This window comes from Streptomyces huiliensis, assembly GCF_020037025.1.
GTDB classification, from domain to species: domain Bacteria; phylum Actinomycetota; class Actinomycetes; order Streptomycetales; family Streptomycetaceae; genus Streptomyces; species Streptomyces huiliensis.
On sequence record NZ_JAIQLH010000013.1, the window covers coordinates 57672 to 114484 of the forward strand.

At 71.7% G+C, this 56813-nt stretch carries 52 protein-coding genes and 2 pseudogenes (2 of these 54 cut by a window edge); 28 read left to right on the forward strand and 26 right to left on the reverse strand.

Features of this window, described 5'->3' with window-relative positions:
- The 9 genes from JNW98_RS36475 to JNW98_RS03660 all read left to right on the forward strand — a co-directional run.
- Positions 1–201, forward strand: the end of a protein-coding gene (locus JNW98_RS36475; protein WP_308015465.1) for a pilus assembly protein. Its footprint begins 321 nt before the window's first position; the window shows 201 of its 522 coding nt (coding positions 322–522); the start codon falls outside the window, past its left edge; its stop codon occupies positions 199–201.
- Positions 198–1811: a TadA family conjugal transfer-associated ATPase gene (locus tag JNW98_RS03625; RefSeq protein ID WP_223766588.1), complete on the forward strand. Its 1614-nt coding sequence runs from the start codon at positions 198–200 to the stop codon at positions 1809–1811. Before JNW98_RS36475 ends, JNW98_RS03625 begins: the two co-directional genes overlap by 4 nt.
- A gap of 195 nt (positions 1812–2006) precedes the next feature.
- A complete protein-coding gene (locus JNW98_RS03630; protein ID WP_223766589.1) occupies positions 2007–2951 on the forward strand; it encodes a type II secretion system F family protein in 945 nt (314 codons plus the stop codon).
- A 122-nt stretch (positions 2952–3073) separates the two neighbouring features.
- A complete protein-coding gene (locus JNW98_RS03635) occupies positions 3074–3961 on the forward strand; it encodes a DUF5936 domain-containing protein (RefSeq protein WP_223766590.1) in 888 nt (295 codons plus the stop codon).
- A gap of 287 nt (positions 3962–4248) precedes the next feature.
- Complete coding sequence (locus JNW98_RS03640; RefSeq protein WP_004947925.1) at positions 4249–4410, forward strand: Flp family type IVb pilin; 162 nt, start codon at positions 4249–4251, stop codon at positions 4408–4410.
- The gene (locus JNW98_RS03645; protein ID WP_223766591.1) at positions 4407–5057 is read left to right on the forward strand and encodes a pilus assembly protein TadG-related protein; all 651 of its coding nucleotides are present in this window, start codon (positions 4407–4409) and stop codon (positions 5055–5057) included. The genes JNW98_RS03640 and JNW98_RS03645 overlap by 4 nt, the downstream gene beginning before the upstream one ends.
- Positions 5058–5079: 22 nt before the next feature.
- Entirely contained in the window at positions 5080–5658 is a 579-nt protein-coding gene (locus JNW98_RS03650) for a hypothetical protein (protein ID WP_223766592.1), read from the forward strand.
- Between the two features lie 3 nt (positions 5659–5661).
- Positions 5662–6294 (forward strand): OmpA family protein, encoded by a 633-nt coding sequence (locus tag JNW98_RS03655; RefSeq protein WP_223766593.1) that lies wholly within the window; start codon positions 5662–5664, stop codon positions 6292–6294.
- A 157-nt stretch (positions 6295–6451) separates the two neighbouring features.
- Positions 6452–7699, forward strand: coding sequence for a hypothetical protein (locus JNW98_RS03660; protein ID WP_223766594.1), 1248 nt, complete (start codon positions 6452–6454; stop codon positions 7697–7699).
- Positions 7700–7712: 13 nt separating this feature from the next.
- On the opposite strand, the gene JNW98_RS03665 is transcribed toward JNW98_RS03660, so the two are convergent.
- Positions 7713–8105: a DUF192 domain-containing protein gene (locus JNW98_RS03665; RefSeq protein WP_223766632.1), complete on the reverse strand. Its 393-nt coding sequence runs from the start codon at positions 8103–8105 to the stop codon at positions 7713–7715.
- Positions 8106–8239: 134 nt separating this feature from the next.
- Here JNW98_RS03665 and JNW98_RS03670 point away from each other — a divergent pair, with 134 nt between their 5' ends.
- Entirely contained in the window at positions 8240–8980 is a 741-nt protein-coding gene (locus JNW98_RS03670) for a prepilin peptidase (RefSeq protein ID WP_223766595.1), read from the forward strand.
- A gap of 685 nt (positions 8981–9665) precedes the next feature.
- On the opposite strand, the gene mgrA is transcribed toward JNW98_RS03670, so the two are convergent.
- Positions 9666–10709 (reverse strand): L-glyceraldehyde 3-phosphate reductase, encoded by a 1044-nt coding sequence (gene mgrA / locus JNW98_RS03675; RefSeq protein WP_223766596.1) that lies wholly within the window; start codon positions 10707–10709, stop codon positions 9666–9668.
- Positions 10710–10835: 126 nt separating this feature from the next.
- Between mgrA and JNW98_RS03680 the strand changes: the two genes are divergently transcribed.
- The 4 genes from JNW98_RS03680 to JNW98_RS03695 all read left to right on the forward strand — a co-directional run bounded on the left by JNW98_RS03680 (position 10836) and on the right by JNW98_RS03695 (position 16226).
- Positions 10836–11597 carry an isoprenyl transferase gene (locus tag JNW98_RS03680; protein WP_223766597.1) on the forward strand — a complete coding sequence of 254 codons (762 nt, stop codon included), beginning with the start codon at positions 10836–10838 and terminating at the stop codon, positions 11595–11597.
- Between the two features lie 441 nt (positions 11598–12038).
- Complete coding sequence (gene phoH2, locus JNW98_RS03685) at positions 12039–13361, forward strand: RNA 5'-3' helicase PhoH2 (protein ID WP_223766598.1); 1323 nt, start codon at positions 12039–12041, stop codon at positions 13359–13361.
- Positions 13362–13832: 471 nt separating this feature from the next.
- Entirely contained in the window at positions 13833–14570 is a 738-nt protein-coding gene (locus JNW98_RS03690; RefSeq protein WP_443732493.1) for an aggregation-promoting factor C-terminal-like domain-containing protein, read from the forward strand.
- A 198-nt stretch (positions 14571–14768) separates the two neighbouring features.
- Complete coding sequence (locus JNW98_RS03695) at positions 14769–16226, forward strand: AI-2E family transporter (RefSeq protein WP_223766600.1); 1458 nt, start codon at positions 14769–14771, stop codon at positions 16224–16226.
- A gap of 75 nt (positions 16227–16301) precedes the next feature.
- On the opposite strand, the gene JNW98_RS03700 is transcribed toward JNW98_RS03695, so the two are convergent.
- Positions 16302–16835 carry an alkyl hydroperoxide reductase gene (locus JNW98_RS03700; protein WP_004941958.1) on the reverse strand — a complete coding sequence of 178 codons (534 nt, stop codon included), beginning with the start codon at positions 16833–16835 and terminating at the stop codon, positions 16302–16304.
- A gap of 11 nt (positions 16836–16846) precedes the next feature.
- Positions 16847–17401: a peroxiredoxin gene (locus JNW98_RS03705; RefSeq protein ID WP_185941816.1), complete on the reverse strand. Its 555-nt coding sequence runs from the start codon at positions 17399–17401 to the stop codon at positions 16847–16849.
- A 132-nt stretch (positions 17402–17533) separates the two neighbouring features.
- Between JNW98_RS03705 and JNW98_RS03710 the strand changes: the two genes are divergently transcribed.
- A complete protein-coding gene (locus JNW98_RS03710) occupies positions 17534–18556 on the forward strand; it encodes a hydrogen peroxide-inducible genes activator (protein WP_223766601.1) in 1023 nt (340 codons plus the stop codon).
- A gap of 13 nt (positions 18557–18569) precedes the next feature.
- On the opposite strand, the gene JNW98_RS03715 is transcribed toward JNW98_RS03710, so the two are convergent.
- The 6 genes from JNW98_RS03715 to JNW98_RS03740 form a co-directional block, all read right to left on the reverse strand.
- Positions 18570–19175, reverse strand: a complete 606-nt coding sequence (locus JNW98_RS03715; RefSeq protein WP_223766602.1) for a Uma2 family endonuclease — start codon at positions 19173–19175, stop codon at positions 18570–18572.
- Between the two features lie 134 nt (positions 19176–19309).
- Complete coding sequence (locus JNW98_RS03720; RefSeq protein WP_223766603.1) at positions 19310–21715, reverse strand: ABC transporter permease; 2406 nt, start codon at positions 21713–21715, stop codon at positions 19310–19312.
- Positions 21712–22398: an ABC transporter ATP-binding protein gene (locus tag JNW98_RS03725; RefSeq protein WP_223766604.1), complete on the reverse strand. Its 687-nt coding sequence runs from the start codon at positions 22396–22398 to the stop codon at positions 21712–21714. The genes JNW98_RS03720 and JNW98_RS03725 overlap by 4 nt, the downstream gene beginning before the upstream one ends.
- Positions 22395–22919: a PadR family transcriptional regulator gene (locus JNW98_RS03730; RefSeq protein ID WP_223766605.1), complete on the reverse strand. Its 525-nt coding sequence runs from the start codon at positions 22917–22919 to the stop codon at positions 22395–22397. Before JNW98_RS03730 ends, JNW98_RS03725 begins: the two co-directional genes overlap by 4 nt.
- A 96-nt stretch (positions 22920–23015) precedes the next feature.
- Positions 23016–23282, reverse strand: coding sequence for a type II toxin-antitoxin system antitoxin (locus tag JNW98_RS03735; protein WP_223766606.1), 267 nt, complete (start codon positions 23280–23282; stop codon positions 23016–23018).
- Positions 23279–24247, reverse strand: a complete 969-nt coding sequence (locus JNW98_RS03740) for an SPFH domain-containing protein (RefSeq protein ID WP_223766607.1) — start codon at positions 24245–24247, stop codon at positions 23279–23281. The genes JNW98_RS03735 and JNW98_RS03740 overlap by 4 nt, the downstream gene beginning before the upstream one ends.
- A 205-nt stretch (positions 24248–24452) precedes the next feature.
- Between JNW98_RS03740 and JNW98_RS03745 the strand changes: the two genes are divergently transcribed.
- Complete coding sequence (locus JNW98_RS03745) at positions 24453–26771, forward strand: transglycosylase domain-containing protein (protein WP_223766608.1); 2319 nt, start codon at positions 24453–24455, stop codon at positions 26769–26771.
- Positions 26772–26877: 106 nt separating this feature from the next.
- Here JNW98_RS03745 and JNW98_RS03750 read toward each other — a convergent pair whose 3' ends face one another.
- The 5 genes and pseudogenes from JNW98_RS03750 to JNW98_RS03770 all read right to left on the reverse strand — a co-directional run bounded on the left by JNW98_RS03750 (position 26878) and on the right by JNW98_RS03770 (position 33617).
- Positions 26878–28341: a catalase gene (locus JNW98_RS03750; protein ID WP_223766609.1), complete on the reverse strand. Its 1464-nt coding sequence runs from the start codon at positions 28339–28341 to the stop codon at positions 26878–26880.
- A gap of 133 nt (positions 28342–28474) precedes the next feature.
- Positions 28475–30572: pseudogene (locus JNW98_RS03755) on the reverse strand (SpoIIE family protein phosphatase).
- Positions 30553–31233, reverse strand: a complete 681-nt coding sequence (locus JNW98_RS03760) for a class I SAM-dependent methyltransferase (RefSeq protein WP_223766611.1) — start codon at positions 31231–31233, stop codon at positions 30553–30555. The pseudogene JNW98_RS03755 and the gene JNW98_RS03760 overlap by 20 nt, the downstream one beginning before the upstream one ends.
- 207 nt (positions 31234–31440) lie before the next feature.
- Complete coding sequence (fomD, locus tag JNW98_RS03765; RefSeq protein WP_223766612.1) at positions 31441–32133, reverse strand: cytidylyl-2-hydroxypropylphosphonate hydrolase; 693 nt, start codon at positions 32131–32133, stop codon at positions 31441–31443.
- A gap of 89 nt (positions 32134–32222) precedes the next feature.
- A complete protein-coding gene (locus tag JNW98_RS03770) occupies positions 32223–33617 on the reverse strand; it encodes a class II fumarate hydratase (RefSeq protein WP_223766613.1) in 1395 nt (464 codons plus the stop codon).
- 108 nt (positions 33618–33725) lie between these two features.
- On the opposite strand from JNW98_RS03770, the gene JNW98_RS03775 reads away from it, so the two are divergent.
- Complete coding sequence (locus JNW98_RS03775; RefSeq protein ID WP_223766614.1) at positions 33726–35252, forward strand: ricin-type beta-trefoil lectin domain protein; 1527 nt, start codon at positions 33726–33728, stop codon at positions 35250–35252.
- A gap of 192 nt (positions 35253–35444) precedes the next feature.
- On the opposite strand, the gene JNW98_RS03780 is transcribed toward JNW98_RS03775, so the two are convergent.
- Positions 35445–37130, reverse strand: coding sequence for a fumarate hydratase (locus JNW98_RS03780; RefSeq protein WP_223766615.1), 1686 nt, complete (start codon positions 37128–37130; stop codon positions 35445–35447).
- A gap of 391 nt (positions 37131–37521) precedes the next feature.
- Between JNW98_RS03780 and JNW98_RS03785 the strand changes: the two genes are divergently transcribed.
- Both JNW98_RS03785 and JNW98_RS03790 read left to right on the forward strand, forming a co-directional pair.
- On the forward strand, positions 37522–38133 hold the full coding sequence (locus JNW98_RS03785) for a DUF1707 SHOCT-like domain-containing protein (RefSeq protein WP_223766633.1): 612 nt from the start codon (positions 37522–37524) through the stop codon (positions 38131–38133).
- 265 nt (positions 38134–38398) lie between these two features.
- On the forward strand, positions 38399–38704 hold the full coding sequence (locus JNW98_RS03790) for a WhiB family transcriptional regulator (protein ID WP_004941922.1): 306 nt from the start codon (positions 38399–38401) through the stop codon (positions 38702–38704).
- Between the two features lie 158 nt (positions 38705–38862).
- Here JNW98_RS03790 and glpX read toward each other — a convergent pair whose 3' ends face one another.
- The gene (gene glpX / locus JNW98_RS03795) at positions 38863–39894 is read right to left on the reverse strand and encodes a class II fructose-bisphosphatase (protein ID WP_185941802.1); all 1032 of its coding nucleotides are present in this window, start codon (positions 39892–39894) and stop codon (positions 38863–38865) included.
- A gap of 211 nt (positions 39895–40105) precedes the next feature.
- On the opposite strand from glpX, the gene JNW98_RS03800 reads away from it, so the two are divergent.
- Positions 40106–40678 (forward strand): DUF4245 domain-containing protein, encoded by a 573-nt coding sequence (locus JNW98_RS03800; protein WP_223766616.1) that lies wholly within the window; start codon positions 40106–40108, stop codon positions 40676–40678.
- 76 nt (positions 40679–40754) lie between these two features.
- Here the strand turns inward: JNW98_RS03800 and JNW98_RS03805 are convergent, their stop codons facing one another.
- The 4 genes from JNW98_RS03805 to JNW98_RS03820 form a co-directional block, all read right to left on the reverse strand.
- Positions 40755–41345, reverse strand: a complete 591-nt coding sequence (locus tag JNW98_RS03805; RefSeq protein WP_223766617.1) for a malonic semialdehyde reductase — start codon at positions 41343–41345, stop codon at positions 40755–40757.
- A 150-nt stretch (positions 41346–41495) separates the two neighbouring features.
- Positions 41496–41753, reverse strand: a complete 258-nt coding sequence (locus tag JNW98_RS03810; RefSeq protein ID WP_223766618.1) for an exodeoxyribonuclease VII small subunit — start codon at positions 41751–41753, stop codon at positions 41496–41498.
- Between the two features lie 40 nt (positions 41754–41793).
- The gene (gene xseA / locus JNW98_RS03815) at positions 41794–43011 is read right to left on the reverse strand and encodes an exodeoxyribonuclease VII large subunit (protein ID WP_223766619.1); all 1218 of its coding nucleotides are present in this window, start codon (positions 43009–43011) and stop codon (positions 41794–41796) included.
- A 244-nt stretch (positions 43012–43255) separates the two neighbouring features.
- Positions 43256–44623 carry an APC family permease gene (locus tag JNW98_RS03820; protein WP_223766620.1) on the reverse strand — a complete coding sequence of 456 codons (1368 nt, stop codon included), beginning with the start codon at positions 44621–44623 and terminating at the stop codon, positions 43256–43258.
- Positions 44624–44783: 160 nt separating this feature from the next.
- On the opposite strand from JNW98_RS03820, the gene JNW98_RS03825 reads away from it, so the two are divergent.
- On the forward strand, positions 44784–45806 hold the full coding sequence (locus JNW98_RS03825; protein WP_223766621.1) for a 4-hydroxy-3-methylbut-2-enyl diphosphate reductase: 1023 nt from the start codon (positions 44784–44786) through the stop codon (positions 45804–45806).
- 30 nt (positions 45807–45836) lie between these two features.
- Positions 45837–46601 (forward strand): polyphosphate--glucose phosphotransferase, encoded by a 765-nt coding sequence (gene ppgK / locus JNW98_RS03830; protein WP_223766622.1) that lies wholly within the window; start codon positions 45837–45839, stop codon positions 46599–46601.
- Here ppgK and JNW98_RS03835 read toward each other — a convergent pair.
- A complete protein-coding gene (locus JNW98_RS03835) occupies positions 46498–47121 on the reverse strand; it encodes a DUF6542 domain-containing protein (protein ID WP_223766623.1) in 624 nt (207 codons plus the stop codon). The genes ppgK and JNW98_RS03835 overlap by 104 nt on opposite strands.
- Before the next feature lie 201 nt (positions 47122–47322).
- Between JNW98_RS03835 and ychF the strand changes: the two genes are divergently transcribed.
- The gene (ychF, locus tag JNW98_RS03840) at positions 47323–48411 is read left to right on the forward strand and encodes a redox-regulated ATPase YchF (RefSeq protein ID WP_223766624.1); all 1089 of its coding nucleotides are present in this window, start codon (positions 47323–47325) and stop codon (positions 48409–48411) included.
- Positions 48412–48489: 78 nt separating this feature from the next.
- On the opposite strand, the gene JNW98_RS03845 is transcribed toward ychF, so the two are convergent.
- From JNW98_RS03845 to JNW98_RS03860, 4 genes and pseudogenes are all read right to left on the reverse strand, one after another.
- Positions 48490–49071, reverse strand: coding sequence for a Uma2 family endonuclease (locus tag JNW98_RS03845; protein ID WP_223766625.1), 582 nt, complete (start codon positions 49069–49071; stop codon positions 48490–48492).
- Positions 49072–49261: 190 nt separating this feature from the next.
- Complete coding sequence (locus JNW98_RS03850) at positions 49262–49996, reverse strand: hypothetical protein (protein ID WP_223766635.1); 735 nt, start codon at positions 49994–49996, stop codon at positions 49262–49264.
- A pseudogene (locus JNW98_RS03855) lies at positions 49971–50718 on the reverse strand (SMP-30/gluconolactonase/LRE family protein); the annotation flags it as partial. The gene JNW98_RS03850 and the pseudogene JNW98_RS03855, both read right to left, overlap by 26 nt.
- Positions 50719–50735: 17 nt before the next feature.
- Positions 50736–52130: a M1 family metallopeptidase gene (locus JNW98_RS03860; protein ID WP_223766626.1), complete on the reverse strand. Its 1395-nt coding sequence runs from the start codon at positions 52128–52130 to the stop codon at positions 50736–50738.
- Between the two features lie 264 nt (positions 52131–52394).
- On the opposite strand from JNW98_RS03860, the gene JNW98_RS03865 reads away from it, so the two are divergent.
- From JNW98_RS03865 to JNW98_RS03885, 5 genes are all read left to right on the forward strand, one after another.
- Positions 52395–53147: a GntR family transcriptional regulator gene (locus JNW98_RS03865; RefSeq protein ID WP_223766627.1), complete on the forward strand. Its 753-nt coding sequence runs from the start codon at positions 52395–52397 to the stop codon at positions 53145–53147.
- A gap of 383 nt (positions 53148–53530) precedes the next feature.
- Complete coding sequence (locus JNW98_RS03870; protein ID WP_223766628.1) at positions 53531–55183, forward strand: APC family permease; 1653 nt, start codon at positions 53531–53533, stop codon at positions 55181–55183.
- Positions 55184–55319: 136 nt separating this feature from the next.
- On the forward strand, positions 55320–55523 hold the full coding sequence (locus tag JNW98_RS03875) for an SPOR domain-containing protein (protein ID WP_223766629.1): 204 nt from the start codon (positions 55320–55322) through the stop codon (positions 55521–55523).
- 265 nt (positions 55524–55788) lie between these two features.
- Positions 55789–56202, forward strand: coding sequence for an ATP-binding protein (locus JNW98_RS03880; RefSeq protein ID WP_223766630.1), 414 nt, complete (start codon positions 55789–55791; stop codon positions 56200–56202).
- 191 nt (positions 56203–56393) lie between these two features.
- Positions 56394–56813, forward strand: the 5' portion of a protein-coding gene (locus JNW98_RS03885; RefSeq protein ID WP_223766634.1) for a SpoIIE family protein phosphatase. 2181 nt of this gene lie beyond the right edge of the window; 420 of the gene's 2601 nt are visible here — the first part of the coding sequence; it begins with the start codon at positions 56394–56396; the stop codon falls past the right edge of the window.

Below are 56813 nucleotides of genomic sequence, written 5' to 3' on the forward strand. Positions count from 1 at the left end.
ACGCGCGCCCCTGTCGACGAGCCCCGCGCCCCCGCCGACGTACCTCGCGCCTCTGCCCAGACCACCTTCCGCGCCACTGTCGAGGCATCCCGCGCCTCCTTCGACGTCCCCCACGTCCCTGTCGGCATCCTTCGTGGGCCGTCCGACGTTTCCCCCAAGCCTCACGAGCCCCGTGTACCCCCTCAGGAGAGCCGCCCATGAGCCTCCGGGCCCGCGTCGCCAGCCCCGAACCTCCGGACAGCGGACGGGAGTCGGACCACCTCGTCCCCGTCTACCGCGCCAAACTCCTGGAGGAGATCGACCTCGCCGAGATGTCCGCGCTCGCCGCCGCCGAGCGGCGCGGGCGGCTGGAACGGGTGCTGGGACACATCATCAGCCGTGAGGGACCGGTCCTCTCCACCGCCGAACGCGACCGGCTGATCCGCAGGGTCGTGGACGAGGCCCTGGGCCTGGGCATCCTCGAACCCCTCCTGGAGGACCCCACCGTCACCGAGATCATGGTCAACGGGCCGGACCAGGTCTTCGTCGAACGCGCGGGCCGCGTCGAAGCCGTCCCCGTGCGGTTCGCCTCCCACGAGCAGCTGATGCAGACCATCGAGCGCATCGTCTCCACCGTCAACCGCCGCGTGGACGAGTCCAATCCCATGGTCGACGCCCGGCTGCCCAGCGGCGAACGCGTCAACGTCATCATCCCGCCCCTCGCCCTCAACGGCGCCACCCTCACCATCCGCCGCTTCCCCCGCGTCTACACGCTGCGCGAACTCGTCGGCATCGGCACGCTCGACGAACCGACGGTGATGCTGCTCGCGGGACTCGTCCGGGCGAAGTTCAACATCGTCATCTCCGGCCCCACCGGCTCCGGCAAGACCACCCTGCTCAACGCCCTCTCCGGCCTCATCCCGGAGGGCGAACGCGTCATCACCGTCGAGGACGCCGCCGAACTCCAGCTCCAGCAGACCCACGTGATCCGCCTCGAATCCCGCCCGCCCAACGTGGAGGGCAAGGGCCGGATCACCATCCGCGATCTGGTGCGCAACTCCCTGCGCATGCGCCCCGACCGCATCATCGTCGGCGAGGTCCGCGGCGGCGAGACCCTCGACATGCTCCAGGCCATGTCCACCGGACACGACGGATCCCTCGCCACCGTCCACGCCAACAGCGCCGAGGATGCGCTGATGCGGCTGCGCACGCTGGCCTCCATGTCGGAGGTCAAGATCCCGTACGAGGCGCTGCGCGACCAGATCGACAGCGCGGTCGACTGCGTCGTCCAACTCACCCGCACCGCCGACGGGGCACGCCGCGTCAGCGAAGTGGCGCTCCTGGACTCGTACGTTCCGCAGGGGCGGTCCGCCACGTCGTACGAGCCGCGGAGCGCACCCTACGAGCAGCGCGGTGGGCCCGACGACGGCGCCTACGAGCGGTCCGGCGCTGCCCGTGAGTGGCCCGGGACCGGAGCGGCGGCCGCCGCGGGCCACCGCCTCACGCCCGTCGTCCGCTTCGACGCGCTGCCCATGGGCCCGGATCGCGTCGTCCGCGGCACGTTCGCCCACTTCCCGCTGCCGGAGCGGGCCGTCGGCCGGCTGCGCCTGGCCAACGAGCCGGTCCCGCAGGCGTTCGGGGTCGCCGCGCCGCCCGGTGGCACCACCGCCCCTCGCGCCGCCGGCCCCCGCCCTACGGGCCGCCACGCGGGGCGGTCCGCGGACGGTGAGCGGGTCGGGGGCGGTGAGCGGGCCGGGGACGGCGAACGGCTCGGGGGCGGTGAGCGGGCCGGGAACGGCGAGCGGCTCGGGGGCGGCGAACGGATCCCCTAGTGGGCCGATCCCCGGGGGACCTCAGGGCCGTCTCAGGGTTCATTCGGGGCCGGCTCCCGGGAAGACCCATCAGGACACCGGCGACGGCCCGCCGGAGCGCCGGCGACCGTCCGCACGGGATGCGGCCGCACGCGGACCAGAGGCACGAGGCACGTCAGACCACGGATCACGGAAGATCACGAAAGGCGACCGCACATGGATGGGACCCTCGCGCTCCTCACCCTGGGCATCACCCTGCTGTGCGGTGTGCTCGCCGTCGCGGGCGTACGGACTTACCTGGCCGGAAACGAGCGGCAGGCCGCTCTCGTCGAGCGCCTCACCGATCCCGGGGAACCCTCCCGGCCCGCCGGCCGCTTCCGGCCGTTACGCCGCTTCGACCGCGCGGTGCGCGGAACGGGCCTCGGCAGACGGCTGGAGCGGCGCATCGCCGCCACCGGACTGAGCTTCGCACCGGGCGACTTCCTGCTGTGGACGGCCGCCGCGGCAGCCGCCCTGTGGGTCGTGGCGGCCCTCGCCCTGGCCCCGTTCTTCGGGCCGCTCGCCGCGGTCGTGGCCGTCTGGACGGCCTTCGCCTTGCTGGGGCGGCAGCGCCGCAAACGCATCGAGAAGTTCATCAACCAACTGCCCGAGCTCGCCCGGATCCTCGCCAACGCCACCCAGGCGGGGCTCGCCCTGCGCACGGCCCTCGGCATGGCGGCGGAGGAGATGGACGCCCCGGCGGGGGAGGAGCTCGCCGCCGTCGCCGACCGGCTGGCCGTCGGACACTCCGTCGACGAGGCACTCGCCGAACTGGCCGAGCGGCTGCCCTCCCGCGAGCTCGGCGTGCTGGTCACCACCCTGGTCCTCTCGCACCGCTCGGGCGGCTCGGTCGTCCGCTCCCTGCGCAACCTCACCGAGACGCTGGAGGAGCGGAAGGAGACACGGCGCGAGGTCCGGACGCAGCTGTCCCAGGTGACCGCCACGGCCTACGTCGTCCCCCTGATGGGCATAGGCACTCTCTTCCTCCTGGACCGCATCGCCCCCGGCTCCATCGACCGTATGACGGGCACCGCCCTCGGGCAGCTCACGGTGATAGGCGCGTTCGCGCTTTACGGCGTGGGGTTCTTCCTGATCCGCCGCATGTCCCGCGTCGACATATGACCGCTCGGGCAACGCCCGCCCGTGTCCCTCCAACCGGTCACGCGCCCTTCCCCCCCCACTGTTCCTCCCCCCCCACCATTCCTCCCCCCGCCATTCACTCGTCACGATCCGAGGAGACGGACATGGGCCTGCTGATCGCGCTCCTGGCCGGCGCGTCCGTGGCCGGCGCCTGCTACGGCGTCGCCCTCTGGCGCAGCGAGGCCAGGCTCCCCCCGGACCTCGCCGTAGCCCTGGAGGTCGGCGCCACCCGCACCACCGCCGTCGGCTCGGCCGTCGACCGCCTCGGCATGCGGTGGGCCCCGCTCGTCCTGCGCCTGATGGGCGCCCGCCGGGTGGCCCGCATCCGCACGCGCATCGACCGGGCCGGCAACCCGGGCGGCCTCACCGTCGACCGCTACGCGGCCCGCCGCGCGGTCTACGGGGCCCTCGGCTTCGGCGGCGCGCTCGTCATGCTGGTCGAGGGGCGGCCGCTCATAGCGGCCCTGCTCGTCGCGTTCGGCCTGTTCTGGATCGAGGTGGGCATCTGGGCCGCCGTCCGGGAGAGACGCGTCGCGATCGAACGGACGCTCCCGGACTTCCTCGACGTCCTCGCGGTCGTCGTCAGCGCCGGCCTGAGCTTCCGGCAGGCCCTCGACCGGGTCGCCGAACGCTACGAGGGCCCGTGGGCCGACGAACTCCGCATCGCGCTGCGGCAGATGGACATGGGCGTCAGCAGGCGGGACGCGTTCGACGGGCTGCGCCGGCGGAACGACTCCGAACAGGTCGCCCAGTTCGTCTCCGCCCTCCAGCAGGGCGAGGAGCTCGGCTCGCCCATCGTGGACACCCTCATGGACCTGGCCGCCGACATGCGCCGCACCGACGCCCAGAACGCCCGCCGCCGGGCGGCCCGCGCGGTCCCCAAGGCCACGGTCGTCATCACCACGTTCATGGTCCCCGGCACGCTTGCGCTGATGATCGCGGGTTTCTTCCTCGGGTCCGGCGTCGACTTCGGATCGGTGTCGGGCAAGTGACGGCGGCGGGACGGACGGTGTACCGGGGCGACGAGTTCTGTGAAGGCCCTTCGCTTCTGCAACCGGGTGTGGGACAGTCTTCGCCCGAAGGTGCCTCGGCGGTGGGACGACGGGCTGGACGGGGGTGGCGCGCGTGACGCAAGAGAATGACCAACTCCCCTGCGAAAGAGGGAAAGCGAGGCACGCGCACTGTCCCGCGTCCCGTGTCCGGGCGTACGTTTCCCCTGCGGCGAGCGGCCGTTCCGGACGCCACCCGCAGCGCCCGGCCACTCGTGGAGGGGATGAGAATGGGGAAGCGCTTCTGGGAGGACGACCGGGGGCAGACTTCGGTCGAGTACCTGGGCATCATCGCCGTCGTGGTGGCGATCGTGCTCGTCCTCACGACGACGGACTTCGGCACGGTGATCGCAAAAGCGATCATGGATCAGATTCAAAAAATCGCCAAGTGACACCCGGCGCCGGGCCGTTCCGCCGCGCATCCATGCGGCATGACGCGGGCCAGGCGTTCCCGCTGTACGTCGTGGCGGTCGCGGCACTCCTGTTCGCCGCGCTCGCCGTCTTCGCCGTCGGCATGGCGGGAGCCGCCAGGAACGGCACCCGGTCCGCCGCCGACGCCGCCGCCCTCGCCGCCGCCCAGGACTACCGGGAACAGGCCTTCGCCGGCTTCCTCCGGGATCTCACCGCGCGGCCCGGCGGCGACTGGCGGCGCTGGTTCGACGGCCGCGGCGACGCCCCCGGCACCGCCTGCCGCACGGCGGAACGCCTCGCGCGCGACAACGGCGCCGACCTCACCGGCCCCGGCTGCGCCCCGGCCCCCGGGCCGGACCCCACGACCCTGGCCTTCGACGTCACCGTCACCTCCCGCGACGGCGTCGGCACGTCCGTCGTCCCGGGAACCGAGGACGTCCACCCCACCGTCGGCTCCCGAGCCGTCGTGGCCCCCCGCTGCCGGCCCGCCCCGGCCGGGGACACCGGCACGCCGTTCGCCCGGTTCGACTGCGACGACGGGCCGCTGGCCGTCGACCCCGCCCACCCCGACCCCCGGCTCACGGCACGCACCCTGTTCGCCGTCCGCCTCGCCGCCACCGACCGATGACCCACGAGTGGAGGAACGCCATATGAGCACAGGGCGCCGACACCCCCGGGCCGTGCTGCCGGCGGTGCTCGCCGTCGCCGCGGTGCTCGCCCTCTCCGGCTGCGGAGGCGACGGCGACGGCGGCGACGACGCGAAGGCCTCGGACCGCCCGGCCACCGCCGACACCGGCGAACCCGCGCCGAAAGACCAGGGAAACCCCTCGTCGTCCCGCGTCCTGGGAGAAATACGGAACGGCGACGGCATCGTCGTCACCATCACCTCCGCCGCACGCGAGGACGGCGGATTCGTCACGGTCCAGGGAACCGTCGCCAACCGCGGCGGAAAGATGTTCAACGCCCTCGAATGGCGCTCCAAGGAAACGGACATGAGATCGCAGTCCGCCGTCTCCGGCGCCACCCTCGTCGACGCCAAGGGAAAGAAGCGCTACCTCGTCCTCCGGGACACCGACGGCCAATGCCTCTGCAGCACCGGCCTCACGGGGATCAAGCCGCAGGAATCCCGGCCCCTCTTCGCCCAGTTCCCGGCGCCTCCCGCCGACGTCGCCCAGGTCGACTTCCAGATCCCCACCATGCCCTCCGTCCGCATCGCGCTCTCGGGATGACCCGTGACCCGCCACCCGCCGACACCGCCCACCCTCCGCCGCGGCCCCCTGGCCGCGGCACTCCTCACGGCAGCCGCCCTCCTCACCGCCGCGCCGGCCCCCGCGCACGCCACGGGCCCCGGCGACCCGGCCCGCAGCGAGCCGCCCGTCCCCCTGGACGCCCACGCCTCCGGACTCCGGTTGCGCAAAGGCGCCAAACTCGCTCCCGGCCGCGTCCTCGACATCAAATCCGTCATCGAGACCGGCAACGGCACCGAACGCCGAGTGGACACCAACACGAACGTCACCTTCGCCCTCCAAGCCGAAGTCCTCTTCGACAAGGACAGTTCATCCCTCAACGGAGCCGCCGCCCAACGCATCAAGACCATCGCCGACGAAGTCAGGAAACAACGCGCCACCACCCTCCGCGTCTTCGGATTCACCGACAACCTGGGATCCGCCGACCACGGGGCGCTCCTCTCCAAGGAGCGCGCCAACGCCGTACAACGCCAACTCGCCAAGGAACTCGGCTCGTCCTCGATCTCCTACCAGATCCGCGGCTACGGCGAGGACTACCCCATCGCCGACAACGCCACGGAAGACGGCCGCCGTAAGAACCGCCGCGTGGAGGTCAGCTTCCCCCGCCAAGGCCGGTGAACAACCGCCACCGGCCCGGCACCGTCCTCGACGCCCGCGCCTGCGAGGTCACCTCCCTCACCGCCTGACCCGCCCCTCCGACACCTCGCCAACCACCGCCCCCAGGCGGCAGGATGGGCCCTCCGAAAGCCCTGATGGCGAACGAGGGAGGCGGTACGTGACGGGCGGTACGAGGCGGTCGGCACGGAAGGGAGCCGGCGCCCTGCGGCTGGCCCTCGCCCTCGGCGCGTTCACCACGACGGCTACCCCCGCGACCGCCGCGCCCGGCGGGACGGAGAACGCCGGCCCTCCGGCCGCCTACCGCATGGCTCCCGATGCCCAGGAGATCCACGGAGCACCGGCCGCCACCGCCGCCCCACCCCTCGTACCCGGCGACCGCACGGCGACGGACACCATCGCCCCCGGCGAACGGAAGTTCTACGGCGTCCTCCTGGACGGCACCTCCGACACCTACGTCTCCGCCGTCGCCGCACCCCGCCCGGGCGGCGCACCCGGCCTGCGCGACGGTATCGACGTGTCGCTGCAACGCGCCGACGGCACCCGTTGCGGCCCGGCCCGCCACCGCTCCTTCCTCGCCGAAGGCGGCGCCTACCCCCTCGCCGACCGGGTCGAACGCCTCGCCGGAACGGACGGGCCCTGCGCGGGGGCCGGCACGTACCACTTCGTCGTGACCCGGGGCGACGCGGACGGCGGCGACTCCGACCCCGTTCCATTGGAGCTCACCACCGTCACCCGCCACCCAACGGCCGCGGCCACCTCCCCTTCCACGCCCGACACATGGAGCTCCGAACCGCCACCGGGCCCCACCGGACCGGCACAGCACATCACCGGGGGCAGCGGCTTCAACGACGCGGCCGACGTCCGGACGGGCACCTGGAAGGACACGATCCGACCGGGGGAGACCCGCTTCTACCGGACCCCGGTCACCACCGGCCGCCAACTGTTCGCGAAAGCGACCTTCGGCGACGCCCCAGGACGCGTCCCCTACACCGCCAACGGCGTCCGCCTCGGCCTGAACGACGCCACCCGCGGCCACGTCACGAACCGGACCGACGGCTACCAGGGCCACCCCGTCTCCGTCCCGCTCGCCGCGCCCCCGCCCGGACGGGCGACCGGGCCCGAGGGCTGGTACTACCTACAGGTCAGTCTGAACGCCAAGGCAGCGTACGGACGTTCGGAAGCGGTGCCCATCACGCTCACCGTCGCCACCGCACCGGCCCGGAGCGGGCCGGCCGCACCCCGCACTCACCGCGGGCCCGACGGCACGGCCGTCCGCGGCGCGGCAGTGGCCCCGGGCCCGGACGGACGCCTGCGGGCCGTCGGCTACGCCGGCATCGGCACCGGATCGGCGCTCCTCCTGGGCCTCGGCGGCTGGTACCTGGCGGCCCGCAGACCGGAGGAGTGAGCCGCCGGTTCCTTCACTCGGACGCGACGGGCGCGATCCGCACCCGCGCTCCCCGGCACAGCCCCCACCGCGCCATGGCCCCGGCCGCCGACTCCAGCACGTGACGGGCCGTCGGGCGAGGCCGGCCGAGGCGGTGCGGAGGCATGGTGCGTACGGCGAGCACCCGCATGTCCCGGCTCAAGTAGGCGACGTCGATCGGGAACCGCATCCCGAAGGTGTGCACCGACCCGGCCGGGGTCAGCAGCATGGCCCCCTCGATGCCGTCTCGCCCGAGCAGCCCGCGGGTCCGAGCCCGGTAGGAGGCGGCGACCTCCACCGGGATCGAGGGCATCGCCGAGAGCACGTGGTCCACCGGCTCGACGGACTCGATGGTGAGACCGGTGAAGCCGTCCACCCATCCTGGCATCGGCACGGCCCTTCATTCGGGGGAGTCTCGCCCTATCAGCCTTCCAGGTGGCCAAGTTATCCACATCCGACGAGTCGTCCACAGCTTTCCCGCGGATCGGCCCACCCCCTCCCCGAGCTCCGTAATCTCTGCGCATGAACTGGTTGTTGATGGTGCTCGTGGCCTCGGCCGCCCTCTACGGAACCCTGGCCGGCGCCCTGGTACCGGGCGCCCGCTACCGGCTGTCGGTCGAGCCGAACGAACCCTGGCGGACGACGGCCCCCTGCGGGCACGCGCTCGGCGGCGGGATCGGAGGGGGACGGTGTGCGGCGTGCGGGAGGGCGAGATACGGGCCGGGGGCGGTGTGGCCGGCCGGAGCGGCGGCCGTGATGTGCGCGGTGACGGCAGCGGCCGTCGGCCCGCGACCCGAACTCGCCGTGTGGCTCCTGGTGATACCGGTGGGCCTGGTGCTCGCGGGAGTCGACTGGGCCGTGCACCGGTTACCGGACGTCCTGACACTGCCATTGGCGGGGAGTACTGCCGTCCTGCTGGGACTGGCGACCCTGCTGCCGGCGTCCGGCGGGACCTGGACCGGTTCCCTGCTCGGAGCCGTGACGCTCGGCGGCGCCTACCTCCTGCTGTTCCTGGCGCACCCGGCCGGGATGGGGTTCGGCGACGTCAAGCTGGCCGCCGGGCTGGGCTGCGCCCTGGGCTGGTACGGCTGGGGCGTCCTGATACTCGGCGGCCTCGCGGGATTGCTGCTCGGCTCGGTGTACGGCCTAGCGCTGCTGCTCACCCGCCGAGCCGGACGCGGCACCACCATGCCCCTCGGCCCCTTCCTCCTCGCCGGAGCCTGGCTGGCCCTCCTGGCGGGCGGGTGGTCGGCACGGCCGTGAAGGGGGCGGCGGGCGGGGTGGGGGATGGGGAGGGAGGGGAGGGGGGAGGGGGGAGCCCCCCCCATTCGGCCCACCCCCGTCAAGCCGACGCCGACTTTGTGCAACATTTCGATGAAGGTGACGGAGAGCACTCCCACCCGGTGATCACTTGGCTGGTTCTACACCGTAGCCCCAGTGCTGACATGGAGGAACGGCAATTCCGCGACCCGCCACACCACTCGTTTCAAGATCAACAACTGTGCCGAAAGTCAGCGCGCCACGCTATGTCACCCCCGCCGATGCGCGCTGCACCCCCTCCGACCGGTTATGGTGGAAACCCCCCCTCGGGCCGGTCCGTATCCCCCCCACGGACCGGCCCGTTTTTCGTGGCGTGATGTCACTCTGCGTATGGATTCGTGCGACTCCAGACAGTTGTGATCCGCATCCGGTGGAATTCCGGCGCGGGAAGCGCGCCGGAATCACCCACGATTCATGCACAAACCATTCGCGATGCGTCCACCCTCGCGTACGGGAAGCGCACCCAGCGTCACGCGAACCCACAGGCGGCCGCCCGTCCCCGCGCGCCCCACCCGCACCGACGGGGACGCTCCGAGCCGGACGGCTCCGGGCGAGCCTCCACCGCCGCCGCGCGCGAGCCGCCCGACCCCCGGATCCCCGAGGACCCCCGCGAGGTCCCCGAGGATCTTTACGAGCCGCCGCGATTCGCCCAGATGTTGACCCCTTCCGTGCTCACCGCGAAGGAATCGATCTCAGCCAGTTCTTCCCCGGTCAATTCCGGTCCCTCCAGCGCCGCCACATTCGCCTCCAGCTGCCCCACGCTGGAAGCGCCGATCAGCGCCGAGGTCATCCGCTCGTCCCGCAGCACCCAGCGCAGCGCCAGCTGCGCCAGCGACTGCCCGCGGCGCCGCGCGATCCCGTCCAGCCCGCGCAGCCGGCGCAACAGGTCCTCGCCGAGCAGCGTCGGATCCAGCGACGTGCCCTTCGCGGCGCGCGACCCCACCGGGACCTCGCCGCCCAGGTACTTGTCCGTGAGCAGCCCCTGCGCCAGCGGCGCGAACGAGATGCAGCCCATGCCCTCGTCCTCCAGGGCGTCGAGCAGGCCGTCGTCCTCCGTCCACCGATTGATCATGGAGTAGGAGGGCTGGTGGATCAGCGCGGGCACGCCCATCTCGCGCAGCAGCCGTGCGGCCTCCCTGGTCTGCTCCGCCGAGTACGAGGAGACGCCGGCGTAGAGCGCCTTGCCCTGCCGAACGGCGGACGCGAGGGCGCCCATCGTCTCCTCCAGCGGGGTGTGCGGGTCGAAGCGGTGCGAGTAGAAGATATCGACGTAATCGACACCCATTCGGACCAGTGACGCGTCGAGGGACGAGAGCAGGTATTTCCGGGAACCCCATTCGCCGTACGGCCCGGGGTGCATCAGATAGCCGGCCTTCGTGGAGAGGATCAGCTCGTCGCGGTAGGGCCGGAAGTCCTGGGCGAAGAGCTTGCCGAAGTTCAGTTCGGCGGAACCGGGCGGCGGTCCGTAGTTGTTGGCCAGATCGAAGTGGGTGATCCCCAGGTCGAAGGCGCGCCGGAGAATGGCGCGCTGTGAGGCCAGAGTGCGGTCGTCCCCGAAGTTGTGCCACAGTCCGAGGGAGATGGCGGGCAGCTTGAGCCCGCTGCGGCCCGTACGCCGGTACTCCATGGAGTCGTAGCGTGTTTCGGCCGCGCGGTAGTGCGAATCGGTCATGTCGCCACTGACTATCACGGCCCGGTGACCGGCCGAGTTGGGTCCTCGCGACACGCTGGCAGTAATGTGGCGCCCTCGGGTGCCCGCAGTGGCGGGGAACCGCAGTGGCATGGAGGGGCTGGAAACGTGAAGTTGCGCGACCTGGTGTACAGGCTCTACGCACACCGGGTGGAAGGCCGCCTCGACCACGCCCAGGTGCCCAAGCACATCGGCGTCATCCTGGACGGCAACCGTCGCTGGGCCCGGGCTGACGGGCGGACCCCGGAGCAGGGCCACCAGGCCGGCGCGGACAAGATCCAGGAGCTCCTGGGCTGGTGCGACGAGACGGACGTCGAGGTCGTCACCCTGTGGATGCTCTCGACCGACAACCTGGACCGGCCGGCGAAGGAGCTGACGCCGCTCCTCGGCATCATCGAGAACACGGTCCGCGGGCTGGCCGCCGACGGCCGCTGGCGCGTCCACCACGTGGGGCAGCTCGACCTGCTCCCGGCCGAGACGCAGACCGTCCTGAAAGAGGCCGAGCAGGCCACGCTGGACGTCAAGGGAATACTCGTCAACGTGGCCGTGGGTTACGGCGGCCGGCAGGAAATCGCGGACGCCGTCCGTTCCCTGATCCTGGAAGCCGCCGACAACGGCACGTCGTTCGAGGAACTGGCCGAGAAGGTCGACGTCGAGCACATCACCAAGCACCTCTACACGCGCGGCCAGCCCGACCCGGACCTCATCATCCGCACGAGCGGCGAACAGCGGCTGTCCGGCTTCATGCTCTGGCAGAGCGCGCATTCCGAGTACTACTTCTGCGAGGTTTTCTGGCCGGCCTTCCGCAAGGTCGACTTCCTCCGCGCACTGCGTGATTATGCGGCGCGCCACCGGCGTTACGGATACTGAACGGACCTGCCGGACGCGGGCCCGCGAGCGCTCGCCGTACGGGCCGTCACGGCCCTTGTCCCGCATGTGCGCTGGGCGATTGCCCGATGTCACCGTGTTGCCGGCCGGACCGCCGTGGCGGTCCGGTGATCGGTCGTTCACCTGCTCGTCGCATATGCCGTTGCATGGTCAAGCGCTTCGGCGGGAATATCCCTTCCAGGCCGGCGGTCGCCCCAATGACCGTCGCTCTGCCAGCGGGCGGCATGGGGCCGTCCGCCCGGGAGGCCCTTTGCGACGGACGAAGCCCGCGACGGCTGAGCGGTGCAGGCGGATCCTGCCGCCCCTGCGGGTCGCGCGGAGGACGTGGGGGGTCGTAGCCCGGCCCCCGGAGGGCGTGGACCCGGCCCCTTCCCCGCGACCCAGGTCGCGTCCAGACCTCTCCCCGAGGGGGTTCGTGCACCCGTGGTGACCAGCAAGAAGCGCCGTGAGAACGACCGGCGCACCTATGTCCTCGACACCAGCGTCCTGCTGGCGGATCCAGGCGCCATGTGCCGCTTCGAGGAGCACGAGGTGGTGCTGCCCGTCGTGGTGGTCACGGAGTTGGAGGCCAAGAGGCACCATCCGGAGCTCGGTTACTTCGCCCGGAAGGCGCTGCGCCGACTGGACGAGTACCGCGTGCAGTTCGGCCGGCTCGACGCGCCGATCCCCATCGGGGAGCTCGGCGGCAGCCTGCGGGTCGAGCTGAACCACTCCGATCCGGCCATACTCCCCGTCGGCTTCCGCCTGGGGGACAACGACTCCCGCATCCTCGCGGTCGCCCGCAACCTGCAGGCGGAGGGGTACGACGTCACGGTGGTCTCCAAGGACCTGCCGCTGCGCATCAAGGCGTCGTCGGTGGGCCTGCTGGCCGAGGAGTACCGGGCCGAGCTGGCCATCACCGACTCGGGCTGGACGGGGATGACGGAGCTGTCCGTCACCGCCGAGCAGGTGGACGAACTGTTCGCGGCGGAACGGACATACATCCCGGAAGCGGTCGAACTGCCGGTCCACACCGGTCTGGTGCTCCAGTCGGAGCGGGGCAAGGCGCTGGGCCGGGTGACGGCGGACGGCGCGGTGCGCCTGGTCCGCGGCGACCGGGAGGCGTTCGGCATCCACGGGCGCAGCGCCGAGCAGCGCGTCGCGCTGGACCTGCTGCTCGACCCGGACGTGGGCATCGTCTCGCTGGGCGGCCGGGCCGGCACCGGCAAGTCGGCGCTGGCGCTCTGCGCCGGCCTGGAGGCGGTGCTGGAGCGGCGGCAGCATCGGAAGGTGATGGTGTTCCGTCCGCTGTACGCGGTGGGGGGCCAGGAGTTGGGCTACCTGCCGGGCAGTGAGTCGGAGAAGATGAGCCCTTGGGCCCAGGCGGTCTTCGACACGCTGTCGGCGGTGACCACGGCCGAGGTGATCGAGGAGGTCGTGGGGCGCGGGATGCTGGAGGTGCTCCCGCTGACGCACATCCGCGGCCGGTCGCTGCACGACGCGTTCGTCGTCGTGGACGAGGCCCAGTCGCTGGAGCGCAACGTCCTGCTCACCGTGCTCTCCCGGATCGGCGCCAACTCCCGTGTCGTCCTCACCCATGACGTGGCGCAGCGCGACAACCTGCGCGTCGGGCGGTACGACGGGGTGGCGGCGGTGGTGGAGAAACTGAAGGGGCACCCGCTGTTCTCGCATGTGACCCTGACGCGTTCGGAGCGGTCGCCGATCGCGGCGCTGGTCACGGAGATGCTGGAGGACGGGCGCATCTGACGCGGACGCACCCGGCGCGGCCGGAATCCCGTCCCGCCATAACGCGCGGCAAAGCCTGGGAGCTTAGCCGCGCGTTGTGCCGTCCCGCCCCCGTTTCCCGGAATTCCGGCGCGCCGAACATGATGTGACGTTTCCCACGCAACGCGGAATTGCCTCCGAGCGTGCGCGTCGGGCAGAGTCTGGGTCCTGTCAGGCCCCGCATACGGCACTTGCGCATCGGGCTCCCCAGGGAGTGCGCGGTTCATCACCATTCGAGCCGCCGACCGAACGACAACTGAACAGCGTCGCCGTATGCCGCCCGCGCACCGGACGGACCTCCATACATGGAGGTACATCGTCGGCGCGCCGGGCCAGTGCCTCCAGTGACCGGCCGGTCCCGCGACCCGCGGTTCCGAACCAGCAGAGGCCAGTGTCAGGGGCGCGATCGCGTCCGCGAGGGTCACCTGGCGGACGATGCTGGAAGGAAAGCGTGTGAGCCGGATCTCGGTCCGGGGATTCGCCGTGGCCTCCGCCACCGCGGTCACCACCGTCGGCGCCGTCGTGGGCGTCGCCCAGGGCGACGAGCAGAACAAGACGACGACGGGCGGAGTGCAGGCCGCCGCGGCCGACGCGACGCTCCTCGCGGAACTTCCCGCCGGGCAGAAGGCCGTCCAGACCGCGTCGCTGACGCAGCAGGCGGACACCCAGGTCGGCGTGGCCCAGACGGTCGCCAAGAAGGAGGCCGAGGAGTCCGCCCGCAAGCAGGCCGCCGAGGACGCCGCCGCCAAGAAGGAGGCCGCCGAGGCCGCCGCCAAGAAGGAGGCGGAGGAGAAGGCCAAGGAGAAGGCGGAGAAGGACCGGGAAGAGAAGGACAAGGCGGACGTCGCGAGCCGTTCGGCCACGCGCGACTCCGTCGACATCCCGGTCAAGGGCTCCTACAGCACTGCCGAGGTCCAGGCGATAGCCCGGCAGATCGTCCCCGCCGACCAGTTCCAGTGCTTCAGCAACATCGTGAACAACGAGAGCAGCTGGGACTACACGGCCACCAACGCCTCCTCCGGTGCCTACGGTCTCGTCCAGGCGCTCCCCGCCGAGAAGATGTCGTCCGCGGGCGCCGACTGGCGGACCAACCCCGCCACCCAGATCAAGTGGGGCCTGAGCTACATGAACGAGCGGTACCACAGCCCGTGTGGCGCGTGGTCGTTCTGGCAGGCCAACAACTGGTACTAGGCCCTCCGGGCACCAGGCCCTCGGGCGCGCGCCGCGCGCCGCTTCCGCGAGCCCCCGACCTCAACCGGTCGGGGGCTTTGTGGGTCTTCCGGGGGGAACGCGGCCCCTGCGGGCGGAAACCTTTCGTCTCCGACGCGCGGGGCCCAGGTAACGTTCATGCCGGATGGCCACGGGGGATGTGGGGGTAGAGGAAGAGAAATGTCCAGATTGCCACAATGGCTCGGCAGTGTCGGCTCGGGCCTGACGCGGCTCTCCCACCGGCTGGAGGAGCGCAAGGCGCGCACCGATCCGGACGGCGTGCCTGCCTGGGCCCAGCCGCCGGCCGGCGCCGCCGCCTCCGAGCGGCCCGCCCCGGAACCGTCGGGTGCCCATGCCGACGCGCCCGAACCCGCCGCGACGCCCCCGGCCACCCCAGGTGAACCGGCGGCCGCGCCCTCTGCCGACCCCTCCGAGGCGACCGCGAACCCGTCGCCCGCACCCGCCCCGGACGCCCTCGGCGCTCCGAAGGCACCGGCCCCGGCCCCGGCCGAACGGACGCCGCCGCTCTCCGCCGCGGCCGTCCTCGCCGAGCCGCCGCGCCCCGACCCCGTCGCCGCCGTGCCCTGGGGTGTGCGCGTGGCTGCCGAGGCGGGCTGGCGGCTGCTGGTGCTCGCGGGAACGGTGTGGGTGCTGATGCGCGTCATCAGCGCGGTGCAACTGGTGGTGCTGGCGTTCGTCGCCGGCCTGCTGATCACGGCGCTGCTCCAGCCGACGGTCGCCGCGCTGCGGCGCCGCGGTCTGCACCGGGGCCTGGCCACGGCCGTCACCTTCATCTCCGGCTTCGTCGTCATGGGGCTGGTGGGCTGGTTCGTCGTCTGGCAGGTGATGGAGAACGTCGACGACCTGTCCGGCCAGCTCGAAGCGGGTCTGCACGACCTCAAGGAATGGCTGCGGACGAGCCCGTTCCATGTCACCCAGAAGCAGATCGACAACATCACCGAGAACCTCAGTGACGCCCTGAGCTCCAACACCAAGGAGATCACCTCGGCGGGCATAGAGGGCGTCCAGGTCATCATCGAGACGCTGACCGGCATCATCCTCGCGATGTTCACCACCCTCTTCCTGCTCTACGACGGGCCGAGGATCTGGCGCTGGGTGCTCAAGCTCGTCCCGAGCGCGGCGCGCGAGGGCGTCGCGGGCGCCGGGCCGCGCGCCTGGGCGACGCTGACCGCCTATGTGCGCGGCACGGTGATAGTGGCCATGATCGACGCGGTCTGCATCGGCATCGGTCTGTACTTCCTGAAGGTGCCGATGGCCGTGCCGCTGGCCGTCTTCATCTTCCTGTTCGCCTTCATCCCGCTGGTCGGCGCCGTGGTCTCCGGCGCGCTGGCCGTGGTGGTGGCACTGGTGACGCAGGGCGTCTTCACCGCGACGATGGTGCTGGTGGTCGTGCTGGCCGTGCAGCAGATAGAGGGCCACATCCTCCAGCCGTTCATCCTCGGCCGGGCGGTGCGCGTCCACCCGCTGGCGGTCGTGCTCTCCGTGGCGGCCGGCTCGCTGGTCGCCGGGATCGGCGGCGCGGTGGTGGCGGTGCCGCTGGTGGCGGTGACCAACACGGTCGTCGGCTACCTGAGGGCGTACGCCCGCGGTGAGGCGCCGGGCGAACGGCCGGAGTGAACGAGGAACACGCAGGACGAAGGCGGCCCGCCGACCGGGGAGGTCGGCGGGCCGCCTTGCGTACTACGGGAGTGCTCAGCCGTTGAGAACGGCCTCGGCGTCGAGCGTGGCGCCGACGGCCTGGAGCACGGAGGCGATCTTGAACGCCTCCTGGATCGTCTCGCGGGCCACACCGGCCTTGCGCAGCACCTGCTCGTGCGAGTCGAGGCACATGCCGCAGCCGTTGATGGCGGAGACGGCCAGGGACCACAGCTCGAAGTCGACCTTCTCCACGCCCGGGTTGCCGATGACGTTCATCCGCAGACCCGCGCGCAGGTTGCCGTACTCCGGGTCCGACAGCAGGTGCCGGGTGCGGTAGTAGACGTTGTTCATCGCCATGATGGCGGCGGCGGCCTTGGCGGCGGTGTACGCCTCCGGGGACAGGTTCGCCTTCGCCTCGGGCTCCAGCTCGCGCAGGACGATCGGCGAACGGGTCGCGATCGCGCAGGCGAGGACGGTGCCCCACAGCTGCTGCTGCGGGAGGTCCGAGTTGCCGATGACCGAGCCGAGGTTCAGCTTCAGGTCCTTGGCGTAGTCCGGTATGGCGGACTTCAGTTCATCGAGGGCCATGGGTGATCAGCTCACTCGCCCGAGAGGAGCGCGACCGGGTCGAGGGTCTCGTCGCCCTTGCTCCAGTTGCAGGGGCACAGCTCGTCGGTCTGCAGCGCGTCGAGGACCCGCAGGACCTCCTTGGGGTTACGGCCGACGGAGCCGGCGGTCACCATGACGAACTGGATCTCGTTGTTCTGGTCGACGATGAAGACGGCGCGCTGGGCGTAGCCGTCCTCGCCCTCGACGCCGCACGCGCGCATGAGCTCGTGCTTGGCGTCGGCCAGCATCGGGAAGGGCAGGTCACGCAGGTCGGCGTGGTCCTTGCGCCAGGCGTGGTGGACGAACTCCGAGTCGCCGGAGACGCCGAGGATCTGGGCGTCACGGTCGGCGAACTCGTCGTTCAGCTTGCCGAACGCGGCGATCTCGGTCGGGCAGACGAAGGTGAAGTCCTTCGGCCAGAAGAAGACGACCTTCCACTTGCCCTCGTAGGTCTTGTGGTCGATCTGCGCGAAAGCCTTGTCCGCGTCGAGGTCCACACAGGCGGTCAGGTCGAACTCGGGGAACTTGTCACCGACAGTGAGCACGCGCTCTCCTTGCAGCGAAGAAAGTCCCTGGTTGCGGACTTTCTGCGGGGTTGGACGTGATCCACCCTGCCACAGGAGGCATTGATAGCGGAAATAGTTAGACTGATTGGCGTTGATCGGAGGTGGTTATCGATGGAGTCGTCCATACCGCGGGACCGGGGCGCCCGGGGCGCCGAGCCCCAGGAGCCGGCCGCCCGCCCAGGGGGCGCGAAGACGCCGTCCGGCCGTCCCCGCCAGCCCAGTCTGGCCCAGCTCAGAGCCTTCGCGGCGGTCGCCGAGCACCTGCACTTCCGGGACGCCGCCACAGCGATCTCCATGAGCCAGCCGGCGCTCTCGGGCGCCGTCTCCGCCCTGGAGGAGTCACTCGGAATTCAGCTCTTCGAGCGTACGACGCGCCGAGTGCTGCTCAGCCCCGCGGGTGAACGGCTGGCCGCGCGGGCCCGTACCGTGCTGGACGCCGTCGGCGACTTCATGGAGGAGGCCGAGGCCGCGCGGGCGCCCTTCACCGGCGTGCTGAGGCTGGGCGTGATCCCCACCGTGGCGCCGTACCTGCTGCCCGCCGTGCTCCGCCTGGTCCACGAGGTCTACCCCGACCTCGACCTCCAGGTGCACGAGGAGCGGACCTCGTCCCTCCTCGACGGCCTCACCCAGGGCCGCCTGGACCTGCTGCTGCTCGCGGTCCCGCTCGGCGCCCCCGGCGTCACCGAGATGCCGCTGTTCGACGAGGACTTCGTCCTGGTCACCCCCTGCGACCACGCGCTGGCCGGGCGCACGGACCTCCCGCGCAGCGCCCTGCGCGACCTGGACCTGCTGTTGCTGGACGAGGGCCACTGCCTGCGCGACCAGGCCCTCGACGTCTGCCGCGAGGCCGGCCGCACCCCCGGTGCGCCCGTGGCCACCAGCGCCTCCGGCCTGTCGACGCTGGTCCAGCTGGTCGGCGGCGGGCTCGGCGTCACGCTGCTGCCGCGCACGGCCGTCCGCGTCGAGGCCGCCCGCAGCGACCGCCTCGCCACCAGCTGCTTCGCCGCACCCCCGCCCTCCCGCCGGATCGCCCTGGCCATGCGCTCGGGCGCGGCCCGGCAGCGCGAGTTCGAGGAGTTCGCGGACGCCCTGCGGGACGCGCTGAGCTCGCTGCCGGTGCGCATCGTGGGCTGAGAGCCGAGAGGTGTCAGCCTCGGCGGCCGGCCTTCTTGAGGACGGCGTCGACGTCGAGCTCGATCTCCGCGCCGATCGATTCCGGGAGCAGGGCACGCTCACCGGCCGCGTAGACGCGGTGGTTGCGGTACTCGTTCGCGAACGGATCCGTGAGGATGTGCAGGCGCTGCTTCTTCCGGTCGACGATGACGTAGACCGGGATCTTGGCGATCGCGTAGGCGGCGACCTTGGTCCGCATGTCCTGGGCGTAGTTGGACGAGGTGACCTCGAGGACCAGGCGGAAGACGGCGGGGTCGTAGTAGGTCGACTCGATGGCGTGCTCGTCCGCGTCGGCGTCGACAACGGCCAGGTCGGGAATGGCGTAGTCGTACGGCCCGTCGGGGAGCCAGATGCCCGCACCTTGAACCACCCTCGTTTCTTCGGTCTCCGCTGAATGGAAGTCGAAGGTGAGGCCGGTCAGGGAGAATGCGTGGCGCATGTCGGGCGGTGGTGTCACGGTGATCTGTCCCCCCAGGATCTCGACGCGGTGGCCGGGGAGCCGTTCAGCGAGTTGCTCGGCCTGCTCCAGCAGGGTCGGCTCGTCGTGATCGCAGGGGCGCTCGATTGCTGCGGCGGACATCATGTGCCTCCTGGCGGCCGGTGTCGAGACCATCATCGTAGGCCGGTACGGCCGTTCGGCTCCTCTGCACATACGTTCACCCGCAGGGGGGTACGGCACCCGGAAACCGGTCTGACCTGTGGTAAAGGCCCCCACTACTCCGTCCGCAGCCCCTCCGGACGCGTCATCCGGAGCAGCACCGGCAGCGTGGCGAGGGTGACGAGCCCGATGAGGCCCACGCCCGCGCCCGCCACCGGGAGGAACGCCCACCAGTCGGCCCCCCGCGCGCCCGTCAGCCGCAGCACGGCCCAGCCGAGGCCCAGGCCGCCGGCCACGGCGATGGCCATGCCGAGCAGTACCGGGATCGCCGTCTGCCACAGCACCGACCAGGCCAGCGTGCGGCGGGGCGTGCCGACGGCGACGAGCGCGGCCAGCATGCGCCGCCGCTCGCGGAGCTGCTCCAGCGTGGTGACGAGCAGGCCCGCGCCGATCAGGGCCAGCATGCCCCCGGCGCCCAGCAGCAGGCCGCGGTGGACGAGCGGGTAGTTGTCGTCCTTCACCACGCCGCCCCGCCGGTCGATGCGGAGGGCCGGGTCGATGCCGGCCGCGGTGTTGCGGACCCGTTCGATGGCGTCGGGGTCGCCCGGCTCGGTCCGGACGGACAGCCGGGTCCTGGCGTCGGGCAGGGCGGCGGCGTCGACGGCCCCGGGCGTGGCCAGGACGCCGTCGGGGTGCTCGCCGGTCGGACCGGGCCGGGTCCGCACCACGCGCGCGGACTCGGGGACGGTCCACCGGTACGGACGGGCCGGGCCCTCCGTGTACGGCTCGGCGACGACCTTGGTACCGGGGCCGAACGCGTCGGCGTGGCCGGGGTCGTCGGAGCGGCCGAGGAAGACGTCACCGTCCCGGCAGGAGCCGATGTCGGCGAGCTCGGCGAGGGTGGCGCAGTCGCCGACGAGCACGCTGGTGACCGTGTTCGGCGCGCCGTCCTTCCCGACGTAGCGCTCCACGTGGCCGGAGGCCGCCCGCACGCCCTCGGTGCGCCGGAGCCGGTCCACCCAGTCGTGCACCTGCCGCGGGGAGCCGACGGCGTACGAGCCGGTGAGCTGCGAGTGGGTCGCGAGCGCCTCGGGGGAGGTGTCGAACTCCCCGCGCACCCCCGTGAAGACCATCTGCACGGCGATCGCCCCGGCCACCGCGACGGTGATGCCGCTGACCGCCCGCGCGGCCGGGCCGCTCTTCAGCTGCAGCCGCCGGACGGCCAGTTGCCAGGACGGCGGGCCGCCGCGCAGCCGGGCGACGAACGCCTCGACACCCCACGGCAGCAGCGCCGTGACGCCCAGCAGCAGCAGCGCGGCACCCGTCGCCACCTGCCAGGTGTCGACCGGCAGGCCCGGCATGCCGGGCAGCCGGCCGCTCGCCCGGCCGAGCGCCGGGGTGAGCAGGACGGCTCCCAGGGCCGGCACCAGCAGCCGCCACCACAGCCGGCGCCGCCGGGGCGCGGTGCCGCGCACGACGCCCAGCGGCTCCACGGCGACGCCGCGCAGGGTGAACAGGGTGACCCCGACCGCGCAGGCCGGCACCGCGACGACGATCAGCGCCAGCATCCAGGGCGTCGGCATGACGTCGGACGGGAAGATCCCGGTGTCGCGGATGGTGAGGTCGCGGGCGTACTCGCGCAGCGCCAGGAAGACCGCCGCGCCGACGCCCAGCCCGAGCACCGCGCCGGTCAGCGCCTCGCCCGCCGCGATCCGGCGGACCATCCGCAGGTCCGCGCCGATCAGCCGCAGGGCGGCCAGCCTGCGGTCGCGCCCGGCGCCGCCGAACCGGACGGAGGTGCCGATGAAGACGGCGACCGGCGTCAGCAGCACGACGCAGGCGAGGACGGTGAGCACGACGAGGACCGGGCTCATCGGCACGTCCGGCTCGTCGTACCCGAACCGGTCGACGCGTTTGGCGCCCGTGGCCGGGCCGATCCGGTCGCTGCCCGCGTAATAGAGGAGTTCGTCGGGGCCGACGAGTCCCGCGTGACCGATGGTGCCGACGGTGCGGTAGGCGGCGAAGCGGTCGCGCAGCAGCGCTCCCCGGTCGGACGCCAGCAGTGCGGCGAGCGCGGGGGAGACCACCATCTCGCCGGGTTCCGGGAGCCGGTCCACGCCCGGCGGACGGGGTGCGTCCGGGCCGTCCGGGGCCAGCAGCCCGCCGGTGACGGGCTTGTCGTGGAAGTCGGTGCGGACCTCCTGGTAGAGCAGCGTGTCCGGGCCGCGCCGGGCGTCCGGCTCGGCCGGGTCGCGGAACTCGCCGGTGACGCCCACCGAGCGGGCCGTCTCCCGGGCGTGCCGGTCGGCGAGCGCCGACGGGACGGACGCGACGAGCAGCAGCAGGGCCACGCCGAGGCCGACGCCCACCGCCGTGAGCGCGGTCCGCAGCAGGCCCTCCCGGCCGCCGGCGACGGCGTACCGGGCGCCCAGGCAGAGATCGCGGATCCAACGGGCGGGGCCGCGGGGGCCGGTGGGGCGGCCTTGCTCCGCCCCACCGGCCCCCGGCTTCCTCTTCGTCACAAAACCCCCGCCATGTCCCGGACCGTGCCGTCCCGGACGATGACCTCGCGATCGGAGTACGCGGCGACCCGCGACTCGTGGGTGACGAGGACGACGGCAGCGCGGGTCTCCCGGGCGGCGGCGGTGAGCAGCTCCATCACCCGCTCGCCGTTGAGCGAGTCGAGGGCGCCGGTCGGCTCGTCCGCGAAGATCACGCGGGGCGAGGTGACGAGCGCGCGGGCGACGGCGACGCGCTGGCCCTGACCGCCGGACACCTCGCCGGGCCGCTGGTCGCGGGCGTCGGCGACGTCCAGCCGCTCCAGCCAGTGCAGGGCCTTGGCCTCGGCCTCCTTGCGCCGGAGACCGGCCAGCCGCAGCGGCAGGGCCGCGTTCTCCACACAGGTCAGCTCCGGCACCAGCTGGCCGAACTGGAAGACGAAGCCGAACTCCCCGCGCCGCAGCGCGCTCCGCTCGGCGTCCGGCAGGTCCGTCAGACGGTGGCCGTCGTAGGTGACGGTGCCCGCGTCCGGCCGCACGATGCCGGCCAGGCAGTGCAGCAGCGTGGACTTGCCGGAGCCGGAGGGACCCATGACGGCGACGACCTCGCCCGGGTGGACGGAGAAGTCGGCGTCGTCGAGGGCGCGCGTCGGGCCGTAGGACTTGCGCAGGCCGACGGCGCTCAGCAGGGAGCCGGCGGGTATCAAGCCCTCACCGCCTCGGCGAGCCGGCCGAGCCGGGCGGCGGTCACTTCCAGCCACCGCAGGTCGGCCTCGAGATGGAACAGCGCGTGGTCGCAGATCAGCTGGTCGGCCAGATCGCCGGAGCGCTTGCGCTCGGTCAGCCCGCGCATCAGCCGCAGGTGCTCCGCCCGCTGGGCGTCGAGCAGCCCGGCCGCGCTCCGCCCGGTCAGCAGGGCGAGGACGACCTTGGTGTAGAGGGTCGACTGGAGGTACGGCTCGGGCTTCTCGGGCCGGGCGAGCCACTGCCCGACGTCGGTGACGCCGGCCTCCGTGATCGCGTACCGCTTCCGGTCCGGGCCGCCGCCCTGCTCGATCCCGTCGACCTCGACGAGCCCGTTCTTCAGCAGGCGCGACATGGTCGCGTACACCTGGCCGTAGTGCAGCGGCCGGTCGTGACCGAAGTGCTCGTCGAAGGCCCGCTTCAGGTCGTAGCCGTGCCGCGGGCCGGATTCCAGCAGACCGAGCAGAGTGTGTCCGATCGACATGCCCGCGACTGTACAACAGGTCTATACCCGAAATGTATAGACATGGTGCAGAGTCGGAACGGACCGCCTGGCACCGCCTTCGCTGTCACGGACGCCTCAACCGCCGGGTTCGGTTCCCGGCTTTCCCGCCGCGTTCTCCTCCGACGCGGCCGGGCGGCCGGGCCGGCGGATCGCCCCGACGTTCCGGGGCAGCCGGCCGGCCTCCGACAGCGCCTTGCGGAGCAGGAACTCGATCTGCGCGTTCGCGCTGCGCAGCTCTTCGGCGGCCCAGCGCGAGAGCGCGTCGTGGACCAGCGGGTCGAGCCGCAGCAGCACTTGCTTGCGCTGCCGCGGCCGTCCTTGCGGGGGAAGGTCGTCCGTCACTGGTACAGGGTGCCGGTGTTGAGGACGGGCTGTGCGGCCCGGTCCCCGCACAGCACCACCATCAGGTTGCTCACCATGGCCGCCTTCCGCTCCTCGTCCAGCTCGACGATGCCCTGCTCGTTGATGCGGGCGAGGGCCTGCTCGACCATCCCCACCGCACCCTCGACGATCATCTGCCGGGCGGCCACCACCGCGCCGGCCTGCTGCCGCTGGAGCATCGCGGAGGCGATCTCCGGAGCGTAGGCGAGGTGCGTGAACCGCGACTCGACGATCCGGACGCCCGCCGCCGCCACCCGCGCGTGCAGCTCGACGGCCAGCTTCTCGGTGATCTCCTCGGCGTTGCCGCGCAGCGACAGTGCGGTCTCGTCGTGGGCGTCGTAGGGGTACTCGATGGCGATGTGCCGGACGGCCGCCTCGGTCTGGACGGCGACGAACTCCTGGAAGTCCTCCACCGCGAACGTCGCCTGCGCGGTGTCCTCGACCTGCCACACCACGACCGCCGCCAGCTCGATGGGGTTGCCGTAGGCGTCGTTCACCTTCAGGACGGCCGTCTCGTGGTTCCGCACCCGGGTGGAGACCTTCTCCCGGCTGGTGAACGGGTTGACCCAGCGCAGGCCCTCGGTGCGGATCGTGCCGCGGTAGCGGCCGAAGAGCTGGACGACGCGGGTCTCACCGGGGGCGATGGTGTTCAGCCCGCACATGGCGACGATCGCGCCGATGCCGACGACCACGCCGCACGCGATGAGCGCGCCGGCCGCGCCCTTGTTCCCGTCCGCCCCGAACCCGGCGCCGAGGACGACCAGTCCCACGCCGGCCAGGAGTCCCAGCAGCCCCAGCAGCAGGGCGAGTCCGCCGCCGATGTCCTTGGCGGGCATCTCGCGCACGGGCGGTCGGGGCACCTCGGGTGCGTGCGCCGTGGTGGTGCCGGTGTCGGTGGTGGTGGTGTCAAGTGGTGCTTCGGGCATGGCTGTCCCCCCGGTTGGTGTCTAGCAAACTGATATCAGTTTATCGCCCTGTACGGTTTCCCGCATCGCGCCGCACCCGGGTTCCGTCCTCCGGGGGTGCTATATGTCACGTGCGCCAAACCCTTGATCGATGGGCCTTTGGTCACACTTGCGGTGTTAGCTTCGTGAGCTGGTTGGGGGCGGACAGAGTGGAGCTACGGGAGAGATGGGTCGAGCCGAAGCACGACGGGCGCAGAAGGGCAGTGCCCGCAGCGCCAAGGGCAAAAAGCCCAAAAAGACCGGCATACGCCGCTTTTTCACGTGGAAGAAGCTGCTCGCTTACTTCTTCGGACTGATAGCCCTGGGCGTCGGTGCCTTCGTGGCGCTGTACTTGTACGTGGACGTGCCGGACGACGGCAAGCATGCCGCCAAGGCGCAGGCCACGGTCTACAAGTTGCCTGACGGTAAGGTCATCAAGCGGGACGGTGAGTTCAACCGCGAGATGGTCGACTTCTCGAAGATCCCGAAGAACGTGCAGAACGCCGTCATCGCGGCGGAGAACAAGGACTTCTGGGACGACTCGGGCGTGGACCTGATGGGTACCTCGCGCGGCATCCTCAAGACAGTGATGGGCGAGGGGAAGCAGGGTGGTTCGACGATCACCCAGCAGTACGTCAAGAACTACTACCTCGACCAGCGTCAGACCGTCAGCCGCAAGGTCACCGAGCTCATCATCTCGCTGAAGCTCAAGAACAAGATGTCCAAGGAGAAGATCCTTGAGGGCTATCTGAACACGAGCTACTTCGGCCGCAACTCCTACGGTGTCCAAGCCGCTTCCCACGCGTACTTCAACAAGGAGCTCGACAAGCTCACCGTCGAAGAGTCGGCGTACCTCGCCGCCCTGCTCCAGGCGCCGAGCCAGTACGACGTCGTGACGGGCTCCGAGACGGGCAAGAAGCTCGCCAAACAGCGTTGGAACTACGTACTCGACAAGATGGTCGAGAAGAACTGGCTGGCCAAGGACAAGCGCCAGACCATGAAGTTCCCGACGGTGAAGAAGCCGAAGGCGGACACCGGCTTCAGGGGGCAGAACGGGTACCTCTACCGCCTGGCCCAGGACCAGGCCGCGGAGATCCTCAAGAAGAAGAACATGGACCTCGGCGCCGGTGGATACACCATCACGCTGAGCATCGACCCCAAGCGCCAGGCGGCCCTGGAGAAGGCGGTCGACGACAAGCTGTGGAGCCGGATCGACCCCAAGGCCCGCAAGGTCGACAAGGCCGTCCAGCCGGGCGCGGTCTCCGTGGACCCGAAGACCGGCAAGATCGTTGCCTTGTATGGCGGCAGGGAATTCGGCAAGCACCAGATATCCAACGCCACCCGTGAGGACTACCAGCCGGGTTCGACGTTCAAGCCCTTCATCTACGCCGCCGCCTTGACGAACGGTTCGAAGACCCAGGACGGCAAGCCAATCAACGCCAACACCATCTACAACGGCGACAACAAGCACGTCATCACGGGTCCCGGGGCCAACGGCTACAACCCCGAGAACGAGGACCAGACCAGCTATGGCCCGGTCACCGTCGAGTTCGGGATGCAGAAGTCGATCAACCCCGTCTTCGCGCAGATGGCCGTGGACGTCGGTCTGAGCAAGGTCAAGGAAACGGCCGTCGGCCTCGGCATGAACGGCAAGGCCAACGACTTCGGCGCCCACCCCGCCATGGCCCTCGGCTCCATGTCGCAGAGCCCGTTGCACATGGCGGCCGCCTACGCGACCCTGAACAACCACGGCAAGAGCGTCGAGCCCAGCATCATCAAGTCCATCAGCCGAAACGGCCAGGACATCGACCTGCCCAGCTCGTCCGGCCGTGAGGAAGTCCTCAGCCGCGACGCCGCCGACGGCGTAACCGCCGTCCTTCAGAGCGTGGTCGAGAGCGACGACGGCACGGCGAAGAAGGTCCGCAGCTCGCGCTACGAGGTGGCGGGCAAGACGGGTACGTCCGAAGAGGACAAGTCCGCCTGGTTCACGGCCTACACGCCGGACCTGACCACGGTGGTCGCGGTCTACGGTGAGGGCGACAAGGGCACGCACGTGCCGCTGTACGGCGCGGGCGGCGAGCCCCGGGTCGGCGGCAGCAGCTTCCCGGCCGACATCTGGGCCGCGTACACGTCCGAGGCGCTTGGCGACGACGCCACGGCCAAGTTCGACCTGGACACCGAGAACGGTGCCGCCACCGCGGAGCCGCCGCCGGCCACCACGGCCCCGCCGGCCACCACGGCCCCGCCGGCCACCACGGCCCCGCCGACGACGCCGCCGCCCACCACGAAGGCGCCGACCACGCCGCCGGCCAAGAACTCGCCGAGCGCGACGAAGAAGCCCACGGACAAGGAAACGAAGCACACCTTGCCCCCCAAGCCGACCGTCCCGCCCAAGCCGACCCGCACCAACCGTCCCATCCCGCCGGACACTGGCGGACCGGGCGGCCCCGGTGGCCCCGGAGGCCAAGGAGGCCCGGGCGGCGACGACGGGCTGGACCTGCCGTAGCTCTACGGCGGACGCCATGCGGCAAGGGCCGCTCCCCTCTGAAGGGGAGCGGCCCTTCCGCATGTCCGGGACCCTTCCGCATGTCCGGAAGCGGCCTCCGGGACCCTCAGCCCCCGTTCACCCGCGCCGCGATGCGGTCCCCGGTCGCCTTGTCGATGTTGCGCCAGTACTGGAGCGCCCGGCTCAGCACCGGCGCGCTCACCCCGTTCAGCAGGTGGCCGGAGACGGTGGCGACGAGGCGGTCGCGGGCCGCGTCGTCGTAGACCTGGCGGACGAGGGTGCCGGCCTGGCCCCAGTCGTCGTCCTCGCGGTGCAGCCGGTACGCCTCGCGGACCATGTCGCCCGAGGCGTGCCAGCCGGCGGTCTCGCCGAAGCGGGAGGTGTCGGCGGCCGGGCCGCCGTACGAGTTGGGGGCGTACGGGCGAGCCGTGTGCGACGGCTCGTAGCGCATCGGGCCGTCCTTGGCGTAGGAGTTCACGCCGGAGCGGGGGTGGTTGGGCGGCAGCTGGGCGTAGTTGGGGCCGACGCGGTAGCGGTGGGCGTCGGGGTAGGAGAAGAGCCGGCCGAGGAGCATCTTGTCGGGCGACGGGCCGATGCCGGGGACCAGGTTGGACGGCTCGAAGGCGGCCTGCTCGATGTGGACGAAGAAGTCGTCCGGGTTCCGATCCAGGGTGAGGCGGCCCACCTCGGTCAGCGGGTAGTCGCCGTGCGGCCACACCTTCGTCAGGTCGAAGGGGTTGAAGCGGTAGTCCGGGGCGTCGTCGAACGGCATCACCTGGACGTGCAGGGTCCACGAGGGGGCGTCCCCGCCGTCGATCGCCTGCCAGAGGTCGCGGCGGTGCCGGTCCGGGTCCTCGCCGGCCAGGTGGTCGGCCTCCTCCTGGGTGAGGCACTCGATGCCCTGGTCGGTCTTGAAGTGGTACTTGACCCAGAACTTCTCGCCGCCGCCGTTGACCCACATGTAGGTGTGCGAGCCGTAGCCGTTCATGTGCCGCCAGGTGCGCGGCACGCCCCGGTCGCCCATCAGCCAGGCGACCTGGTGGGCCGACTCGGGGGACAGCGTCCAGAAGTCCCACTGCATGTCGTTGTCGCGCAGCCCGTTGTCGGGGCGGCGCTTCTGCGAGCGGATGAAGTCCTGGAACTTCAGCGGGTCGCGGACGAAGAAGACGGGCGTGTTGTTGCCGACCAGGTCGTAGTTGCCGTGCTCGGTGTAGAACTTGACCGCGAAGCCCCGCGGGTCGCGCCAGGTGTCCGGCGAGCCCTGCTCACCGGCCACCGTGGAGAAGCGGGCCAGTGTCTCGGTGGTCGTCCCCGGCTGGAAGACCGCCGCCTTGGTGAACTGGCTGACGTCGTTGGTCACCCGGAACGTGCCGTAGGCGCCGCCGCCCTTGGCGTGGACCACCCGCTCCGGGACGCGTTCCCGGTTGAACTGGGCCATCTTCTCGATCAGGTAGTGGTCCTGGAGAAGAATGGGGCCGGTGTCGCCGATGGTGAGCGAGTGTTCGTCGCTCTCCACGGGGATGCCGACGTTGTTCGTCGTGTACGGAGTGCTGTGCGCCGAGTCGGTCATGGAAGACGCCTCCTGCCGCGGACGAAGGGGGACGCCGTCGCTGGCGTCCTCCGCACCGAGCAAGTCAACCCCTGCCGACAGGGTGTCGACAACACGGCCTGCGGACCCGTCCGACCTTGGCCGGAAAGTGCGGTCAGTGCCCCTGGGCGGACGGACCGGGCAGCCCCAGCTCGAACCACACCACCTTCCCCGTGCTCAGCCGTGTCGCTCCCCACCGCCGGGCCAGCTTGTTCACCAGGTACAGCCCGCGCCCGCCCTCGTCCGACGGGCGCGCCTGCCGCAGCCGCGGCAGCTGCGGCACGTCGTCGCCGACCTCGCAGCGGAGCACGTCCGTCCGCAGCAGGCGCAGCGTGATCGGCCGTTCCGCGTACCGGACGGCGTTGGTGATCACCTCGCTGACCAGCAGCTCCACCGCGTCGGTGAGCTCCGGCAACCCCCAGCGCTCCAGCGCCCGGCGAGCCAGCCGGCGGGCCTGGCGGGCGGTCTGCGGGCGCGGGTCGAGGAACCAGTACGCGACGTCGCTGGGCGCTATGCCCTCGAAGCGGGCGGCGAGCAGGGCGATGTCGTCGTCCCGGTCGCCCGGGCCGAGCATGCCCAGCACCTCGTCGCAGAGCGGCTCCAGCGGCGGCGGGTTGGGGACGGTGAGGCGGGCGGTGTCGATGAGCCGCTCGCGCAGCTGCTCTATCCCCGTCCACACGTCCCGGATCCGCGACTCGACGAGCCCGTCCGTGTAGAGCAGCAGCGTGGCCCCGGCGGGCGCGTCCAGCTCCACGGCCTCGAAGTCGACGCCACCGACGCCGATCGGCGCGCCCGGCGGGACGCGCAGCACCTCGGCGCGGCCGCCGCGGTGCAGCATGATGGGCGGCGGATGGCCCGCGTTGGCGATGACGATGCGGTGCGAGACCGGGTCGTAGACCGCGTAGAGGCAGGTCGCCATCCGGTCCGAACCCAGCCGCTGCGCCTGCTCGTCGAGGTGGTGCAGCACCTCCTGCGGCGGCAGGTCCAGGCCCGCGAGCGTCTGCGCGGTGGTGCGCAGCTGGCCCATGATCGCGGCGGACGTCATGGAGTGGCCCATCACGTCGCCGACGACCAGTGCGATCCGGTTGCCGGGCAGCGGGATCGCGTCGTACCAGTCGCCGCCGACCCGGGCGGTCTCCGCGGCCGGGAGGTAGCGGCTGGCGAGCCGGACACCGGTGGGCTGCGGGAGGGAGTCGGGGAGCATGGTGCGCTGGAGCTCGTCCGCGATGTAGACCTCGCGGCCGTAGAGCACGGCCTTGTCCACGCCGAGCGCGGTGTGGGTGGCCAGCTGCGCGGCCACCAGCAGGTCGTCGCCCTCGAACGCGGCCCGGTCGGGGCGTCGGATGAAGACCGCCGCGCCGATCACCCGGCGGCGCCCGCGCAGCGGCGCGAGGATCGTCCGGCGCCGCTGCGGTACGTGCCGGTCCTCGCCCAGCAGTTCGGGCAGGGCCGCCCGCGCGGCCGAGGAGTCCCCGAAGACGGGCCGGACACCCCGCAGCACCTCCGCGAGCGGCCCGCCTATGCGCACCTCGCAGCGCTCGGCCGCCTCGTCGGCGAGTTCGAGGCCCAGGCCGGGGGAGCCGGCCGGGCGGGCCCCGGCCTCCGGTCCCGCGGGGGCCTCCGGCGGCCAGACGGTGTCCGGCGTGCCGAGGCCGCGCGCGTACTCGGGGAGCCGGTCGGTGCGGCGCAGCCGCAGGACGACGGGGCCGACGGGCCGCTCGTCGCCGACCGGCAGCGGGTCGCGCAGGTAGACGAGGATGGCGTCGGCGAACGTCGGCACGGTGGCCCGGCAGAGGCCCAGCACGATCTCGTCCAGGTCGATGCCGCGGGCGATCCGCCGGGTGGCGGCGCCGACGAAGCGCAGCCGCTCCCCGCTGCCGGCGCCCGGGTGCGCCCCGGCCCGCGGGTCCCGTGCCGCCGGCGGGCGGTCCGGCCGCCTCGGAGGCGCTCACGACGGGCCGTACGGGCCGCGCCCCGCGCGGCAGCGGCAGGCCGTCGTCGGTCCGGTCACCGGGGGCGTCACCGGGTGCGCCGCCGGTGCGGGGGCGCGGCACGGCCGCCGGTGAGGGCGCCGGCGCGGGGCTATGCCGGACTGCGGCATTCCGCTGTCCTCCGTGGGAGTCGGTCTGCTCCGTCACGCGTGGGGTTCCATCCGTCGGGGCGTCACGCCCGGTCGCACAGGGCGCACCATGGTCAGGCGGCGCGTCGCAGATTGAGGAAGAGCTGGATCTCGGGCGGGACGTCCGTGCTCAGCGGGGCGTAGGCCAGCGAGTTCTCCCCGACGATCTCGAACCCCGCCTCGCGGACGACCTCCCGCAACTCGTCGCGCAGGTAACCCGATACCCGAATCGTGTTACCGAGGAACGGTATCGCATAGTCGTCCACGTCCGCCTCCACCATCGAGAGAGCCATCAGCCCCCCGGGTCTCAGCAGTCCGTGCAGCATCAGCAGCGCGTGCGGGATCTCCGGACGCGGCAGCATCAGCAGGGCGAAGAAGGCGGCGACACCGTCGAAGGTGCCCAGCCGCCCGTCCTTCAGGTCGGCCAGGTCGGCCTGGTGGAACTCGGCTCCGGGGACGTGGCCGCGGGCCAGGTCGAGCATCCCGGCCGAGAGGTCGACGCCCACCACCCGGTGCCCGGCCTCCGCCAGCTGCCGGGCCGTCGGGAGGCCGGTGCCGCAGCCGACGTCGAGGATCCTGGAGCCGGCCGGCAGCGACTCCGCGAGCCAGGCGCCGGAGGCCAGCTGGCCCTCCTTGTGCGGGAACGCCTCGTCGTACCGGTCGCCGATGGCGTCGAACGCCTCGGCTTGCCCGCTGCGGTCCAGGCCCGCGGGGGCATAGCCGTCGTAGGCCCGCCGGATGTGGTCACCGCTCACCGCTCCGCCCTTCCGCCTGCCTCTGTCGGTGGTTCCGACTGGTCGCTGCATTCCTGCCGGTCGATCTGGTCGCTGCATTCCTGCTGGTCGTCGGCTTCTGACTACACGTCACTTCGCCTGTCGCGCCAGGTGCGTTGCCGGTCGGCAGCGCGCACGGGGGCGCGGAGGACGATCCTACGGTTGCCCCTCGGGGCCACGGCAAGCGCTTCACGCCCGCAGGGGCGCCGGAGTGCGCCCCCAGTCCTCCGGGAGCGCCGGCACCGGCCACGCGGGGTCGGGCCGCCAGTGCTCCCAGCCGGAGGCGAACGGGGCGTCCCACGCCTCGATCCGCTCGACCGCCGTGTGCCCGGCGGCCCGCACCTCCTCGGCCCGGGCGGCTGTCATCAGGCCCGCCCGCTGCGCCTGCGCGAACTCGTCCTCGTCCTTCCACTCCCAACTGCGGTCCGGGTAGACGGCGATGTCCAGGAAGTGGTCCTCGGAGTCGACCCCGCCGGCCCAGCGCGCGAGCGGTTCCTCAAGATTCACGTACCAGTTCCTGAACCTCCAGTCGAGGTCCCAGAAGAGCCAGACCGACCACGGCTCGCCGGGCCGGGCCAGCTTGAGCACGCCCGTGCCGGCCCAAGGGGCGACACTGGTGGTGCGCGGCTTGGAGTACCGGGTCGCGAGGGGCTCCTGGTACGGGAGTCTGCCGTCGGTGAGCACGGGACGGACGCACGCCGTCCCGGGCGCCACCCAGACGGCGAGCAGGTCCGCGGTGTCCTGGACGACGGTCACGGGCCGGCAGATGTGCACGCGATCCTCGGCGTTGGCGCGGTACCGCCAGAGGATCCGGTCGCCGGGGGCCCAGAATCCGCCCGCGGAGCCTGCCGTGGTCCTGGTGTCCGCTGTCTCCGCTGCCATGCGCAGATCTTAGGGGGCGGGGCCGGGCCCGTGCCGTGATGTGTACCGCACGGGCAACGGCCGTTCGCCTCCCGTGCCACGGCCGGTCCCTACGGCCGCGTCATCCGCAGCACGTCCAGGGCCTCGTCCAACTGCTCCATGGTCAGCAGGCCACGCTCGACGTACCCCTCGTCGAGCACCACCTGACGAATCGTCTTCCGTTCGGCCAGCGACTTCTTGGCGACCTTCGCCGCCTCCTCGTAGCCGATGTAGCGGTTCAGTGGCGTGACCACCGAGGGGGACGACTCCGCGTACTCCCGCGCCCGCTCCACGTTGGCCGTGATCCCGTCGACCGTCCGGTCGGCCAGCAGCCGCGCCGCGTTGCCGAGCAGCCGCACCGACTCCAGCAGGTTCTTGGCCATCACCGGCAGCATCACGTTGAGCTCGAAATTGCCCGCCGCGCCCGCCGTCGCCACCGTCGCGTCGTTGCCGATCACCTGGGCGGCGACCATCAGCACGGCCTCCGGGATCACCGGGTTGACCTTGCCCGGCATGATCGAGGAGCCCGGCTGGAGGTCGGGAAGGCTGATCTCGGCCAGACCGGTGCGCGGCCCGGAGGACATCCAGCGCAGGTCGTTGGCGATCTTCGTGAGGCCGACGGCGATGGTCCGCAGCTGCCCGCTGGTCTCCACCAGCCCGTCGCGCGCGCCCTGTGCCTCGAAGTGGTCGCGGGCCTCGGTGAGCGGCAGCCCGGTGGCCCGCGCGACCTCGGCGATGACGGCCGCGGAGAAGCCGGCCGGGGTGTTGATGCCCGTCCCCACCGCCGTTCCGCCGAGCGGCAGTTCGGCCAGCCGCGGCAGGGAGGCGCGCAGCCGTTCGACGCCGTACCGGACCTGCGCCGCGTACCCGCCGAACTCCTGGCCGAGCGTCACCGGCGTGGCGTCCATCAGGTGCGTCCGGCCCGACTTGACGACCTCGGCGAACTCCTCGGCCTTCCGCTCCAGCGCCGCGGCCAGGTGCTCCAGCGCCGGGATCAGCTCCCGGGTGACGGCGGCCGTCGCGGCGATGTGGATCGAGGACGGGAACACGTCGTTGGACGACTGGCTGGCGTTGACGTGGTCGTTGGGGTGCACGTCGCGGCCCAGCCGCTCGGTCGCCAGGGTGGCGAGGACCTCGTTGGTGTTCATGTTGGACGAGGTGCCGGACCCCGTCTGGAAGACGTCGACCGGGAAGTGCTCGTCCCAGCGGCCCTCGGCGACCTCGGCCGCGGCCTCGGCGATCGCCTCCGCCACCTCCTTGTCGACCACTCCCAGCTCGGCGTTGACCTTGGCGGCGGCCGCCTTGATCCGGGCCAGCGCCTCGATGTGCGCCCGCTCCAGCCGCTGCCCGCTGACCGGGAAGTTCTCCACGGCCCGCTGGGTCTGCGCCCGCCACTTGGCGTGGGCGGGGACGCGCACCTCGCCCATCGAGTCGTGCTCGATCCGGTACTGATCACTCGCGGTCATCGTCACTTACCTCCTGTGGAGTACAGCGTTTGTCCGGTTCAGCGTGTTCCCGAAGGCCACTACCAGCCAGTAAATACCGCGGGTAACAACAGAAATCGGGGAGGCTTCATGACACGCAGACCCACCCTGCGCTGTTCCCTCGCGGCTGTCGCGGCCTTCGCGGCCGCGTTCGGCGGTCTGACCGGAACCACGGCCACCGCCAGTACCACCCACGCCGCCACGCGCACCACGGCCGCCACTCCACTCCCACCCGAGCTGGAGAAGATCCGAGCGGCGGAGGCCGTCAAGCTCTACGGCGACGCCACCGAACGCCCGCTCACCGAACGCAAGACCTCGCTGCTGTCCCTGGGCGACAGCGAGATCTCCGGCGAGGGCGTCGGCACCTACGAGCCCGGCACCAGCGGCCCGGACAACTGGTGCCACCGTTCGCCCGAGGCCGCCATCCACCGCACCTCGATCCCCGCCGACGTCACCTACAACGTCGCCTGCTCCGGCGCCACCACCGCCAACATCCGCATCGGCGGCAGCAAGCAGTACGCGGACGAGCTCGTGCAGAGCGACAACCTCGCCGTCAAGGCCCGCAACACCCGAGTCAAGCTCGTCCTGCTCGTCGCAGGCGCCAACGACGACCTCCAGTTCGGCCCGGTCATGACCGACTGCGTCACCCGCTACCTCACCCTCCAGGGCACCTGCGAGCCGAAGTACGCCCCCGGCTGGCAGGCCCGCGTCGACGGCCTGGTCCCCAAGGTCGAGCAGACCGTCCGCGACCTGCGCACGGTGATGCGCGGCGCGGGCTACGCGGACGGCGACTACAAGCTCGTCGTCATGGGCTACCCGAGCCCCATCGGCCCCGACTTCGAGGACAACCCGGACTACCCCGGCAAGCTCCCGGGCGGCTGCGTCGGCCACACCTCGGACGCCGCCTGGGGCCGCAACTCCGCCGTCCCCGCCTTCGAACGCGGCATGCGCCGTGCCGCCCGCGAGAGCGGCGCCCACTTCCTGGACAACTCGCGCCTCTTCCACGGCCACGAGGTCTGCATGGACGACGCCTGGGCCCGCGGCCTCTACGTCGACCTCTCCAACCCGTTCCCGCCGGACTCCAACTCCGTCCGCCAGTCCTTCCATCCCAACGCCCGCGGCCACGCCGCCTTCGCCGCCTGCCTGAGCGCCTTCTACACCTCCGACCGCCGCGAGGCCGGCTGCGCCGACCCCGCGAGCACCGGAAAGCCCGAGCTCTACGGGGGCTCCTGGGACGACGCGTACCGCCCGCTGCGCAACGCCGCGACCAACACGTGCGTCGACGCCTACGGGGCCTCGTCGCGCAACGGGACGGCCGTCGGCGGCTGGGACTGCACCGGCAACCGCAACCAGGAGTGGACGTACGACGCCACCCGCGGCTCCCTGCGCACCGCCCTCTCCCACGACCGCTGCGTCGACGTCCCCGGCGGCAAGTACGCGGCCGGCACGGCCGTCGCCCTCTGGAACTGCCACGGCGGCGACAACCAGCGCTTCACGCGCTCCGGCGCGTCGATCCGCCCCGCGGCCGCTCCCGACCTCTGCCTGACGCTCGCGTCGGCGAAGGACCCGGTACGGCTCCAGCGCTGCGACGGCTCGCGGAGCCAGAGCTTCGCCTGACGGCGGGGGTGAGCCCCCGCACCCCAGAAGCGCCCTTCGGGCTCCCCCAGAGGGGGCACCCCCAGTCCTCAAACGCCGGTCAGGCTATATCAGCCCGTCCGGCGTTTGAGGACGAGCGGCGAAGCCGCGATCAAGGGGGTCTGGGGCGCAGCCCCAGGAAACGGCGAAGGGGCGGGACAGGGGCAACCCCAACTACAGCCCCGGCCCCCGCACCGGGATCGACGTGAATGTCGGAGACGAAGGCGCCGGATCCTGGAAGAAGTCATTCCCCTTGTCGTCGACGACGATGAACGCCGGGAAGTCCTCCACCTCGATCCGCCAGACCGCCTCCATGCCAAGCTCCTCGTACTCGACGACCTCGACCTTCTTGATGCAGTCCTGAGCGAGCCGGGCCGCAGGCCCGCCAATGGACCCGAGGTAGAACCCGCCATGAGCGGCACACGCATCGGTGACCTGCTTCGACCGGTTCCCCTTGGCGAGCATCACCTTCGACCCACCCGCCGCCTGGAACTGCTCGACGTACGAGTCCATCCGTCCGGCCGTGGTCGGCCCGAAGGAGCCCGAGGCGTACCCCTCGGGCGTCTTCGCCGGCCCCGCGTAGTAGACCGGGTGATCCCGCAGGTACTGCGGCATCTCCTCACCCGCGTCCAACCGCTCCTTGATCTTCGCGTGCGCGATGTCCCGCGCCACGACCAGCGGCCCGGTCAGCGAAAGCCGCGTCTTGACCGGGTACTTCGCCAGCTCGGCGAGGATCTCGTCCATGGGCCGGTTGAGGTCGATCCGCACCACGTCGGACGACTCGTCCAGCTGCTCGTCGGTGGTGTCCGGCAGGAACCGCGCCGGGTCCGTCTCCAGCTGCTCCAGGAAGACGCCCTCGGCGGTGATCTTCGCGACGGCCTGGCGGTCGGCCGAGCAGGACACGGCGATGGCCACCGGGCAGGACGCGCCGTGCCGCGGCAGCCGCACCACGCGCACGTCGTGGCAGAAGTACTTGCCGCCGAACTGCGCGCCGATGCCGATCTTCTGCGTCAGCTCGAAGACCTTCTCCTCCAGCTCCTTGTCACGGAAGCCGTGACCGAGCGGAGAGCCCTCCTCCGGCAGCTCGTCGAGGTAGTGCGCGGAGGCGTACTTGGCGGTCTTCAGCGCGTACTCGGCGCTGGTGCCGCCGACCACGATCGCGAGGTGGTACGGCGGGCACGCGGCCGTACCCAGCGAACGGATCTTCTCCTCCAGGAACTTCATCATGCTCGCCTCGTTGAGCACGGCCTTCGTCTCCTGGTAGAGGAAGGACTTGTTGGCCGAGCCGCCGCCCTTGGCCATGAAGAGGAACTTGTACGCGCCGCCGTCCGTCGCGTACAGCTCGATCTGCGCCGGGAGGTTGGAGCCGGTGTTCTTCTCCTCCCACATGGTGAGCGGCGCCATCTGCGAGTACCGCAGGTTGAGCTTGGTGTAGGCGTCGAAGACGCCGAGGGAGAGCGCCTCCTCGTCCCGGCCGCCGGTGAGCACGTTCTGGCCGCGCTTGCCCATGACGATCGCCGTGCCGGTGTCCTGGCACATCGGGAGCACGCCCGCGGCGGCGATGTTGGCGTTCTTCAGCAGGTCCAGGGCGACGAACTTGTCGTTGGACGACGCCTCGGGGTCGTCGACGATCTTCCGCAGCTGGGCGAGGTGCGCGGGGCGCAGGTAGTGCTGGATGTCGTGGATCGCCTCTTCCGCGAGCCGGCGCAGTGCCTCGGGCTCCACCTTGAGGAACGTGCGTCCGTCCGCCTCGAACGTCGACACGCCCTCGGAGGTGATCAGTCGGTACGGCGTCTCGTCCTCGCCCAGGGGCAGCAGATCCGTGTAGGCGAACCCCGGGGGGACTGACCGGTCTGACATCGCGGCGATTCCTCACTCACTCTGCGGGTTGGGTGTGCCGGACGGGTCCGGGGGGACCCGCGGCGTCTCTCAGGGTAGGCCGCCGGACGGGCGGCGGGCCGGTGAGGTTGCCCTCACCCGGCCGGGCCGCCGGGTGCTGCCGCGCGGGAACCCCTGTCGCGATCTATCGCGAATGGCTAGGCTGGTGTCCGTGGACGAGTCATCGCTGGAGAAGCGCCGAGTGCCCCTGACCAAGACGCCCGCCGCGGAGCCGGCCGTGCCTGCCGAGCCCGCGGAGTCTGGCGAGCCCGCGAAGGCTGCGGCGCCCGCGAAGGCTGCGGCGCCCGCGAAGGCTGCGGCGCCCGCGAAGGCTGCGGCGCCCGCGAAGGCTGCGGCGCCCGCGAAGCCGGCCGTGGCCGCCGAGCCGGCCCTGCGCGCGTCCGACGCGGACCGCGACCGGATCGCGGACATCCTCCGCGAGGCGCTGGCCGAGGGCCGGCTCACCCCGGACGAGCACGCCGAGCGCGTGGACGCCGTGTACCGGGCCCGTACGGTCGGCGAGCTGGAGCCGCTGGTCCGGGACCTGCCGGCCGGCGCCGCCCGGCCCGCCGCCGGCCACCGCCCGGCGCCGGCTGACGCGTACGCCCCGGCCGCCCCCGCCGAGAACCTGATAGCCGTGTTCGGCGGCGCGACCCGCCGGGGCCGCTGGCGCGCGGGCGGCAGGCTGAACGCGTTCGCGCTCTTCGGCGGGGTGGAGATCGACCTCACCGAGGCGTTCTTCGAGCGGCGGACGGTGGTCGTCAACAGCTGGGCCCTCTTCGGCGGCGTCGACATCAAGGTCCCGGAGAACGTCTCGCTGCGCTGCACCGGCACCGGCGTCTTCGGCGGGTTCGACGTCGACGGCTACGAGTCGCCCGACGAGGGCGCCCCCGAGGTCGTGGTGACCGGCTGGGCGCTGTTCGGCGGTGTCGCGGCCAAGGCGCGGCCGGGCAAGCGGGTCAAGGACCTCCGCGCGGCCGGCTGACCGCGCCGGCTCGCCGCCACGGCCCGGGCGGGACGAGGGTGACGCACGGGATTCCGGTCATGGCAACGGTGTGAATAAGCACGCGCACAGCGGGTAAAGCTTGGTGCATCGTCTCTCGTACGGCTGCGGGCGCGACTGTTGGACAGGGGCCGTGCAGGGTGAGACGGCAAGGGTGACTCAACCGGCCGAGCAAAGCCGTCGTCAGGAGTGGACCGTGCTGCTACCGCATCAGCCCCTGCAGGAAGCCGCCGTACCGTCGCCGCGGATGTCCGCGCGGGATCAGGCCGGCCCCTGGCATTCGGAGGCGGTGTGCCGCCGGGACGAAGCCGGCCTGTTCTTCGCACCGTCGAAGGAGCCGACGGCAGCGCGTCTGTCCCGCGAGGAGGCCGCCAAACGCGTCTGCGCGCGCTGCCCCGTGATGGTCGAGTGCCGGGAGCACGCGCTGCTCCAGCCCGAGCCGTACGGCGTGTGGGGCGGCCTCACCGCCGCCGAGCGCCGCGTCGTCCTGGCCCGCCGCCGGCGCCGGGACGCGGAGCTCCAGCGCTCCACCCGGGTCGCCGCGGCGGGATAGCGGACGCCCCGGGGTTCCCGGACGCCGGACGGGCCGGCCGCGAGCGACCTGCCGGCCCCGCCCGTCCGGCGTCCGGGGACGGGCGGCGAGCCGCTTCCCGGGGCCGCGTTCGGATCAGCCTCGAGCCAGCCTCGAGCCAGCCTCGAATCTGCCTCGAATCAGCTGGGGCGCTCGAAGTCGATCGCGCTGTACGCCCGGAGCTTCGACAGCCGGTGCACCGAGTCGATCTGCCGGATCGTCCCGGACTTGGACCGCATGACCAGCGACTGCGTGGTCGCCGTCTCCGCGCGGTAGCGCACGCCGCGCAGCAGCTCGCCGTCGGTGATGCCGGTGGCGACGAAGAACACGTTGTCGCCGCTGACCAGGTCGTCGGTGCAGAGCACCCGGTCCAGGTCGTGCCCGGCGTCGATCGCCCGCTGCCGCTCGGCGTCGTCCTTGGGCCACAGCTTCGTCTGGATGGTGCCGCCAAGGCACTTGATGGCACAGGCGGCGATGATGCCCTCCGGCGTACCGCCGACGCCCAGCAGCAGGTCCACGCCGGTGCCCTCGCGCGCCGCCATGATCGCGCCGGCCACGTCGCCGTCGGAGATGAACTTGATGCGGGCGCCCGCCTCGCGGATCTCCTTGACGATGCCGTCGTGGCGCGGCCGGTCGAGGACGACGACCGTGACGTCCTCGGGGGAGGAGCGCTTCGCCTTCGCGATCCGGCGGATGTTCACGGCCACCGGGGCGTTGATGTCCACGTAGTCCGCGGCCTCGGGGCCGGTGACCAGCTTGTCCATGTAGAAGACGGCCGACGGGTCGAACATCGAGCCGCGGTCGGCGACGGCGAGCACGGAGACGGCGTTGGCCATGCCCTTGGCGGTCAGCGTGGTGCCGTCCACCGGGTCCACGGCCACGTCGCACTCCGGGCCGGTCCCGTCGCCGACGCGCTCACCGTTGTAGAGCATCGGGGCGTTGTCCTTCTCGCCCTCGCCGATGACGACGACGCCGTTCATCGACACGGTGTGGATGAGCGCGCGCATGGCGCGGACGGCGGCGCCGTCCGCGCCGTTCTTGTCTCCGCGGCCGACCCAGCGGCCCGAGGCCATGGCGCCCGCCTCGGTCACCCGGACCAGCTCCAGGGCGAGGTTGCGGTCCGGGGCCTCCGGGCTGACCTCAAGCTGGGACGGGAGATGGTGATCGGTCATCGGGCGCACCTTTCTGTACGGCGGTCGGCCGTGGGGCCCCTCCTGCCGGGTAAGCCAGGAGGGTGAGGGTGTCCATGACTTTATCCGCTGATTTCGAGAATGAGCAGGGCGCCCCACGCATGAGCGCCGTCAAGGCCCCGCCACTCGCCGCGACACGGCCGTGCCCCCCTCCGGCGTGATGATCGCCGAGGTCATGGGGGACGATGGGGGCGTGGCAGGCAGGAACGGGAAGAACAAGACGGCACGCAACATGCTGCTGTCGCTGGCGGTGACGATTCCGGTGGCGGGCACGGGCTATCTGCTGCTCCCGCACGAGGGCAGCGGTCGCGATCCGGTGCGGACCGTCGCCTACCAGGTGGAGGTCGCCTCCGCCCGGCGGGCGGCGCCGTACCCGGTGGTGGCCCCCGAGGGGCTCGGCGCCGACTGGCGCGCGACTTCGGTCTGGTACCGCCAGGAGCGCGGCGGGGGCAAGGTGTGGCACCTGGGCTTCATCGACCCGGACACCGAGTACGTCCAGATCGAGCAGAGCGACGGCCCGGCGGAGGACTTCATCGAGGACTCCACGCAGCACGCGGAGCCGACGAAGGGCACGCGGCGGATCGGCGACACCGAGTGGCAGCGGTACGAGGGCGAGAAGTACGACGCCCTGGTGCGCAAGGAGCGCGGGGTGACGACGGTGATCGCCGGGACCGCTTCCGAACGCCGGCTCACGGAGATGGCCGCCGCGCTCCGGAACGGCAAGCCGGCCCAGAAGCCGCTCCAGGACGGCAAGCCGAAGAGCTGACCGGGATCCCTCGCGGGCCCCTGACACGCCAAAGGGGCCCACAAGGGGCCCCTGAACGGCTGCGGCGTCGGCGACGTCAGACGACCGAGACGACCTGGTCGTAGGCCAGGCGCGGGGAGCGGGGACGGTAGGCGTCCTCCGACGGCTTGCCGATGTTGACGACGAGCAGCGGGGTGTGGTCGCCGTCCAGGAACTCCTTCTGGATGCCGGCGGCGTCGAAGCCGGTCATCGGGCCGGCGGCCAGGCCGGCGGCGCGGACGCCCACGATGAAGTAGCCGGCCTGCAGCGCGGCGTTCAGCTCGGCGGACTTCTCGCGCACCGGGCGCTCGCTGAAGAACACGTCCTTGGCCTGCGGGAAGGGCGGGAACAGCGCCGGCAGCTCCTCGTGGAACTCGTTGTCGGCGGCCAGGATCGCGACCAGCGGCGCGGCCTTGGTCTTGGCCTGGTTGCCCTCGGACATGTGGGCGACGAGACGCTCGCGAGCCTCCTCGGAGCGGACCAGGACGATGCGCAGCGGCGACTGGTTGAACGCGGTGGGCGCGTACTTGACCAGGTCGTAGAGCGCCTGCATCTGCTCGTCGGTGACGGGCTCGTCGGTGAACGCGTTGGCCGTGTGGGCCTCGCGGAAGAGCAGGTCCTGCGCGGCGGTGTCCAGGGCGAGAGTCATGGGGGTGACCTTCCTTGCTGTGGGGGTGTTCGGGGTCGGCCGCGTCCACACTAAAACAAACTGTGTGAACTTTCAACTGAAAATTAAACTAAACCGTCGGAGGTCGCCCTTCCCCGCCAGAGCGCACCCCCCCGGCCGCCCTCCCCCCGATCACTCCTCGCCGGACTCCCCCTCCGGCGCGGAGAGCGCCGCGTCCAGCCGCGCCCGCGCCCCCTCCAGCCAGTGCCGGCAGACCCGGGCCAGCGCCTCGCCGCGTTCCCACAGGGCCAGCGACTCCTCCAGCGTCTGACCGCCGGTCTCCAGCCTGCGGACGACCTCGATCAGCTCGTCCCGCGCCTGCTCGTAGCCGAGTGCGCTCAGCTCCTCGTCCGCGCCGGTCCCGGTGCCGGACTCACCCGTGTTCGCCATGCCGCCCAGCGTAGGGCCTGCCGGCGGGGACGCGACGGGCTCAGTCCGCCGGCCCCTCGGCGCGTACGGTGAACGCCCCCTCGGCGACCCGTGCCCGCAGCTCCTCGCCCGCCGCCACCTCGTCCGCGGCCCGGACCACCGAGCCGTCGGCGTGCTGGAGGACGGCGTACCCGCGCCGCAGCGTCGCGGCGGGAGAGAGCGCCACCACCCGGGCGTGCGTGTGCGTCAGCTCGGAGTCGGCCCGGTCCAGCAGGTGCCCGAACGTCCTTCGTGCCCGCCCCAGCAGCCCCTCCACCTGCTCCTCCCGCTCGTCCACCATCCGTTGCGGACGCTCCATGCACGGCCGCGCCCGTACGGCGGCCAGCCCGCGCTCCTCCCGGTCCAGCAGCGAGGTCACCGCCCGCAGCGCCCGGCCGCCGAGCTGCCCGACGCGCGCCAGCTCCTCGCCGACGTCCGGGACGACGCGCTTGGCGGCGTCGGTCGGCGTCGAGGCCCGCAAGTCGGCGACCAGGTCGAGGAGCGGGGAGTCCGGCTCGTGCCCGATCGCCGACACCACCGGCGTCCGGCACGCGGCCACCGCCCGGACCAGCTGCTCGTCCGAGAACGGCAGCAGGTCCTCTACGCTGCCGCCGCCGCGCGCGACGATGATCACGTCCACCTCGTCGAGCGCGTCCAGTTCCCGGACCGCCTCCACCACCTTGGGCACGGCGTGCACGCCCTGCACCGGCACATTGCGCACCTCGAAGCGGACGGCGGGCCATCGGTGCCGGGCGTTCTCCAGCACGTCCCGCTCGGCGGCCGACGCCCGGCCGCAGACGAGGCCGATCAGCTGCGGCAGGAACGGCAACGGCCGCTTCCGCTCCGCGTCGAACAGCCCCTCCCGCCCCAACGATTTCTTCAGCTGCTCCAACCGCGCCAGCAGCTCCCCGACCCCCACCGGCCGGATCTCCGCCGCCCGCAGCGACAGCGAACCGCGCGGCGCGTACCACTCCGGCTTCGCGTGCACCACGACCCGCGCACCCTCGGCCACGACGTCCGCGACCCGGTCGAACACCGCGCGGTAGCAGGTGACGGAGAGCGAGATGTCGTGCGACGGATCGCGCAGCGTCAGGAACACCACCCCCGCCCCCGGCCGCCGCGACAGCTGCGTGATCTGCCCCTCGACCCAGACGGCACCGAGCCGGTCGATCCAGCCGCCGATGAGGCGGGAGACCTGGCCTACGGGGAGGGGGGCGTCGGGGGAGGTGGTGAGCGCCATGCGGTTGAGGGTATCGGGGGTGGTTGTGCCCCTGTCCCGCCCTTTCACCGTTTCTTGCGGGGGCGGGCCCCCGCACCCCCGAAACCGCGCTCCGCGCGGTTGTCCTCACACGCCGGACGGGCCGAAAGTGCCACCTCAGGCACCGTCCAGCCCGTCCGGCGTTTGAGGACGAGCGGCGAAGCCGCGACAAGCGGGGTCTGGGGCGCGCCCCAGGAAACGGCGAAGGGGCGGGACAGGGGCACCCTCACCGCGCCCCGCGCGCCCCCTGAACCGCGAGCACCACCACCCCCACCCCCAACCACACCGCCCCCACCACTTGCGCGGCCACCGCAGCGCGCACCAGCACCGCGACCACCACAGCCAACCCGACCAGCGGCACAAGCACGTCCCGCACAACACCGCACCTGATCCGCCCCCGCCCCGCAAACCACCCAATCACCGACAGATGCAACAACCCAAAAGCCACCAACGCCCCCACATCCACCACAGACACCAACCGATCCAGCCCATCCCCCCGCCGAGCCGCCCACACCGCCGCGGCCAGCGTGACGATCGCGGCCCCCATCAACGCCCGCCGCGGCACCCCCGTCCCCCGGTCGACGACGGCCAGAGCGCCGGGCAGCCGCCGGTCCCGAGCCATGGCGAACAGCAGGCGCCCGGCCGCCGCCTGCCCCGACAGGGCGGCGAAAGCGGCGCCGCCCGCCTTGCTCGCGGCGACGAGATCATGCAGCCACCGCCCCGTGGAGGCATCCACCGTGTCGTAGAACGCCGCCCCCTGCCGAGCCGGCTCCGCACCGAGCTCCGCCGCCGACAGCGGCACGAGCAGCGCCGCCAGATACGTCTGGACGAGGAACAGCACACCCGCCACCACCAGACACGTCAGCACCGCCCGAGCCACCCGCCCCGGCCCGCCCGCCGCCTCCTCCGCGAACGCGGCGATCGCGTCGAAGCCCAGGTACGACAGCACCGCCACCGACACCGCCGTCAGCACGGCCCCCGTGTCGAAGGCGCCCTCGCCGGTCAGCGGCGCGAGCCAGCCGCGCCGCGGGCCGTCCGCGGCCAGCGCCCAGGCCGCCGCGGCCACGAAGACGCACAGCACCGCGAGCTCCACCACCAGCACCACGAACCCCGCCAGCGCCGCCACCCGTACGCCCGACAGGTTGAGGCCGGTCGTCACCACGACCGCGACCGCCGTCCACACCCACGGGTGTACGGCCGGTACGAGCGCGTGCATCGCGATGCCCGAGAACAGGTACGCCACCGCGGGGATCAGCAGGTAGTCGAGCAGGGCCATCCAGCCCGCGACGAACCCCGCTCCCTCGCCCAGTCCCGCGCGCGCGTAGGCGTAGACGGAACCGGCCCGCGGCACCACCCGCACCATCCGGGCGTAGGAGTACGCCGTGAACCCCATCGCCACCGTCGCCACCAGGTACACCGCGGCCACCGCCCCGTGCGCCTTCGCGACCAGCGTGCCGAACACGCCGACGGGCGCCATCGGGGCGATGAACAGCAGCCCGTACACGACGAGGTCCCGGAAGGTCAGCGTGCGGCGCAGACCGTCCCCGGCCGGGCCACCGGGCTCGGAGAAGGGAGGTGCCGAGGGTGCGGACATACGGATGCCTTCCCAGCGGAGCGGACGGGCCGGAGCGGACGAAACCGGGCGGACGTAACCGGGCGGACGGGACGGGGGCACGGGGCCGCCCGGCCAGTATTCGGCCCGGCCCGGGGGAGGGCGCAGGGACGCGCCGCCGTTGTCGGTGACGGCCCGTACGATGGACGGCATGACTGCAACCAGCGCTCGAAAGGTCCTGCTCGCCGCCCCCCGTGGCTACTGCGCGGGCGTGGACCGTGCCGTGATCGCCGTCGAGAAGGCCCTGGAGCAGTACGGCGCGCCGGTCTACGTGCGCCACGAGATCGTCCACAACAAATACGTGGTGAAGACCCTGGAGAAGAAGGGCGCCATCTTCGTCGACGAGACGTTCGAGGTGCCCGAGGGCAACATCGTCATCTTCTCGGCGCACGGCGTCGCCCCGGTCGTCCACGAGGAGGCCAAGCAGGGCAAGCTGGCCACCATCGACGCGACCTGCCCGCTGGTCACCAAGGTCCACAAGGAAGCCGTCCGCTACGCGCGCGAGGACTACGACATCCTCCTCATCGGCCACGAGGGCCACGAGGAGGTCATCGGCACCAGCGGCGAGGCCCCCGACCACATCCAGCTCGTCGACGGCCCCGCCGACGTCGCGAACGTCGAGGTCCGCGACCCGGACAAGGTCGTCTGGCTCTCCCAGACCACCCTCTCCGTTGACGAGACGATGGAGACGGTCGGCGCCCTGCAGAACAAGTTCCCGAACCTGCTCTCCCCGCCGTCCGACGACATCTGCTACGCCACGCAGAACCGGCAGACCGCGGTGAAGCAGATGGGCGCCGAGGCCGACCTCGTCATCGTCGTCGGCTCGAAGAACTCCTCCAACTCCGTCCGCCTGGTCGAGGTCGCCCTCGGCGCCGGCGCCCGCGCCGCGCACCTGGTCGACTACGCCGAGGAGATCGACGAGAGCTGGCTGGAGGGCGTGACCACCGTCGGCCTCACCTCCGGCGCCTCCGTCCCGGAGATCCTCGTCGAGGGCGTCCTGGAGTGGCTGGCCGCCCGCGGCTACGAGGACGTCGAGACCGTCAAGGCCGCCGAGGAGTCCATCACCTTCTCCCTCCCCAAGGAACTCCGCCGCGACCTGCGCGCGGAGGCCGCCGCGGCCGTCGCGGGCCCGGCGGGCACCGCGGGGAACGCGACCGAGGGGTGACGGCGGTCTTCCGCCCGTAGCGTGGTCGCCATGGACGCATTCGGTGTGGACATCGGCGGATCGGGCATCAAGGGCGCCCCGGTCGACCTGACCCGCGGGGCACTGGCGGCCGAGCGCCACAAGGTGCTCACCCCGCACCCCGCGACCCCGGACGCGGTCGCCGACCGCTTCCGGGAGGTGCTGGACCACTTCGGCTGGTCCGGCGGCCCGGTCGGGGCCACCTTCCCCGGCGTGGTCACCGGCGGCGTCACCAGGACGGCCGCCAACGTCGACAAGGCGTGGATCGGCCGGGACGCCGCCGCCCTGCTCGGCGCGCGGATCGGCGCTCCCGTGACGCTGCTGAACGACGCGGACGCGGCCGGCGTCGCCGAGATGACGTTCGGCGCCGGCCGGGGTCGGACGGGCACCGTCATCGTGCTCACCTTCGGCACCGGCATCGGCAGCGCCGTCTTCACCGGCGGCCGGCTCGTCCCCAACACCGAACTCGGCCACCTGGAGCTCGGCGGCCACGACGCCGAGACCCGGGCCTCCAGCCGGGCCAAGGAGGAGGGCGACCTCAGCTGGCAGCGGTGGGCGCGCCGGGTGCAGAAGTACCTGCGGCACGTCGAGGCGCTGTTCTCGCCCGAGCTCTTCGTCGTCGGCGGGGGCGTCAGCCGCAAGGCGGAGAAGTTCCTGCCGCTGATCGAGGGCGTCAGTGCCGAGATCGTTCCCGCTGAGCTGGAGAACGACGCGGGGATCGTGGGGGCCGCGATGGCCGCCGCCGGGCCTGTGCACGGGCCAGCCGCCGGCGCCTGACCAGCAGCACCCGGCGGCCGAGCACGATCAACGCGGCGAGCAGCGTCCCGCCGTACAGCCAGCCGGCCTGCAGCGACAGGAAGCCGACCAGGGCCATCGCCCGGCCCGCGAGCCCGCCGGAGCCGGCGGTCGCGGCCGTGGCGGGGAGGGCGCCCGCGGCGAACGCGATGGGCGCGCTCACCGGCGCGGCCACCAGCTCCGCCGGCCGCACCGCGAGCGCGCAGACGACGCAGCAGAGGACGAAGAGCACGCCGTAGGCGGCCGGCGAGCCCGCGGCCAGCCGGGCGACGAGCACCCCGGCGACCAGCATCCCCAGCACGGCGAGGAGCCCGCTGCCCAGCCCGGTCAGCCGGACCGGCTGGTCCCGCCGGAGCGCGCGCAGCAGCGGCGGCGGCGTGCGACCCGCCCGTTCCGGCTCGGCCGGCGCCCCTCTGCCCTGCCCCACCGGGGCGGCCGGGCGGGGCACCGGGGCCGTGCGACGGATCCTGTGCTGAGTGATGCGTGCGCCGGGTTGCTCCACCCGACCAAACTAGGTCGCGGACCGCCGCGAACCCGGCCTTGGACACGCCCCGCACCCTCCGTCGGCCGTTCGTTCGACTCCGTACGGCCGTCCGCCCCGGCCGGTGGCCCGGCGCGGACCCGTAGACTGGTGGACCGGCCCGGAGCGGGCCCCCTTGCTGCCTTTGTTCGCCCTGGGCCCTTCACTACAGGAAGTCGTCACGTGTCGCTCACGATCGGAATCGTCGGTCTGCCCAACGTCGGCAAGTCGACGCTGTTCAACGCCCTGACCAAGAACGACGTGCTGGCGGCCAACTACCCGTTCGCCACCATCGAGCCCAACGTGGGCGTCGTCGGCGTCCCCGACGCCCGGCTGACCAAGCTGGCGGAGATCTTCGGCTCGCAGAAGATCCTCCCCGCCACCGTCGACTTCGTCGACATCGCCGGCATCGTGCGCGGCGCCTCCGAGGGTGAGGGCCTGGGCAACAAGTTCCTCGCGAACATCCGCGAGTCCGACGCGATCTGCCAGGTCATCCGCGCCTTCGCCGACGAGAACGTCGTCCACGTCGACGGCAAGGTCTCGCCGAAGGACGACATCGAGACCATCAACACCGAGCTGATCCTCGCGGACCTCCAGACCATCGAGAAGGTGCTGCCGCGCCTGGTCAAGGAATCCCGCATCCAGAAGGACAAGGCGGCCAAGGTCAAGGCCGTCGAGGAGGCCAAGGCCATCCTGGAGAAGGGCGACACCCTCTTCTCGGCGGGCGTCGTCCAGGGCTCGGAGAAGGCGGAGCCCCTCCACGACCTGCACCTCCTCACCACCAAGCCGTTCCTCTACGTCTTCAACGTGGACGAGGACGAGCTGACGGACGACGCCTTCAAGGCCGAGCAGCGCGCCCTGGTCGCCCCCGCCGAGGCCATCTTCCTCAACGCCAAGCTGGAGGCCGACCTCGCCGAACTGGACGAGGCGGACGCCATGGAGCTCCTCCAGTCCGTCGGCGCCGAGGAGCCCGGCCTCGCCACCCTCGCCCGCGTCGGCTTCGACACCCTCGGCCTCCAGACCTACCTGACGGCCGGCCCCAAGGAATCCCGCGCCTGGACCATCAAGAAGGGCGCCACCGCCCCCGAGGCCGCCGGTGTCATCCACACCGACTTCCAGAAGGGCTTCATCAAGGCCGAGGTCATCTCCTTCGACGACCTCGTCACCTGCGGCTCCGTCGCCGAGGCCCGCTCGGCGGGCAAGGCCCGCATGGAGGGCAAGGAGTACGTGATGGCGGACGGCGACGTCGTGGAGTTCCGCTTCAACGTGTAGTCGCCGCGGGCCAGAAGGGGTCGGACTCTGTCGAGTCCGGCCCCTTTCGCGTTCCCGCGTCGACATGGTGCTGACTTTTCAGCCGCTTCGTGGGGGTGTGAGCTTGTCGAGGTCCAGGCTGATCTCGAAGGGCACCGGGCGTCGGAGGGTGCCGCGGAAGATGCCGGCGGGCGCGTAGACGCCGGTCGGTCCGTCGAGTTCGTAGACGTGTACGACGGGTGCGCCGTCCTCGTCCTCGATGCACCAATAGTGCGGGATGCCGGCCTCTGCGTACTTGCGAAGCTTTACCGTGCGGTCGCGGTGGGCGGACTCCGGGGATACGGCCTCCACGACGAGCTTCACGTTTTCGGGGGCGTACCAGGTGCGGTCGGGGTCATAGGGGAGATCCGTCAGCAAGAGGTCCGGTTCCGGGCGGTTGCGGGAGTCGAGGCGGATCGTCATCTCACGCTCGACCTCGTAGCCGGCCGGTGCCTGTGCCATGAGTGTGGTGGTCAGGGCGGTGACGAGGCGGCCGTGCCAGGACCGTTGCGGCGACATCATGAAGACGAGGGCTCCGTCGATGAGCTCGGTGTGGCGTGGTGCCTCGGGGAGGCGGTCCAGGTCCTCCGCGAACCAGCCTTCCGCGCGCGGCGGGCGCATCCAGTCGGGCAGTGCGGTCATGGCTTCACGGTAGCGGCCTGCGGCTCGGCTGAAGAGCGAACGATCTCGGCGCGAGGATTTTCGGTGACTTGGCGCGCTGCCACCGGCGAAGGAGGAGGCGGTCCAGGACTGCCGGCTCGGTGGCCGGGGGGAGCCGGAGGGCGGAAGCCGGCCAGGGCGTCGTGCCAGGAGGGGAGGACGATGGCGAGGGTCACGGCCTCGGCGAGGGACTCGGCGATGAGGGAGGCCCGGCCCTCGGAGTCGGTATAGAGGACGGGGCGGGGACCGTTGGGAACGGCCGGACCGCAGAGGTAGTGCGTGCCACCCGCGCGCAGCCGACGACGGGCTCCACCGGGAGGCCGTTGGGCAGGGCGATCGGCTCGATCGGATCGGTGCGGGCAAGGTCGAATTCGCCGCCGGAGGACAGGTAGGAAGCGGCTTCGGGGTGCGCGGTGATCCGGCGGAGCAGGGCGTCGTCCGAGAGGGCGGCCGGGTTGAGGGCCGTGGTGATCGCCGGGGTCATGGGGTGACCTGCGAGGACGTGGCGGATGGCGTCGAGGGGGACCGGCCGCTCGTAGACGTCCTCGAAGTGCGCCTGGACGGCTTCGGGGGAGCGGTCGGCGAGGAGGTGGAAGAGGAAGCCGGAGCCGTCCGGGTCCTCCGTACCGGTGGGGAAGTCGATGCCCGAGCCGGTGCGCCAGGCGGTGTCGCCGGTCTCCCGCCGCAGGCAGGCGGTGACGCGAGGGGCGTCGATACCCTCGCCGTGGAAGGCGGGCGAGTCGAGGAGCGGGCGCAGCGCCGCGGGCACCTCGTCGATGACGCCGGGCCAGACCTGCTCGTCGTCCGTCCCGTACGGGCTCATCTCCGACTCGTGGTCGAAGCCGCATATGAGCACGCCGGCCGGGGTGAAGAGGACGGAGAATTCGTCCCCCGAACCGCTCTCCATCAGGGCCGCCTCCTCGCCGGGGCCCCAGGCGGTGTCGAAGGTGTACGCGCAGAACCGTGGATCGTCGGCGATCGCCGGCGCGGAGGGTGAAGGTGCGGATCTCGTTGAGGCGGGTGTCGGCGACGAAGAGGTGGCGGCCGTCGGGGGAGAGGGCGAGGCCGTTGGGGGCGTGGAAGCCGTCCGCGGCGATGGTCACCGCGCCGGTGGCCGGGTCGATGCGGTAGACGTGGCAGGCGCCGATCTCGCTCTCGGCGCGGTGGCCCTCGTAGTCGCTGCGGATGCCGAAGTCGGGGTCGGAGAACCAGACGGTCCCGTCGGCGGCGGCCACCGCGTCGTTGGGGCTGTTCAGGCGGCGGCCCTCGAAGCGGTCCGCGAGGACGGTGATCGTGCCGTCCGGTTCGGTGCGGGTGACGAGGCGGTTGCCCTGTTCGCAGGTGATCAGGCGGCCGCGGGCGTCCAGGGTGTTGCCGTTGCTGCGGCCGGCGGGGGCGCGAAGGTGCTCACCGCGCCCGTCGCCTCGTCCCAGCGGACATGCGGTCGTTGGGGATGTCGCTCCAGATCAGCTGGCGCCGCGCGGGGACGTAGAGCGGGCCCTCGGCCCAGCGGCAGCCGTGGTGCAGCCGTTCGAGGCGTGCGTCGCCGTTTACGCAGCCGTCGGTGTGGAAGCGTTCGTCCAGGATCTCGTAGACGCCGTGGATGGTCGGGATCTGTCCGGATGTCATCGCTGCACCTTTCTTCTTTATGGCGTCGTCGGTTTGCCGGAGGTGTAGAGCCACTTCTGGAAGAGAGGCGCCAGGTCCTTGCCCGCCACCTTGGTGCACAGGTCCGTGAAGTCCGTCGTGCGGACGTTGCCGTGGCGGTGGTCCGTCGTCCAGGTGCGGAGGATGGTGGAGAAGGTCGCGTCGCCCACCGTCTCGCGGAGTCTGTGGAGGGTCATCGCGCCTCGGTAGTAGACCGGGTCGCCTGAGACGTCCTCGGCGGACGGGGGCTTCGCGGGTGGGAAGGACCAGAGGTCGTCCGTCTTCGGGAGGGCGTAGTATTCGGCGAAGGTGTCGGCGGCGGTGGGGCCGGCGTGCTGTTCCTGCCAGAGCCACTCCGCGTAGGTGGCGAAGCCCTCGTTGAGCCACATGTCCTGCCAGGAGCCGGGGGTGACGGAGTCGCCGAACCACTGGTGGGCGATCTCGTGGACGAGGGAGATCTCGTCGGGGGCGTGGTTGAAGTAGGGGCGGGTCTGGGTCTCCAGGGCGTAGTCGATGGACGGGCCCGAGCCGATCGTGGCGCCGGTGGAGGAGAAGGGGTACGGGCCGAAGAGGCGGGCGCCCCAGTCGGTGACGGCGGCGACCCAGGACGGGACGTCGGCGGCCCGCTGCGCCTGGGCGGTGTGGATGGCCACGGTCTGCGGGACCGTGCCGGCGGCGGTGCGGTCGAGGGTGAAGGAGCCGATGGCGACGGTCGCCAGGTAGCTGGCCATCGGCTCGGCGGTGTGCCAGGTGAAGGACGTCCGGCCGTTCGCCGTCTGCTGTTTGCTCAGTTCGCCGTTGGAAACGGCGGTCATGCCCTCGGGAACGCTGACCGTCAGGTCGTAGGCGGCCTTGTCCGACGGGTGGTGATTGCCGGGGAACCAGGCCATGGAGCCGTTGGGCTCGCCGAGCGCCACGGCGCCGTCGGGCGTCTTGAGCCAGCCCTCCTGGGAACCGTCGGGGTCGGTGAGTGTCTCGGGGGCGCCGTGGTAGGTGACGACGGCGGTGAAGGCGGTGTCCGCGGCGAGTTCCTTCGCCGGGGTCAGCCGGAGCGCGTCCCCGGTGCGGGCGACCGTGGCCGGGGTGCCGTCGATCGTGGCGCCGTCGACCTGGAGGCCGTGGAAGTCGAGACTGAACGACGACAGGGCGCGGTCGGTGCGGGCGCCGATCTCGGCGGTGGCGGTGATTCCGCCGTCCTTCGGTTCGTACGTCAGTGACAGGCCGTAGTGCTCCACCTGGTAGCCGCCGTTGCCCATGGCCGGGAACAGGGGGTCTCCGACGCCCTTGGCGCCGGCCGTGGCGGTGTCGGCGGGGCGGACGACGGTCGTTCCGGCGGGGGCGCAGGCCGGCAGGAGGAGGCAAGGGAGGGCGCAGAGGAGAGAGGGGCGGCGCATGGGCTGGCTCCTTCGGATCGCCGGCTCCCTGGATCTCCCGAAACATCCGGGCCGTCCTGATCCTCCGGTACTTCCGAAGATCACAGAGATCGTCCGCATCGTCGCAGATGTGCCGTCGGAGAGTGCGTATTGCACGTGCGTCAGGGTGGCGCTCACACCCTTCTGAGCTGCAATTCACCACATCTAGTGATTCCTTGGCCTTCAGTTGCGGATCGCAACGGTGAGTTGCCAAGCTGTTGCGGACCGTCAACCTTGGGAGTGGACGTGGCATTCGGTGACCAGCCCGCATACCTGCGCGTCGCCGGCGATCTGCGCCAGAAGATCGTCGCCGGAGAGCTGCCGCCGCACACCCGCCTGCCCTCCCAGGCGCGCATCCGCGAGCAGTACGGCGTCTCGGACACGGTGGCCCTGGAGGCGCGCAAGGTGTTGATGGCCGAGGGGCTGGTGGAGGGCCGGTCCGGGTCGGGCACCTACGTGCGGGAGCGGCCCGAGCGGCGGGCGGTGGTGCGTACGGGCTATCGGGCGGTGGGGGAGTCCTCGTCGTTCCGGCAGGAGCAGGCCGACCCCCGGGTCAAGGGCACCTGGGAGGCGCGCAGCGAGCAGGTGCCCGCCTCGCCCGGGGTCGCCGAGCGGCTGCGGATCGCGCCCGGCGACCGGGTGATGCGCACCGACTACCTGTTCCGCTGCGCCGGCGAGCCGGCGATGCTCTCCACCTCCTGGGAGCCGCTCGCCGTCACCGGGCGGACGCCGGTGATGCTCCCCGAGGAGGGGCCGCTGGCCGGTCGCGGGGTGGTCGAGCGGATGGCCGCCATCGACCTCGTGGTGGACAACGTCACCGAGGAGATCAGCGCCCGCCCGGGCCTGGCGCAGGAGACGCTGGCGCTGGGCGGGGTGCCGGGCCACTGTGTCCTCGTCGTCTCGCGGACGTACTTCGCGGGCGGGCGGGCGGTGGAGACGGCGGACGTGGTGATGCTCGCCGAGCGGCACCGGGTCGCGTACCACCTTCCGGTGAAGTAGCGGCGTCATGTGAGGTCGCGGCGTCATGTGAGGCTGTGCAGGTCACGGTGGGGTGGCGGAACCGCTCGGCCCCCTTTCGCGTACCAGTCCACAGTGACGTGGACGTGTCGTCCTCGTGAACGTTCGCGACGTCCGGCGGAACCGGCCCGCCGGTCAGAGGCGTGGCTGGAAAGAGCCCCTTACTCGCACTCCTTACTCGAGGGTAGGAAGTGTGCGGTACGCCCCGGTATACCCACATGTAAAGACCCGGTTTCCGGTGTTGCAAAACTCACATACCCCCTGGTCAGGGCCTTTTGGCGGAATCAACTCGGCCAAATCGCTCGTACGATGGCGCGGTTTGTGTCCTGCTGTGGGGGAGTAAGAAAGAAAAGGAGAGCCGGGGCTTGAGTACCGAACAGGGTTCCCACTCCAATTACCGCCGGACCCTAGGTCCGGTGGCCCTGACGGCCGTCGGCCTCGGGTCGATCATCGGCTCCGGCTGGCTCTTCGGTGCCCAGCGGGCCGCCGGCATCGCCGGTCCGGCGGCGATCCTCGCCTGGGTCATCGGCGCCGTCGTCGCGCTGACCATCGCCCTGACCTACAGCGAGCTGGGTGCGATGTTCCCGAAGGCCGGCGGCATGGTCCGCTACGGCCAGTACTCGCACGGCTCGCTCGCCGGCTACCTCGCCGCCTGGGCCAACTGGATCGCGATCGTCTCCGTCATCCCCGGCGAGGCGACCGCCTCCGTCCAGTACATGAGCTCCTGGAAGTGGAGCTGGGCCAAGGACCTGTACGACGGCAAGGAGCTCACCGGCGCCGGTGTGGCCCTCGCCAGCGTCCTGCTGGTCTTCTACTTCTTCCTGAACTGGTTCGCGATCACCCTGTTCGCGAAGACCAACAACCTGATCACGATCTTTAAGGTCGTCGTTCCGATCCTGACCGCCGGCGCCCTGATGTGGTCGCACTTCGACACGCACAACATCGAGGTGGCGGGCGGCTTCACGCCCAACGGCTGGAACGCGGTCTTCACCGCCGTGGCCACCTCCGGCATCGTCTGGGCGTACAACGGCTTCCAGTCCCCGCTGAACATGGCCGGGGAGGCCCGCAACCCGGGCAAGTCGCTGCCGAAGGCCGTCATCGGCTCGATCCTGATCGCGCTGGTCATCTACATCGCGCTGCAGGTCGCCTTCCTGATGGCCGTCCCCTCCGCCGACCTCGGCGACGGCTGGAGCGCCCTCACCTACAAGTCCCCGCTGGCCGACCTGGCCATCGCCTGGGGCCTGAACTGGCTGGCGATCGTCCTCTACGCGGACGCCTTCGTCTCCCCCTCCGGCACCGGCATGATCTACGCCGCGACCACCTCGCGCATGATCCACGGCGTCCAGGAGAACGGTCACCTGCCGGGCATCTTCGGCAAGGTCGACCCGAAGACCGGCGTGCCGCGTCCGGCCCTGCTGCTCAACCTGGTCATCGCCTTCCTCTTCCTCGCCGTCTTCCGCGGCTGGGGCTCGCTGGCCGAGATCGTCTCCATCGCGACCGTCATCTCGTACATCACCGGCCCCGTCGCCGTGATGTCGCTGCGCCGCATCGCCCCGGGCATCAACCGCCCGGTGAAGCTGCGCGCCATGCCCGTCATCGCGCCCATCGCGATGGTCTTCGGCTCGCTCGTCCTCTACTGGGGCAAGTGGCCGCTCACCGGCAAGGTCATCCTGATCATGGCGGTCGGTCTGCCGATCTGGGCCTGGTACGAGCTGCGCAAGCCGTGGGCCGAGCTCAAGCCGCACCTCAAGGCCGGCGCCTGGATGGTGATGTACCTGCTGGTCATGGCCTTCGTCTCGTGGGCCGGCGGCAAGGACTACGGCGGCAAGGGCTACCTCGGCGACGGCTGGGACCTGCTGGTCGTCGCCCTGATCGGCCTGGCCTTCTACGTGTGGGGCGTGCAGAGCGCCTGGCGCAACCCCACGCTGGTCGCCACCGAGAAGGAGATCGAGGAGATCGAGGGCATCGAGGCGGCGGAGGCGTCCGCGACGGCGGCTCCGGAGACGTCCAAGGCGTAACCCCACGCGTACGCGTGGCCGAATGCGCACCTCTTCGTGAAAACCCGTATCCGCTGCGTAAAGGTCGGGCGTACGCTCGGGCATATGCGGACTGCGGTTTCTTCCCGAAGGGTGCGACGGCGGAGGGGCAGGGGCGATGAGTGAGAGCGAACCGGTCCTGCCCTGGCTGGTGATCCGCCAGGACGACAACGGCAATCGCTACCGCGTCGGGCGGTACGCCACCAGGACGGAGGCGGAGCGCGTCGCCGACCGCCTGGACGAGAACCTTGACGGGGCCCGCGACAAAAGGGGCCACCACAAGCAGCTCTACATAGTCGAACGCGTGCGGGTGGCCCCCTGACCGGGGGGCCACCCGCGGCCGTACCCGGAGCCGTCCGCGGCCCTACTCGGAGTCACCCGCGGCGGTATCCGGAGTCATCCGCGGCCGTACCCCGCGTCCGAACGCGCCGGTAGCGGCCCGGCGCGCCCCCTCGCCGGCCCCGCCGCCCCGCCGTAGCCCGACTGCGGGCGGGAGCGATACACAGGCCCTCATACCGGGTATGTGCTGATTATTGGTCCCAAGCCGGGCATTCCGGCCCGGCTGGGTCGCGTCAGCGGTCGGGGAAGTGGTCGGCGTGAGCGACAGCGCACTGGCATCGACGCCGGGATTCGCCGAATGGAGCTTCCCCGCCGAGGCCGGTGCGGTGCGCACCGCCCGTACGCTCGTCCGCGACACCCTGCTCTCCTGGGGCCTGGCGGACGTCACCGACGTCACCGTCCTCCTCGTGAGCGAGCTCGTCACCAACTCCCTGCGGCACGCCACCGGCCCCATCGGCGTCCGGATGTACTCCCGCGCCGGCCGCGTGCTCCAGGTCGAGGTCTCCGATCCGCTGCCCGATCCGCCCCGCGAACGCGTGGCCGAAGCCGACGACGAGGGCGGCCGCGGACTGCAGCTCGTCGCACTGGCGTCCCGTCGTTGGGGTACCCGCCGGGGTGACAACGGCAAGACGGTGTGGTTCGAACTGAGCTTGCCAGGTTAGGAACCCGGGGAAGACCCATTGCGGGTCGAGACCGTGCTGTGATCGTGAAGTCCGTGTTCCGAGGGCCTCTCGTGCTGGATACTCGGCCTTCTGATGCCGGTGCGAGCACATGAGCCGGAGGGGACGGGCACGTGAGCGAAAAGCCAGCGGGCGCTGAGGCGGGCAGCCCAGAGGGTAAGGACACCACCTCGATGTGGCAGAACAGCCCGCCCGGATCCCTCTACGACTACATTCGCGTGGCGTCGTTCTCGCTGGGACCCGACGGCCGGATCGAGCAGTGGAGCGAGCGCGCCACCGAGCTCTTCGGAATAACTCCGGGGCAGGCGGTCGGCCGGGATCCCCAGGACGTGTTCGCCGCCGCGCAGCAAGGGGTCCTCTTTTCGGGCGACCTGGGCGACCCGGGCGACTCGAGCGACTCGAATGACCCGGGCGACTCGAATGACCCGGGCGACCACGGCGACCTGCCGCTCGGTGGAGGTGACGGCCCGGACGTCCGCGCCAGGACCGGCCTGGTCCCGTACCAGCGCGACGGGCGGCAGCAGGGCCTCGCCGAGATCTACGTGATGCCCAGCCGGAACGAGCGCGGCGAGCGCGCCGCGCTCTGCGTGGCC

What these genes read in the sequence shown, in the direction of transcription:
- JNW98_RS03625 (WP_223766588.1), top strand. Translation starts at nt 198, where the DNA reads ATGAGCCTCCGGGCCCGCGTCGCCAGCCCCGAACCTCCGGACAGCGGA.
- JNW98_RS03630 (WP_223766589.1), top strand. Translation starts at nt 2,007, where the DNA reads ATGGATGGGACCCTCGCGCTCCTCACCCTGGGCATCACCCTGCTGTGC.
- JNW98_RS03635 (WP_223766590.1), top strand. Translation starts at nt 3,074, where the DNA reads ATGGGCCTGCTGATCGCGCTCCTGGCCGGCGCGTCCGTGGCCGGCGCC.
- JNW98_RS03640 (WP_004947925.1), top strand. Translation starts at nt 4,249, where the DNA reads ATGGGGAAGCGCTTCTGGGAGGACGACCGGGGGCAGACTTCGGTCGAG.
- JNW98_RS03650 (WP_223766592.1), top strand. Translation starts at nt 5,080, where the DNA reads ATGAGCACAGGGCGCCGACACCCCCGGGCCGTGCTGCCGGCGGTGCTC.
- JNW98_RS03665 (WP_223766632.1), bottom strand. Translation starts at nt 8,105, where the DNA reads ATGCCAGGATGGGTGGACGGCTTCACCGGTCTCACCATCGAGTCCGTC.
- JNW98_RS03670 (WP_223766595.1), top strand. Translation starts at nt 8,240, where the DNA reads ATGAACTGGTTGTTGATGGTGCTCGTGGCCTCGGCCGCCCTCTACGGA.
- mgrA (WP_223766596.1), bottom strand. Translation starts at nt 10,709, where the DNA reads ATGACCGATTCGCACTACCGCGCGGCCGAAACACGCTACGACTCCATG.
- JNW98_RS03695 (WP_223766600.1), top strand. Translation starts at nt 14,769, where the DNA reads ATGTCCAGATTGCCACAATGGCTCGGCAGTGTCGGCTCGGGCCTGACG.
- JNW98_RS03700 (WP_004941958.1), bottom strand. Translation starts at nt 16,835, where the DNA reads ATGGCCCTCGATGAACTGAAGTCCGCCATACCGGACTACGCCAAGGAC.
- JNW98_RS03710 (WP_223766601.1), top strand. Translation starts at nt 17,534, where the DNA reads ATGGAGTCGTCCATACCGCGGGACCGGGGCGCCCGGGGCGCCGAGCCC.
- JNW98_RS03715 (WP_223766602.1), bottom strand. Translation starts at nt 19,175, where the DNA reads ATGTCCGCCGCAGCAATCGAGCGCCCCTGCGATCACGACGAGCCGACC.
- JNW98_RS03730 (WP_223766605.1), bottom strand. Translation starts at nt 22,919, where the DNA reads ATGTCGATCGGACACACTCTGCTCGGTCTGCTGGAATCCGGCCCGCGG.
- JNW98_RS03740 (WP_223766607.1), bottom strand. Translation starts at nt 24,247, where the DNA reads ATGCCCGAAGCACCACTTGACACCACCACCACCGACACCGGCACCACC.
- JNW98_RS03745 (WP_223766608.1), top strand. Translation starts at nt 24,453, where the DNA reads ATGGGTCGAGCCGAAGCACGACGGGCGCAGAAGGGCAGTGCCCGCAGC.
- JNW98_RS03750 (WP_223766609.1), bottom strand. Translation starts at nt 28,341, where the DNA reads ATGACCGACTCGGCGCACAGCACTCCGTACACGACGAACAACGTCGGC.
- fomD (WP_223766612.1), bottom strand. Translation starts at nt 32,133, where the DNA reads ATGGCAGCGGAGACAGCGGACACCAGGACCACGGCAGGCTCCGCGGGC.
- JNW98_RS03770 (WP_223766613.1), bottom strand. Translation starts at nt 33,617, where the DNA reads ATGACCGCGAGTGATCAGTACCGGATCGAGCACGACTCGATGGGCGAG.
- JNW98_RS03775 (WP_223766614.1), top strand. Translation starts at nt 33,726, where the DNA reads ATGACACGCAGACCCACCCTGCGCTGTTCCCTCGCGGCTGTCGCGGCC.
- JNW98_RS03780 (WP_223766615.1), bottom strand. Translation starts at nt 37,130, where the DNA reads ATGTCAGACCGGTCAGTCCCCCCGGGGTTCGCCTACACGGATCTGCTG.
- JNW98_RS03790 (WP_004941922.1), top strand. Translation starts at nt 38,399, where the DNA reads ATGTCCGCGCGGGATCAGGCCGGCCCCTGGCATTCGGAGGCGGTGTGC.
- glpX (WP_185941802.1), bottom strand. Translation starts at nt 39,894, where the DNA reads ATGACCGATCACCATCTCCCGTCCCAGCTTGAGGTCAGCCCGGAGGCC.
- JNW98_RS03805 (WP_223766617.1), bottom strand. Translation starts at nt 41,345, where the DNA reads ATGACTCTCGCCCTGGACACCGCCGCGCAGGACCTGCTCTTCCGCGAG.
- JNW98_RS03810 (WP_223766618.1), bottom strand. Translation starts at nt 41,753, where the DNA reads ATGGCGAACACGGGTGAGTCCGGCACCGGGACCGGCGCGGACGAGGAG.
- xseA (WP_223766619.1), bottom strand. Translation starts at nt 43,011, where the DNA reads ATGGCGCTCACCACCTCCCCCGACGCCCCCCTCCCCGTAGGCCAGGTC.
- JNW98_RS03820 (WP_223766620.1), bottom strand. Translation starts at nt 44,623, where the DNA reads ATGTCCGCACCCTCGGCACCTCCCTTCTCCGAGCCCGGTGGCCCGGCC.
- JNW98_RS03825 (WP_223766621.1), top strand. Translation starts at nt 44,784, where the DNA reads ATGGACGGCATGACTGCAACCAGCGCTCGAAAGGTCCTGCTCGCCGCC.
- ppgK (WP_223766622.1), top strand. Translation starts at nt 45,837, where the DNA reads ATGGACGCATTCGGTGTGGACATCGGCGGATCGGGCATCAAGGGCGCC.
- JNW98_RS03845 (WP_223766625.1), bottom strand. Translation starts at nt 49,071, where the DNA reads ATGACCGCACTGCCCGACTGGATGCGCCCGCCGCGCGCGGAAGGCTGG.
- JNW98_RS03850 (WP_223766635.1), bottom strand. Translation starts at nt 49,996, where the DNA reads ATGGAGAGCGGTTCGGGGGACGAATTCTCCGTCCTCTTCACCCCGGCC.
- JNW98_RS03860 (WP_223766626.1), bottom strand. Translation starts at nt 52,130, where the DNA reads ATGCGCCGCCCCTCTCTCCTCTGCGCCCTCCCTTGCCTCCTCCTGCCG.
- JNW98_RS03875 (WP_223766629.1), top strand. Translation starts at nt 55,320, where the DNA reads ATGAGTGAGAGCGAACCGGTCCTGCCCTGGCTGGTGATCCGCCAGGAC.